At 40.1% G+C, this 57,671-nt stretch carries 40 protein-coding genes (2 of these 40 cut by a window edge); 18 read left to right on the forward strand and 22 right to left on the reverse strand.

Translation table 11 applies throughout. The features are described from left to right. The 4 genes in view from Q8S11_RS13585 to Q8S11_RS13600 are tightly spaced (at most 15 nt apart) and all read right to left on the reverse strand, a layout consistent with a single transcriptional unit that may run on beyond the window. On the reverse strand, positions 1–1,346 hold the 5' portion of the coding sequence (locus tag Q8S11_RS13585) for a hypothetical protein (protein WP_305662659.1). It extends 541 nt beyond the left edge of the window; only the first 1,346 of its 1,887 coding nucleotides appear in the window; its start codon is at positions 1,344–1,346; its stop codon lies beyond the left edge, outside the window. 15 nt (positions 1,347–1,361) lie between these two features. Then, positions 1,362–1,946: an LUD domain-containing protein gene (locus Q8S11_RS13590; protein WP_305662660.1), complete on the reverse strand. Its 585-nt coding sequence runs from the start codon at positions 1,944–1,946 to the stop codon at positions 1,362–1,364. 14 nt (positions 1,947–1,960) lie between these two features. Beyond that, positions 1,961–3,337, reverse strand: coding sequence for a lactate utilization protein B (locus Q8S11_RS13595; RefSeq protein ID WP_305662661.1), 1,377 nt, complete (start codon positions 3,335–3,337; stop codon positions 1,961–1,963). Continuing rightward, complete coding sequence (locus tag Q8S11_RS13600; protein ID WP_305662662.1) at positions 3,334–4,080, reverse strand: (Fe-S)-binding protein; 747 nt, start codon at positions 4,078–4,080, stop codon at positions 3,334–3,336. Before Q8S11_RS13600 ends, Q8S11_RS13595 begins: the two co-directional genes overlap by 4 nt. A 217-nt stretch (positions 4,081–4,297) precedes the next feature. Here Q8S11_RS13600 and Q8S11_RS13605 point away from each other — a divergent pair, with 217 nt between their 5' ends. The 3 genes from Q8S11_RS13605 (at position 4,298) to Q8S11_RS13615 (ending at position 7,109) form a co-directional block, all read left to right on the forward strand. Continuing rightward, positions 4,298–5,215 carry a PHB depolymerase family esterase gene (locus Q8S11_RS13605; RefSeq protein ID WP_305662663.1) on the forward strand — a complete coding sequence of 306 codons (918 nt, stop codon included), beginning with the start codon at positions 4,298–4,300 and terminating at the stop codon, positions 5,213–5,215. Between the two features lie 212 nt (positions 5,216–5,427). Further along, complete coding sequence (moaCB, locus tag Q8S11_RS13610; RefSeq protein WP_305662664.1) at positions 5,428–6,384, forward strand: bifunctional molybdenum cofactor biosynthesis protein MoaC/MoaB; 957 nt, start codon at positions 5,428–5,430, stop codon at positions 6,382–6,384. A gap of 299 nt (positions 6,385–6,683) precedes the next feature. Beyond that, complete coding sequence (locus Q8S11_RS13615; RefSeq protein WP_305662665.1) at positions 6,684–7,109, forward strand: nuclear transport factor 2 family protein; 426 nt, start codon at positions 6,684–6,686, stop codon at positions 7,107–7,109. A gap of 59 nt (positions 7,110–7,168) precedes the next feature. Here the strand turns inward: Q8S11_RS13615 and Q8S11_RS13620 are convergent, their stop codons facing one another. From Q8S11_RS13620 to Q8S11_RS13640, 5 genes are all read right to left on the reverse strand, one after another. Next, positions 7,169–7,681 (reverse strand): DUF4251 domain-containing protein, encoded by a 513-nt coding sequence (locus tag Q8S11_RS13620; protein ID WP_305662666.1) that lies wholly within the window; start codon positions 7,679–7,681, stop codon positions 7,169–7,171. A gap of 91 nt (positions 7,682–7,772) precedes the next feature. After that, the gene (locus Q8S11_RS13625; protein WP_305662667.1) at positions 7,773–8,222 is read right to left on the reverse strand and encodes a KTSC domain-containing protein; all 450 of its coding nucleotides are present in this window, start codon (positions 8,220–8,222) and stop codon (positions 7,773–7,775) included. Positions 8,223–8,370: 148 nt separating this feature from the next. Then, positions 8,371–10,512, reverse strand: a complete 2,142-nt coding sequence (locus Q8S11_RS13630; protein WP_305662668.1) for a xanthine dehydrogenase family protein molybdopterin-binding subunit — start codon at positions 10,510–10,512, stop codon at positions 8,371–8,373. Between the two features lie 5 nt (positions 10,513–10,517). Next, complete coding sequence (locus Q8S11_RS13635) at positions 10,518–10,970, reverse strand: (2Fe-2S)-binding protein (protein WP_371135173.1); 453 nt, start codon at positions 10,968–10,970, stop codon at positions 10,518–10,520. Positions 10,971–11,447: 477 nt separating this feature from the next. Beyond that, positions 11,448–12,560, reverse strand: a complete 1,113-nt coding sequence (locus tag Q8S11_RS13640; protein WP_305662670.1) for an exo-alpha-sialidase — start codon at positions 12,558–12,560, stop codon at positions 11,448–11,450. A gap of 150 nt (positions 12,561–12,710) precedes the next feature. Between Q8S11_RS13640 and Q8S11_RS13645 the strand changes: the two genes are divergently transcribed. From Q8S11_RS13645 to Q8S11_RS13715, 15 genes are all read left to right on the forward strand, one after another. After that, complete coding sequence (locus tag Q8S11_RS13645) at positions 12,711–13,991, forward strand: amidohydrolase/deacetylase family metallohydrolase (RefSeq protein WP_305662671.1); 1,281 nt, start codon at positions 12,711–12,713, stop codon at positions 13,989–13,991. A 28-nt stretch (positions 13,992–14,019) separates the two neighbouring features. Then, a complete protein-coding gene (locus tag Q8S11_RS13650; protein ID WP_305662672.1) occupies positions 14,020–15,306 on the forward strand; it encodes an amidohydrolase/deacetylase family metallohydrolase in 1,287 nt (428 codons plus the stop codon). An 8-nt stretch (positions 15,307–15,314) separates the two neighbouring features. Beyond that, a complete protein-coding gene (locus tag Q8S11_RS13655) occupies positions 15,315–16,568 on the forward strand; it encodes an amidohydrolase/deacetylase family metallohydrolase (protein WP_305662673.1) in 1,254 nt (417 codons plus the stop codon). A 424-nt stretch (positions 16,569–16,992) separates the two neighbouring features. Further along, positions 16,993–17,679, forward strand: coding sequence for a class I SAM-dependent methyltransferase (locus Q8S11_RS13660; protein ID WP_305662674.1), 687 nt, complete (start codon positions 16,993–16,995; stop codon positions 17,677–17,679). Between the two features lie 95 nt (positions 17,680–17,774). Continuing rightward, positions 17,775–18,650, forward strand: a complete 876-nt coding sequence (locus Q8S11_RS13665; RefSeq protein ID WP_305662675.1) for a S9 family peptidase — start codon at positions 17,775–17,777, stop codon at positions 18,648–18,650. 114 nt (positions 18,651–18,764) lie between these two features. Beyond that, a complete protein-coding gene (locus Q8S11_RS13670; RefSeq protein WP_305662676.1) occupies positions 18,765–19,685 on the forward strand; it encodes an NAD-dependent epimerase/dehydratase family protein in 921 nt (306 codons plus the stop codon). A gap of 127 nt (positions 19,686–19,812) precedes the next feature. Next, positions 19,813–20,154 carry a zinc ribbon domain-containing protein YjdM gene (locus Q8S11_RS13675; RefSeq protein WP_305662677.1) on the forward strand — a complete coding sequence of 114 codons (342 nt, stop codon included), beginning with the start codon at positions 19,813–19,815 and terminating at the stop codon, positions 20,152–20,154. 146 nt (positions 20,155–20,300) lie between these two features. Next, positions 20,301–20,705 carry a DUF4345 domain-containing protein gene (locus Q8S11_RS13680; protein WP_305662678.1) on the forward strand — a complete coding sequence of 135 codons (405 nt, stop codon included), beginning with the start codon at positions 20,301–20,303 and terminating at the stop codon, positions 20,703–20,705. Positions 20,706–20,839: 134 nt separating this feature from the next. Then, on the forward strand, positions 20,840–21,253 hold the full coding sequence (locus tag Q8S11_RS13685; RefSeq protein WP_305662679.1) for a hypothetical protein: 414 nt from the start codon (positions 20,840–20,842) through the stop codon (positions 21,251–21,253). Positions 21,254–21,397: 144 nt separating this feature from the next. Next, positions 21,398–22,894, forward strand: coding sequence for an amidohydrolase family protein (locus tag Q8S11_RS13690; protein ID WP_305662680.1), 1,497 nt, complete (start codon positions 21,398–21,400; stop codon positions 22,892–22,894). A gap of 60 nt (positions 22,895–22,954) precedes the next feature. Then, entirely contained in the window at positions 22,955–24,094 is a 1,140-nt protein-coding gene (locus Q8S11_RS13695) for a DUF3179 domain-containing (seleno)protein (protein ID WP_305662681.1), read from the forward strand. 88 nt (positions 24,095–24,182) lie between these two features. Then, positions 24,183–25,517 (forward strand): Gfo/Idh/MocA family protein, encoded by a 1,335-nt coding sequence (locus tag Q8S11_RS13700; protein WP_305662682.1) that lies wholly within the window; start codon positions 24,183–24,185, stop codon positions 25,515–25,517. 371 nt (positions 25,518–25,888) lie between these two features. After that, positions 25,889–26,194: a GNAT family N-acetyltransferase gene (locus tag Q8S11_RS13705; protein ID WP_305662683.1), complete on the forward strand. Its 306-nt coding sequence runs from the start codon at positions 25,889–25,891 to the stop codon at positions 26,192–26,194. Between the two features lie 30 nt (positions 26,195–26,224). Then, positions 26,225–27,997, forward strand: a complete 1,773-nt coding sequence (locus Q8S11_RS13710) for a c-type cytochrome (RefSeq protein ID WP_305662684.1) — start codon at positions 26,225–26,227, stop codon at positions 27,995–27,997. Between the two features lie 140 nt (positions 27,998–28,137). Next, on the forward strand, positions 28,138–29,811 hold the full coding sequence (locus Q8S11_RS13715; protein WP_305662685.1) for a PLP-dependent transferase: 1,674 nt from the start codon (positions 28,138–28,140) through the stop codon (positions 29,809–29,811). A 56-nt stretch (positions 29,812–29,867) separates the two neighbouring features. Here Q8S11_RS13715 and Q8S11_RS13720 read toward each other — a convergent pair whose 3' ends face one another. The 13 genes from Q8S11_RS13720 to Q8S11_RS13780 all read right to left on the reverse strand — a co-directional run. After that, positions 29,868–31,640 (reverse strand): ATP-binding protein, encoded by a 1,773-nt coding sequence (locus tag Q8S11_RS13720; protein ID WP_305662686.1) that lies wholly within the window; start codon positions 31,638–31,640, stop codon positions 29,868–29,870. A 253-nt stretch (positions 31,641–31,893) separates the two neighbouring features. After that, the gene (locus tag Q8S11_RS13725; RefSeq protein ID WP_305662687.1) at positions 31,894–32,385 is read right to left on the reverse strand and encodes a RidA family protein; all 492 of its coding nucleotides are present in this window, start codon (positions 32,383–32,385) and stop codon (positions 31,894–31,896) included. Between the two features lie 102 nt (positions 32,386–32,487). Continuing rightward, positions 32,488–33,573 carry an exo-alpha-sialidase gene (locus Q8S11_RS13730; RefSeq protein ID WP_305662688.1) on the reverse strand — a complete coding sequence of 362 codons (1,086 nt, stop codon included), beginning with the start codon at positions 33,571–33,573 and terminating at the stop codon, positions 32,488–32,490. Positions 33,574–33,632: 59 nt separating this feature from the next. Next, a complete protein-coding gene (locus Q8S11_RS13735; protein ID WP_305662689.1) occupies positions 33,633–35,345 on the reverse strand; it encodes an FAD-dependent oxidoreductase in 1,713 nt (570 codons plus the stop codon). Next, the gene (locus tag Q8S11_RS13740) at positions 35,342–36,589 is read right to left on the reverse strand and encodes a sugar MFS transporter (protein WP_305662690.1); all 1,248 of its coding nucleotides are present in this window, start codon (positions 36,587–36,589) and stop codon (positions 35,342–35,344) included. The genes Q8S11_RS13735 and Q8S11_RS13740 overlap by 4 nt, the downstream gene beginning before the upstream one ends. Positions 36,590–36,653: 64 nt before the next feature. Further along, positions 36,654–37,832: an AGE family epimerase/isomerase gene (locus Q8S11_RS13745; protein ID WP_305662691.1), complete on the reverse strand. Its 1,179-nt coding sequence runs from the start codon at positions 37,830–37,832 to the stop codon at positions 36,654–36,656. Positions 37,833–38,135: 303 nt separating this feature from the next. After that, the gene (locus tag Q8S11_RS13750) at positions 38,136–40,403 is read right to left on the reverse strand and encodes a BamA/TamA family outer membrane protein (RefSeq protein ID WP_305662692.1); all 2,268 of its coding nucleotides are present in this window, start codon (positions 40,401–40,403) and stop codon (positions 38,136–38,138) included. Further along, positions 40,396–45,444 (reverse strand): translocation/assembly module TamB domain-containing protein, encoded by a 5,049-nt coding sequence (locus Q8S11_RS13755; RefSeq protein WP_305662693.1) that lies wholly within the window; start codon positions 45,442–45,444, stop codon positions 40,396–40,398. The genes Q8S11_RS13750 and Q8S11_RS13755 overlap by 8 nt, the downstream gene beginning before the upstream one ends. A 100-nt stretch (positions 45,445–45,544) precedes the next feature. Further along, complete coding sequence (locus Q8S11_RS13760; RefSeq protein ID WP_305662694.1) at positions 45,545–46,819, reverse strand: NRAMP family divalent metal transporter; 1,275 nt, start codon at positions 46,817–46,819, stop codon at positions 45,545–45,547. A 112-nt stretch (positions 46,820–46,931) separates the two neighbouring features. Then, positions 46,932–48,887, reverse strand: coding sequence for a hypothetical protein (locus tag Q8S11_RS13765; protein WP_305662695.1), 1,956 nt, complete (start codon positions 48,885–48,887; stop codon positions 46,932–46,934). Positions 48,888–48,912: 25 nt separating this feature from the next. Beyond that, on the reverse strand, positions 48,913–50,436 hold the full coding sequence (locus Q8S11_RS13770) for a PQQ-dependent sugar dehydrogenase (RefSeq protein WP_305662696.1): 1,524 nt from the start codon (positions 50,434–50,436) through the stop codon (positions 48,913–48,915). Positions 50,437–50,584: 148 nt separating this feature from the next. Continuing rightward, positions 50,585–51,484, reverse strand: coding sequence for a PorP/SprF family type IX secretion system membrane protein (locus Q8S11_RS13775; protein ID WP_305662697.1), 900 nt, complete (start codon positions 51,482–51,484; stop codon positions 50,585–50,587). Between the two features lie 63 nt (positions 51,485–51,547). After that, positions 51,548–57,671, reverse strand: partial view of a cadherin domain-containing protein gene (locus tag Q8S11_RS13780; protein WP_305662698.1) — the 3' portion only. 5,162 nt of this gene lie beyond the right edge of the window; only the last 6,124 of its 11,286 coding nucleotides appear in the window; its start codon lies off the right edge, out of view; its stop codon occupies positions 51,548–51,550.

The following is a 57,671-nucleotide window of genomic DNA, read 5'->3' on the forward strand; positions in this document are numbered from 1 at the left end:
GGTTCAAGTAAAATTAATCCGTCGGCATCCTGTTGAGTATAGGTCAGAGCCGGGAATTTACGCCCAACTTGATTTGCTTCTCCAATCTTTTCCCATACAGGCCTCACGATATTCACCATTTTCCAGTGTGCTACCCACTTTCCGCTTGCCCCTTCGTGCTGCTCCCTTTCTGCACCAGCCAAAGCTTTTTTCATACTGGCTGCAACACCTTCTGCTGATCCTACCGGGATATTGGGTTCCATTCCTCCCTGCCAGATCGCACAGTTTCCATTGATATCCGGTGTATTTACTGCGCGGCGAACACGGTCTTCATAATTCCGCATATAACCATAGGTCATGGTCACGGCCTCAATATTAGGATTAATAAAGCTCATGTCCCATGCCATAGCATCAGAAACGCTGTTAATATAATCCCAGCGACCCGTATTATAACCGACGAAATGCTTGCCAAGAACCGCTCTGATTTCCATCAGCTGATAGGTAGCTTCAAGCTGTTCTACCAGCAGATATACTTTAATTGTTCCGTTTTCAAGACCCAGATGATCTTCCAATGCGCTTAGCATGCTATTCCATAAAGCAGCCTCTCCGGCCGTCTGTATTTTAGGAAGATACAACACAATTGAAGAACCTGATTTCCGCAATTGTCTGTAATTATTTACAACATAGAGACATAGGTCGGCGATTGAAGCAGCCAAGGCTACACCATCTGCATCACGAATATGCCTGTCGTCCAGATGAAGTCCGCGACAGCGGAATATCTTTGTTGTAAAATCAAGCTGAGTTTTCCAGTCTTTTACAATTTCCTGGCCGAGAAATCCCAGCGACCAGCGGTTCATCTCATCCGCAACCTGCTCAGCGACTTTTAAGAAAACCGGATCTTTGGCAATGGCAAGCTTAAGGTTCCGCTGATTATCCAATGACATGCTGGCAATTTGTCCTAAAGCATCTTCCCCATCAAACATCCAACCATCTGCACCAGATAAGAGTGCGTAAGCTGCATTCCTGATGCTGCTTTCTAAACTTGCATTTGGTTTAGCTGCAGGCCCAGTTCCCTGAATCCACTGCCGCTGAAGATCATGCGGGATCACAGAGCCTACAAACCTGCCTTCCCTGGCATCTGAAACTTTTATTTTAGAACCCGGAATCAGGCTTTCAGGATCGTAAAATTCGATTCTTTTATTATTTGTATGACGATCCTTGCGGAGTTTGATCCGCTCATTCATCAAATGTTTAACTGATTTATTAAAATGGGCCAGTGTGTTTAAAGCCAGCAAGACCTCATCAGTGTATATGTCTCTGTACTGTTCTTTTAAATTATCACGAATGATTATTGAATCGTTCTTCATTTGTATCCAGGTAAATTATTTAATCAAATAAACGGTCATACTTAAAGGACCATGAGCACCAAGCACCAAAGCCTGCTCAATATCGGCTGTTTTAGAAGGCCCCCCGATGAAGCCACCAAAGCCATAATCTTCTGAGGCTATTTTTGCATAAGCATCATGCATGGTTGAAACTATGCTATCTTCCCGTACAATTACTGCCAGGTGCTGGGCAATATAAGGTAATACGCGATGCCCCATAACATCCTCTGTTAACCAGACCGCACCATTTTCTGCTACGGCCAGGCGTGCTTCAATAATGGCTAATTCAACGTCCTCAAGTGTATGAGGATCTGCATCAGGGTTAGACAGCTCGGCTACATCACTCAAAGCCTGAAGATTACTCAGCATTCGTTTGCTTTGATCAAAATCCTTTCTGATCAGGTCTTTTACATTCTCAAGACTTCCTGCCGAAACAAGTAAGCCCCCAATACCCGCAAACATCTCACTGTACTTTTTAACTACATCTTCTTCATGCACCTTAAAAACCGAAATATCCGGAAGTGCAGAAAGCGGTGGCTGATTCTTTTTTACAGCCGCCAGTATTTTTTCTCTGGTACTCATTCAAATTCTGTTAATCATTTCTTAGATCCATTCTTTGCATACCATTCTCCAAAGGATTGCTGTGAACTATCCGGCATATCGCGTTGCTTATACCATGGATTAAATTTATTGTTGATAGCAAATGGCGCATTATTCAATAACCAGCGTCCTGTTTTTCCTGCCGTTTTATAAATTTCAGGGGAAGAAAGTGTCAATGCCATCGCCTTCATACTAAAGGTTTTACGGCTGGCAGAATATCCTTGTTTCACAATCTCCTGACGCCATTTATAAAGCTGATCATGAATAGGAATTTTAACAGGACATACATTGGAACAAGATCCGCATAGTGTTGAAGCAAAGGGAAGATCTGCATGTTGCTTCATATCCAGATTTGGCGCCAGAATTGCCCCGATAGGTCCTGAGATCGTATTATGATAACTTAATCCACCACTTTTACGATAAACCGGACAAGTATTCATACAGCCTCCGCATTTAATGCATTTCAGAGAGTCCCTGAAATCAGGACGGGCCAATAAATTGCTTCTTCCCTTATCAACCAGAATCAGGTGCATCTCCTGCCCCGGACGAGGTTTCTTATAATGACTGGAGTAAATGGTGATGGGCTGTCCAATAGCACTACGGGCCAGCAATCTCAGAAATACGCCGAGATGCTTGCGCTCAGGAATGATCTTCTCAAGTCCCATAGATGCAATCTGCACTTCAGAAAGATGTGCACCCATATCCGCATTCCCCTCATTGGTACAAACCACATATTCCCCGGTTTCAGCAACTGCAAAGTTTACACCGGTGAGTGCTGCACGACGGGTAAGGAATACATTACGAAGGTGTTTACGCGCCACACGGGTCAATAATGTAGGGTCTGATAGCCCTTTCTCAGTCCCCAGATGCTCATGAAACAGCTCTCCAATCTCTTCCTTGCGCTTGTGAATACAAGGCAATACAATATGACTAGGCGGCTCATTATCAATTTGTTGTATATATTCTCCTAAATCAGAATTGATAACCTCAATACCCCGATCTTCTAAAAATTCATTCAAATGGCATTCTTCAGTAAGCATAGACTTACTCTTAACCATTTGTTTGATTTCTTTTGCTTTCAGGATAGAATAAACAATCTGATTATGCTCCTCTGCATCCGATGCCCAGTATACCTGAACACCATTTTTCTTCAGATTCTCCTCAAACTGAATGAGGTAATCGTGAAGATTAGATATAACATTGGATTTAATGGCAGATGCTGCCTCCCTTAATTCTTCCCATTGCGGGGTTTGATGAGCAGAACGGTCACGCTTCTGCCTGATCCACCATAGTGCACCATCATGCCAGTCGACACGTTCTTCATCTTTATTAAATTCTTCAGCTAATGTTGCGTGATCTAAAGTACTCTTCATGCCTTTATGGATGAACTGTTTAATATTTCTGCTATATGTATGATCTTAACCTTGCTTTTATTTCGCTGCAGGATCCCTTCCAGGTGCATCAGACAGGAGAGATCAGGTGAAGTAATGTACTCAGCTCCATGTTTGGTATGATCTGTAATACGGTCTTTACCCATTTTTACGGATACGGCCTCCTCTGCAATACAGAAAAGACCTCCGAAACCACAACACTCATCAACACGGTCGAGTTCTGTTAACTCCAGGCCTGATACCATGTTCAGCAAATGACGAGGTTTGGAAAAATCAGGTGCAATCAATTCAGACATTTGCGCCAGATGTAGCCCCCTTAATCCATGGCAGCTTTGATGAATCCCAACTTTATGTGGGAAATGGGCTTCCAGTTTCTCAATCTTTAACACATCGGTCAGAAATTCTACCAGTTCATATATCTTGCCCCTGATCTCTGTTGCAGCAGCCTCATCAGCGTGAGAATGTAAATGATCTTTGACATGCAGCACACAACTCGCAGATGGTGCTACAATATAGTCGAATCCGGAAAAATTTTCTACGAATAGATCATTACATGATTGTGTAAGGTGTTCGTAACCCGAATTTGCCATTGGCTGCCCACAACAGGTTTGTTTGGAAGGATAGGTAACATCAGCACCAAACTTTTGAAGCAATTCCAGTGTTGCTATGGCAGCGTTCGGATATAACTGGTTGACATAACAGGGTATAAAAAGACCGATTTTCATCTGTTTATTATGTTTTTGATTTTATTTGTCGGATGGGGCCTTTTAGATTAAAATTCAATTCCAGGAATTAATCAGACACACAATCATTCGCAGAACAAAATACACATTTTTTGGAAAGTTAAAACAGATAAAAGTCGATTTCTATCTGTTAAACGAAGAAATTTTGATAAATTTTCCTGATACTTGGTTATCGAAGCCCCTAATGATTTTTAGTACCATGAAAATTAAATTTATTTGCCTTATAATCTGTCTGTTCTGCAGTCAATTTCTTTTTGGGCAATCATCTCCGGAACAAGGTTTGCATACCGATTCGATAAGCTATGACGGACTCCAGCGAAAATACATGTATTACATTCCATCCGGCATTGAAAACCTCGGAAAAATTCCTGTTGTGTTTTTTCTCCACGGAATGGGTGCCAGTGCACAGATTGGTGTAAATGTTTTGGGACCACAATACCATGCAAGGGCAGAGCGGGATAAGGCAATAGTTGTATATCCTGATGCGAGCTCCAAACACTGGAATGATAAATTAGGGGGAAGCTATCCATTAACCGACAACATTGATGATGTGGGTTATTTAAGCTCATTAATAGACCTCTTCATCCGGGATTTTAAAGGAGACCCAAAGCGCGTTTATTTCTCAGGTAGTTCGAACGGAGGAATGATGACCTACCGATTAAGTTGTGATATTCCTGAGAAGATCAGAGCTATTGCTCCTTTTGTCTCAACAATAAGTCCGGGCGTAGCCAGGGAGTTTGAAAATGCAAAACCAATCCCCATTATTATAACCAGCGGTACTGCAGATTCTGTAATTAAATGGAATGGTGGTTCAATCAAGGTAACGGGTACTCCTGTAATACTATCAGGTGATGAAAATGTGACCTATTGGGTAGCTAGAAATGGAACAAAGAAAAAAGCGAAAATCACATATCTGCCGGATGTTGAGCCCGGTGATAATTCTACTGTTGAAATTCAGCATTATAAAGGCAAGAATGATGTGATACTTTATAAGATCATTGGTGGCGCTCATACCCATCCAACCCTCCGGGCTCCGGGAAAGGCATTGGTTAAGGGACTGAATATGGATTATAATTCCTTTGAGAGGGTATGGGATTTTATGATGTCCTATAAGTAGATGCAAGTATCAAGAATCAAGTATCAAGAGCCAAGAACCAAGACTGAATCCGGGTTCATATTAAATTTGTGCTCAGGGATTTTAACTAATAGTAATACATTTGATAACAACGATAAATTTACTAACTATCCAAAGACTACCAACAACTGATTATAGAGCCAAGTATCAAGAACCAAGACTTAAAACTTACAACTTAAAACTCAAAACTCAAAATGCGCGATATCAGTCATAAACAGATCACACTCCGAACTGCCAGGGCAGTGGGAATTATATTTTGTTCAGAAAAGAGTATTGATCTGATTAATTCAAATGAACTGCCTAAAGGGAATTTGTTTGATGTAGCTCGCGCAGCAGGCTTTTTAGGCGCAAAGCTCACTCCACAACTACTACCCCATTGTCACCCGGTTACAATCGATGGAATGGATTTCACCTTTGAATTCCTTGGCAGAAAGTTGCATTCCGACCTGTTTAATGATGAGATTCTGAATCGTACAGGAATAGTGATTCAGGGTGAAGCAAAATCCATTGGTCGTACAGGAATAGAAATGGAAACACTAACGGCCGTTTCAGTTGCTGCACTGGAGATCTACGACATGCTGAAACCTGTAGATACTACTCTTGAAATCGGGCATATCAGGCTTCTGGAAAAGAAAGGTGGAAAAAGTGACCGCAGTAGGTACACAGAAAGCTCCGCGATATGCGCCGTATTGGTGTGTTCTGATTCAACTGCAAGTGGTGAGCGTGAAGATAAAAGCGGCAAACTTATTTGCAACATGCTCAAAACTTCAAATGCCAAAGTATGGCATTACCAAGTACTCCCAGACGATAAGGATGCAATACAAAAGCAGATTCTGGACTGGGTGAAAGAAGATATACAGTTCATATTTACAACAGGAGGAACCGGACTTGGCCCAAGGGACAATACGGTTAGTGCCGTGAAAGAGATTCTGGAAAGAGATGCAGACGGCATCACAGAAGCCATGCGAAATTTCGGACAAATGCGTACCCCGCTTGCCATGATGAGCCGCTCGGTAGCCGGATCAATCGGTAAAACCTTAATCGTTACCCTCCCCGGAAGCACTAGTGGTGCAAGAGAATCTCTTGAAGCCATTCTTCCAGGAGTTTTCCATGCCCGGAATATGCTTGAAGGGGAAGGGCATGGTTGTTAGTTATCTGTTGCCTATTAAGGGCCAGCTACAGGCATAATATTACCTTGAAACCCTCTCTTCCAGCCTACCGTTCCCGCTTTTAGCTTTGGGCTTTTAGCTTTTAGCTTTCCACCTCCTCGGTAAAAATTCTAAGCCAACCTTTCACCTACCATTTCCCGCCGTTTACCGAGAACTTACCAGCATCCGCCTAATTACTATAGACCGGCTTTGAAATCCATTATACATTTGATCAAGAAAACAAACAAAAAAAATATTCACACACACTTAAACAAAAAAATTAAAACTAAAAAACAAGTATTATGAAAACTTTAAAAACTATCGCCGCCGCATTATTAGTAGTATTATCAACCAGTGCATTCGCATCTGATGATACCAAAAGTGAAAAATTAAACATTAATTATGCGCTAAAGGTCTATATTGATGCAGTTGCCCATGGCAAAATAGATGGACTGAATGAAGTGATGGATAAAGACGTAAAATTCACTTCAACCCGTGGACAGCAAATCATTAAGCATGACAAAACCCAGATGCTTACTTCTTTAAAAAACCTAAAGAATGTTGAGCAAAACTGCATCACTGAGTTCAGTATTGTAGAATCAACTCCTACTCAGAGTGTTGTTAAAGTAACTATGAAATATGAAGGATTTTCTAAAATTAGTTACCTGAACATGTCGAATACCGGAAAAGGATGGAAAATTATTGGAGTTGCCACTTCTTATATTTAATCTGTTTTCCTTACAAAAAAAGGTCTGTTTTGCAGGCCTTTTTTTTGTTTACTCAATTATCATCTATTACTTTTTCGGGGAGGCCGGGGAGCATCGATATCTCCATAAAATGATATGGGTTGCCGCATATTACTGGTTACCCGTAAAGTTGCATATCCAGATATAGAAACAGAAAAATTGAGCAGATCGGGATCACTTGGATCATTCAACCGGATTGTGATATCATAACTTCCATTCTTCATAGTTTTGATTTCGTAGTCAAAATCGTAAGAAGTAAATTCTAATGGCTTATCTGCTATTCCAAAGACAGGCAGCTTGTTTGCCCCATAATAAGGCAAATTACTCTCAAGTGTATCCTTACTAACCTTAAGAAAGAACTCTGAAGTTAATTGGATCATACCACCTGAGCTTGGTGTAGCAGACTGCGGACTAAAAACAAAAACCCTGCTTTCCAGCAGATGTTTGATTTGTTCCTGTTTTTCCAGCTTGTTTTTTTGCCCAAGGGCGCTAAGGCTGATCAAAACCATTAGGCCTGAAAAGGTAATTACCTTTCCTAATCTGTTGACTTTCATAGTATTAATTTACGAATATTATTTATAAACAATACTATATACGGTCAAAATTAATCATTCAATAAAAGCTGAACATAAAATAACAGGGCTATCAGGCCATTGCTACCCGCTTGCTGGTACTTCTGTAGATATAATTGTTGTAAATATGTCTGCGTGCAAACCTGCCGGGTGAATCGGCGTTAATTAGTTTGATATAAACAGCACGGGGAACATCGAAATACTCGTATTCATTCCCATCACCAAACTTTACGGTTAAAATCTGTCCCTGATATTCAAAATCAGCAATACCAATACTGGAAGTTGTCAGATTATAATCATCCAGGGTTTGCAAACGTGTTTCAGGTGCAATACTTACTAGGAAATGGTAGGCTTCAATAATGTTTTTGCTCCTTTCTTCGGCTTCAAGCTTACTTTCTGCAGATTCGGTAAATTTATCCGGGTGCCAGTTCTTCATTAAAGTACGGTAAACCGTCTTCAACTCCTGCAATTCGGCATTTTTGTCAACTCCTAAAATCTTTCTGTAATCAACGATCTTTCTCATAATTTAAGTTTAAATAATTGCGAAAGATAACAGGTGAATTGACTGGCCTTCCGGAAAATAATTTTGCAAAGGTATGCTTTTAATAGCAGGATTAAGCATAAAAAAAGCCGGCTGATTACTCTGCCGGCTTGTCAAAAATTATAAAATTCTAAGAAACCGTTTTAAAGACATCCTCCTCAATAAAAGGTTGATTTCTCAAACGTTTGCCTGTAGCCTTGAATATTGCATTTGCAACTGCACCTCCTGTTGGTGGAAGAGCAGGCTCACCCAAACCTGTAGGATCTATACCGTTATCCACAAAATGAGTCTCGATTTCAGGAACTTCCTTCATTTTAATCAAACGATAGGTATTATAATTGTTCTGATCAGCAACACCATCCCTGAAACTTAATTTACTGTACATGGCATGACCCAGGCCATCAACTACACCACCCATTACCTGATGCACCGCACCATTATGAGCAACTACCTGTCCGCAATCTGATACTGCATAAATCTTTTTAACCACTGGCAATCCGTTACGCATAATCACATCAGCAACCTGCGCAACATAAGATAAATGGGAGAAATAAACACTAAATCCTTGCGACACATCTTTCTTCTTTCCCCATCCTGATTTTTCGGCTGCCATTTTGATCACAGACTCCATCCGGTTAATATCATAACGAATTTCTCCAACCGGTGAGCGCTTTGCTTTAGCCAAAAGATCCAATCTGAACTGAACAGGATCTTTTCCTGCTGCATGTGCAACTTCATCAAGAAATGCCTGCTCAGCAAAAGCAAGGAAATTGGTGATTGGTGCACGCCATGCTCCTGTAGTGATTGGAGACTTGTGTTCAACAGAGTCAATTAGTAAATTATCTATTGCCCCTGAAGGAAAATTATGTTCCCGGGTTGAATTACCTGAATTAATACCGACACCTCTTAATTTATAACCAGTTAAATTACCTGTTGAATCCAGTGCAGCCTCAAAGCGATAACGCACAGCAGGACGATAAGTTCCGCCAGTCATATCGTCTTCTTTCGACCAGATTAATTTCACCGGTTTCTTGATTATACTTGATAATTCGGCAGCTTCAGTAACAAAATCATTCTTTAACCTTCTGCCAAAACCACCACCTAAACGGGTAAGTTGAAGGGTGATTTTATCTTCAGGTATTTTCAGTAATTGTGAAACTTCTGCCCTCGCTCTTGCCGGAGTCTGGGTAGGCCCTACCAATTCAACTCCATCTGCACGAACATCAGCGAAAAAGTTCATTGGCTCCATCGGACTGTGTGAAATGAAGGGACACTGGTACTCCCCTTTAATTACTTTTGCCGCATTTTTAAAGGCTGCATCCACATCCCCATCTTTACGTCTTACTGTAGCTTCGCCATTATCCATCAATGACAAGAACAATTTGTCATGATCTTCAGTACTTTCCAGATCAGCATCCTTCTCATAATCAATTTTCAGCAACTTTCTGGCTTTGAGTATTTCCCATGTTGATTTACCAATAACAGCCACATTGTTATTAAATGAAACTACATCAATTATGCCAGGCATTGCCTTGGTAATTGCAGCATCAAAAGACTTTAGTTTCATTCCAAATGAGGGACGCTGGATCATCGCATATACCATTCCTTCACGGTAAAAATCCATGCCGAATAGTGGTTTTCCGGTTACGATTTTATGATTTTCTACGTTTCTTACAGATTTTCCGATCAGCTTAAAATCCTTGCGGTCTTTAAGCTGTACTGTTGCCGGAACCGGGATCTTAGATGCTGCCTCGGCGAGATCCCCAAAACTTAATTTCTTTCCAGTACGGGAATGCAAAACAAAACCATTAGCTGCTGTACATTCTGCTGAAGGCACTGACCATTGTTTTGCAGCAGCAGCAATCAGCATGAATTTAGCTGTTGCACCTGCATTCCGAAGTAATTTCCAGGAGTGTGGAACTGCTCCGCTACCCCCTGTAAGCTGACGGTCAAATTTATTATCCAGATTGGCTTGGAGCACTTTGACCTTTTTCCAATCGGCTTCAAGCTCTTCAGCAACTACCATTGGAAAAGAAGTAATAATATTCTGGCCAAGTTCCGGATTCGGAGACATAATGGTCACAGTACCATCAGTAGCGATAGAAAGGTAACTATTAAAACCTATATTTCCGGCAGCCATGGCTGAATTGGATATAACTTCGGGCACACTGGCTTCAGCACTGAACCAATTAAATCCAAGCACGAGGCCACCTCCCGTTAATGCGGTCATTTTTAAAAAATCACGCCTGCTGTTTGTTGTTTTACTTGTCATATTAATCAAATTTTAGAGCTGGCCAATTTTACTGCATCACGGATACGGTGATATGCACCGCAGCGGCAGATATTACCATTCATTGTCACTTCAATTTCATCCATACTGGGCTTAGGATTTTGCTTCAATAGTGCCGCAGCGGTCATAATCTGACCGGCCTGGCAATAACCGCATTGAGAAACATCGATCTCATCCCATGCCTGCTGTAGAGGATGATCCCCTTTTTCGGACAAGCCTTCAATTGTAATTACCTGTGAATTTCCAACTGCTGAAACAGGGTAAACACAAGAACGTGTTGCAGATCCATTCACATGGACTGTACATGATCCGCATTGTGCTATACCACAAGCATATTTGGTTCCTACAAGGCCTAAATGATCACGCAGCACCCATAACAGTGGGGTATCTGCCTCGACATCAGCCTGCAAGGTTTTTCCGTTAACCTGAAGTTTGTAAATTGCCATAAGTATTAGTTTGATTGAAGTTAAAGTTAATCAAAAAAGAAAGAAAAATACAAGAGATAGGAATGTGATATTTTTGTTGCCTATTGCCTTTTGAGCAATAATTTTAAACTTTATTAAAATAAATATGACAAATTAATTTATAATTAGTCTGGTTCAAATATAGTTTCAGAATATAAACTAATAAACTGAGTCAGATATTAGGTAGATTAATTAACACCATTATTATTAGTTAGATTGGGCAATGCAGCCAATATAATTTGATTTTAGAAAGCAGTTCCTGTTTGATATAGGCCAGTTCAGCCCTTTCCTCCGGAGTAGTTCCGGCAAGAAAGGGCATCCAATTTTCAAATTACGTAAGCCGGAAGCTACCTCCTGCGGCAAGGTTTATTTTACCCGGAGCTGTATTTCATAGGGCCTGGCAGCCCGGCAAGATTTTATATTGAACCCGACGTATGAAGAACAGCCTTGCCTTTAATTGCTTATCCACTGAAATGGAAAAGTCAGAAATACATTTTCAGTGTATCCGTTCTTCTCGAATAGCATTCCAATTTCTCCATTCTTCATCACAACAAGATCTGAATATGCCGCTGCACCTGCATAAATAGTCTTTCCATTTGTCCATGTATTACCTTCATCATAACTAATTTTAATACTCAGGTTTTTACGGGCATCCTTACTTTCTGCATTTACAAATAAGAGACAGTTATTATTTTTATGAACATATCGAATAATAGCAGCATTACAAGCTGGATCCACTAAAGCTGGATCTGCCCTGCTTGCCCAGCTTTTTCCCTGATCTTTTGAAATATGTACATAACGCATGCCTGGAGAATTCACTCTGGAATTGACCATCCATGATCCATCTGTTAACTCAATGATTTTAGATTCATCGGCAGGGTTCAAAGGAGTATCACGCAAAAACCAGGTCTTCCCATGATCATTGGATCCAAAAACAAACACTCCGTGTTTCAGGTTTACCAGAGTGTGCAATAAGACACCCGAAGCGGTTTGAGTGCCTTTTCCGGAAGTGATAAATTTAAAATCTCCATACCATTCAGGCTTACTGATCTGATTGGTAATATCTTCCGGTTTAGACCAGGACTCTCCACTGTCTGTACTCTTCATGACATGCAGATAGTAAATATCTTTCGCTTTGTTCAGGTCCATATAATTATAAAAAAGGAAGATTGTACCTGATTTCCGGTCAGCTATAAATGAAGGGTCGGATGCTGATTGTCCCAATGGATAATCTACCAGAGTCCGGATATCCGTCCAGGTTTTACCATTGTCTTTGCTATTTCTTATCACAATATTAATATTATCATTTGCCTTTAAATCTGCGCATGAAGGACCCCTTTCATCTATTGCAGCAATCAGGTCGCCATTGCTTGCTACTACCAATGCCGGAATACGAAAACATGCGACATCGCTTTTCATTTTTACATTGAAAAGATCAAGCTGATGCAAACCATTTACTAAGCCCGGGATGGGTGGCTGAGCTTTCAGAACTGTTGCAGAAAGCAGAAGAAAAGAAAGAAAATATTTCATAGAATATGGATTCGGCCAGTTTATTTTGACTTTCATTTAAATGTAATAAACATGTTATATAATTAAAAACTTCAACAAACAACAATTGGGGAACCTTTTCAGATTAATTGAAAGAAATCTTCGGGGGAAATGCCTGTCATTAAAAATCTTGATTTATATTGGAGAATAATTAACATTAATTAAACAATGAAAAACAGCAAATCAAATTTTACACTATTAAGTATTCTGAGTTTCCTTTTAGTATTCAGCAGCATGACACTGAGTGCGCAGGAGATCGACCTTTTACTGAAAGGCGGTCAGGTAATTGACCCCAAAAACAAAATAAATGCCAAAATGGATGTGGCAATTTCAGGTGGAAAGATAGTCAAGGTAGCAGCAAATATTCCGGCTAGTTCAGCTAAAAAAACCGTTGATGTAAGTGGTTTATACGTAACCCCGGGCATTATCGATATGCATGTACATGTATTTCAGGGGAATGACCCGGGATCATACATTGCTGATGGGCAAACAGCCGTTCCTGCAGATGCTTTTACTTTTAGGGCAGGTGTGACCACTGTAGTTGATGCAGGATCATCAGGATGGAGGAACTTTCGGCGCTTCAAAGAGCAAAATATAGATCGTTCACAAACCCGCATCCTTGCTTTGCTAAATATCACCGGTACCGGTATGTATGGCCGTTTTGAGGAACAGGACAAATCTGATTTCAACCCTGAAATGACAGCCTACATGATTAATAAGCTTTTTCCAAATATCATCGTTGGTATCAAAGCAGCACATTACTGGGGTGATTTTACACAGGTTGACCGCGCTGTAGAAGCCGGAAAACTAGCTAAAGTTCCTGTGATGGTTGATTTCGGTGAACATCAGCCTACCAATTCGATAAAATCATTGTTCCTTGAACATCTTCGTCCCGGCGATATCTTTACCCATACTTTTGCTTACGGACCAAAAGATCGCGAGACAGTAGTAGACGATGATGGCGTAGTAAAGCCATTTATTTTTGATGCTCAGAAAAAAGGAATATTATTTGATGTAGGTCATGGTGGCGGTGCTTTTTTCTGGCGCCAGGCAGTTCCTGCGATAAAACAGGGATTCAAGCCAGATGTGATCAGTACCGACCTTCACTCAGACAGTATGAATGGTGGAATGAAAGATATGGCAAATGTGATGTCAAAATTCCTGAATATCGGACTAACTTTAGAAGAAGTAATCGAAAAATCAACTGCTAGTCCGGCAAGGGTAATCAACAGGCCTGATCTGGGTAACCTGAGCGTTGGTGCTGAAGCAGATGTTGCAGTGTTCAGCGTAAAGAAAGGAGATTTCGGTTTTACTGACGTTAGAAGAAACACCCTGAAAGGCACACAAAAAATGGATGCTGAATTAACCATCCGTGCGGGCAGAATCGTTTGGGACCTGAATGGCGTCAGCGGACCTATATGGGATTCACCTCAGGCATTAACCAGATAATATTAATAGACCAAATTATACTAAACGAATGCAGACTAATTTTAAAACTGTAAAAAAACTGTCGATTTTCTTACTAATTGCCTTTTTTGCGACAACTGTCAAGGCACAGGAAATTGATCTTCTGCTAAAAGGCGGACACGTAATTGATGCTAAAAACAAAATTAACGGCAAAATGGATCTGGCCGTTAAAGACGGTAAAGTTTATCGCGTAGCCGCGGATATTCCGGCGAGCTCGGCGAAAAAAACAGTCAATGTCAGCGGACTTTATGTGACTCCGGGACTACTTGATATTCACGGTCACGTATTTCACGGTACTGAAACTAATTACTTAAGCAATAGTCTGGATGCTCTTCCACCAGATGGTTTCACTTTCCGTGCGGGAGTAACTACCGTTGTAGATGCCGGCGGTGCGGGATGGAAAAACATTGATTTATTCAGAAAGAACGTGGTTGATCAATCTAAAACCCGGGTACTTGCATTCATGAATATTGTAGGAGGGGGAATGCGTGGTACCGAGGCTTATGAGCAGGATGAAACCGATATGGATGCTAAACTTACTGGTGCTATCGCACTTAAGAATAAGGATATTGTCGTTGGAATTAAACTGGCACATTATATCGGTCACAATTGGAAACCCACAGACAAAGCAGTAGAAGCAGGAAGAATTGCCAGCATTCCGGTAATGGTGGATTTTGGAAAATCACTTCCTCCCCTTCCTCTTGAAGACCTTTTATTAAAACATTTACGCCCTGGGGATATTTTAACTCATGCCTATCGTTACGATCAGGAATTTGACAGAAATGGAAAAATGATTGAACATAAACAAGCGATTGTTGATGTAAAAACCAAAAAAGTGAAACCTTTTGTTTGGGAAGCACGCAAAAAAGGCTTGATTTTCGATGTTGGTCATGGTGGCGGAAGCTTCAATTGGAGTCAGGCGGTTCCTGCTATGGAGCAGGGGTTCCACCCGGATGTGTTAAGTTCTGACCTGCATACCGGAAGTATGAACGCCGGTTTCAAAGATATGGCTAACCTGGCCTCTAAGTTCCTGGTATTAGGGATGCCTTTGGCTGATGTGATTGCAGCTTCAACCTGGAATCCTGCTAAAGTAATTCAACGTACTGAATTGGGCAACCTGAGTGAAGGAAGTGAAGCTGATATTGCAGTATTCAGACTCCGTGAAGGAGACTTTGGATATATCGATGCCAGCGGAATGGCCTTGAGAGGAAAACAAAAACTGGAAGCAGAATTAACTTTACGCAGTGGTCGTGTAGTTTGGGACCTTAATGCATTGAGTGCTCCATTAGCAAAATAAGAATGAATATGAAACATTTCATACAAGCAGGCAGATCCGTATTATTCGCGATCTGCCTGTCTGTTTCTGCCCAAATAGTAATTGCGCAGGAAATCGACATTTTACTGAAAGGCGGGCATGTAATTGACGCCAAAAACAAGATCAGCGCAAAAATGGATGTTGCTGTTAGCAATGGCAAAATCCTGAAAGTGGCGCCAAACATAGCGGCTGAAGGTGCCAAAAAAGTGGTGGATGTAAGTGGGATGTATGTGAGTCCGGGATTAATTGATATCCATACCCATGTTTTCACCGGGCCAAACCCTGGTTTTGGGCACGGCTCATCCAGTGTAAAACCTGATGATTTTACTTTTCGTGCCGGTATTACTACGGTTGTAGACGCCGGGACATCGGGTTATAAAACCTTCCCCCTGTTTAAGGAGCAGATCATCGACCGTTCTCGTACACGTGTGCTTGCCTATCTGAATGCATTCGCACCGGGCATGGTGGGTACTGCAGCTGAACAGGAAGATATGAAGGCTTTGGAAATTGAAAAAGCCGATGAGACCATCAAAAAGTATTCGGATAATATAGTGGGTGTAAAGATTGGGCATTATTCGGGAAAGGACTGGAAGCCATTTGATGCTGCAGCTTCACTGGCACATGCTAATAACCGTCCTCTTTTCGTGGAATGCCATATCACAGAATTTTCACTCGAGGATCAGCTAAACCACATGAAGGCCGGTGATATCCTGACCCATGCTTATGAGAATGTTTCAGAACGTATGCCGGTAGTTGATGAGAACGGAAAAGTTCGTCAATTTGTGCTGGATGCCCGTAAAAAAGGGATTTTATTTGATGTGGGTCATGGAGGTGTTGGTTTCTGGTTTAACCAGGCTGTGCCCTCTGTAAAACAAGGCCTTGCTCCCGATACCTTTGGAACCGATATGCACCATAACAGCGTGAATTCGGGCATGAAGGACATGTTGAACCTGATGTCGAAATATCTGAACATGGGCATGCAGACGGAGGATATTATTCAGCGCGCAAGCTGGGGAGCTGCTACTGCAATAAAACGACCAGATCTGGGTAACCTGAGTGTAGAAGCTGTTGCTGATATTGCTGTAATCAAAGTACTGGATGGCAAATTCGGTTTCCTTGATGCAGGAGGCTTTAAGCTGGAAGGCAATCAAAAATTCCAGGCTGAAATGACCATCCGGGCAGGAAGAATTGTATGGGATTTGAACGGGATGGCCGGGGTGCCCTGGTCTAAAGACTTGAAGTAATATTTAAAATTAAAATGTTTAAAAGGCTCCGGGTTCTGGGTCTTTTTGGATTAAACACCCTCGCTTATTACAAATTCTGCTGCAGGTATGGGATTCTGCTGTTCGACATGTTCCGCAGTGCATGTTCAATACATAGATATATTTGATTTCTAATCCAAAAATCCGTAAAAATAAGCCCGGTAATCTTCTCAAAATCCTAATCAATCTTCAAGCGATTGTTTCTATTATTCCTAAACACTTTTAGGCACAAATAGATGACATGGATTAATGTTTAATTTAAAGCGGGTTTGGAACCCTTATTATCTTAATATTCGGAATGCCCTGCGGAACATCCCGAACAGCGGAAGTATACAGCTGAAATGCTATTATACCTAACTAAAACAAATCCTTTTAATACCTTCGTCCAAATATTTGAGTAAAAAATATGAATTCAAAGTCAGCCGCAGGTTCAGGCTCCTTATCCTTTAAAGAATTTTTTGAGTTGTGCTACTGGAAAACAGTTAAGCTGTTTTCTAAAAACCTTACTAAGAATTCTCACTACAAATATTTTTATACTGATAATTTTTCTATCCCTGAAGAATTTTATAAAGACAAGACTATTCTGGATATCGGTTGTGGTCCGAGAGGTTCTTTAGAATGGGCTGATATGGCAAAAGAAAGAATAGGATTAGATCCTCTGGCTGATCAATACCTCAAAATGGGAGCAAAGGACCATAAAATGAGCTATATTAAAGCCTATGTTGAGCATATCCCCTTCCCCGACACTTATTTCGATGTTATTTGTTCATTTAATTCACTGGATCATGTTGAGGATATGGAGCTTGCCTGCAAGGAAATCAAGAGAATCTTAAAAGAAAACGGAATATTTTTATTGCTGGTAGATATTCATACTATGCCAACTTTAACAGAGCCCCAGACCATGAACTGGAACTTCATCAGGGAATATTTTCCTGAATTTGAAATTTTAGAAGAGAAACATCTGGAACGTAGAGAAACCTATAAAATTTATAGCAATGTCAGGAAAAGCAAAACTGCAAAGGATGATGCTGTGAGAGGCGTTTTGACAGCAAAATTGAGAAAACGAGCAACAGAAGAAAATAAGGCTTTATAATTCATTTGCATACAGCCTGTCAGGCTGTATGCAAAATAAAACAGCATAATACTTTCATTTTTTTTAATGATTGTAGCTAAATAATCAATAAAGACATGAGAAAATCTAATCAGCATTTTTTAAAGCTATTATTTGTTATTGCCCTACATTTTTACATCCTGACACCCTTAGTATTTTCTGCTCCAAAACCACTATTCAAACAGTACAGAAATTCTTCTCTCCTATCAACTATCTATCCTGTCCAACTTAATTGGAAAGGCTTTGAAATCATTGAATTTAAATTTAATGGGGTTGACGCCAAAATTGTATTTCCAAATAAGGCAACTAAGGCAAAAAATTGGATATGGAGGACTCAATTCTGGGGACATGAACCACAGACAGATATCGCCTTATTAAATAATGGGTTTCATTTGGTCTATGTTGACCTTGTTGATTTATATGGAAATAAAGTAGCGGAAAACAGGATGAATGAATTTTATACCTTTCTGGTCAAAAACTTTGATTTAAATAAAAAAACTGTTCTTGAAGGCATGAGCAGAGGTGGACTGGATGCATTTAACTGGGCTTCAGAAAATACAGATAAGGTATTTTGTATTTATGTTGATGCACCGGTTTGTGATATTAAAAGCTGGCCCGGCGGATTGGGAAAAGGCCAGGGATCAAAGAATGATTGGGAGAAATGTCTTAAGGCTTACGATCTGACAGAATTATCTATACAGGATTTTAAAGGAATTCCCCTGAATAATTGCATTAAACTTGCAAAGGCTAAAATTCCGATCATAAGTGTTTGCGGGGACGCCGATACCGTTGTGCCTTTTGAAGAAAACAGTCTCAAACTGGCCGAAATTTATCGTGCTGCAGGTGGAAAGATCGAGCTGATCGTTAAGAAAGGTATTGGGCACCATCCGCACAGTCTCCAGGACCCAAAACCCATTGTTGATTTCATTTTAAAGCATACAAAGAATCGATAAAAACTATCGGATTTTATTCTGGTTGATTTTGTAATAAAACAGAAATCAATTTATCTAAATTCTAAGTTAGTTTTTATTTGAATAGCAGCTCAAAATTTCATAAACCATACAACAATGAAACAAACCATACTCGGAGCAAATGGCACGATAGGCAAATTACTCGCTAAAGAACTTCTTAATTACACTCAGGATATCCGTCTGGTGAGTAGAAATCCTAAAAAGATCAATGAATCTGATGAATTATTTCCGGCTGATCTGACTGATGCCAATATGGTTGATAAGGCAATTGAAGGATCGGATATCGTATATCTTGTTGTTGGATTCGATTACAATTTAAAAACCTGGCAGAACAATTGGCCGAAGCTGATGAAAGCAACAATTGAATCCTGCATCAGGCATCAAGCTAAGCTGGTATTCTTTGACAATGTGTATATGTATGATAAATCTGCTATACCCAATATGACAGAAGATTCTCCGATAAATCCATCGAGCAAAAAGGGACTGGTTAGAAAAGAGATTGCAGAAATGCTTTTGAAAGCTGTAGCAGAAAAAAAGATAAATGCTTTGATTGCCAGATCACCTGATTTTTACGGGCCGGGGAATCAAAATAGTTATCTCATTCAAGTGGTATACAATAATCTGATTAAAGGAAAGAATGCCAATTGGTTTATTAACGCAAATAAAAAGCATTCCTTCATCTATACTCCCGATGCTGCAAAAGCATGCGCCCTTTTGGGGAATACTCCCGATTCATACGATCAGGTATGGCATTTACCAACAGATGATCAAACACTCAGTGGTCAGGAATGGCTTGATCTTTTTAACAGAGAAATGAAAACCACAAAAAAAATAAGTGTTTTACCCATGTTTTTGATCAAAATTCTGGGAATTTTTATGCCATTTATGAGGGAAATGCCTGAAATGATTTATCAATATGATCAGGATTATTTCTTTGACAGTGCTAAATTTAAAAAGCGGTTTAATTTTATGCCTACCTCCTACCAAATGGGTGTAAAACAAATTGTTAATTCATAAACAGATTCCGCCATTCACTGAATTTTATTTTTTCTCTATTAAATCATGGGATTACCAACCCATTCTGCAATCAACACGATGGAATCTTATCCGTTTTTTTTAACTTTGGTGTATAAACACGAGAATCATGAGCGAGAGCATTCCATGCCCAAAATGCAAGTCTGAATTTACCTATCAGGATCAAGACCTTATGATTTGTTCTCAATGTTTTCATGAATGGGATCCGACAGAAGATGTCTTTGAAGGAGAAACTGAACCTAAAGTTCTTGATTCTAATGGGAATGAACTAATTGACGGCGATTCTGTTATCATCATAAAAGATCTTCCCGTTAAAGGAGCACCAAAACCTATCAAAGCCGGCACCAAAGTAAAAAACATACACCTCAGCGATGGAGATCATAATATTTCATGTAAAATTGATGGTTTTGGCTCTATGGCTTTAAAATCAGAATTTGTGAAGAAGGCTTAATAAGGCTAATCCTTGATGAAATAATTTTAGCCTGAAAAACAAATTACATCCTTCAATTTTAGCACCAATTCCAAAAATCATGGTATTTACCAAGATCTAACATTTTCTGATTCCTGATTTTTGTCCTGCACTAAAAATCAACAGAAATGAAGAAAGAATTTACTATACGTATGTCCAATGTCCTCTTTGTAGGAATTTCAATTTTCGGCCTGGCTTCTGTAAGCATTTTATCCCTATTTGAACCTCAGGCTACAATGGATCTGGTCAGGGTTAAACTTGATAATACAGATGCGATAAGTTCCATCAGAGGAATATATGGAGGTGTGGGAATATCGATCATTTCAGGGCTTAGCTATCTTTTGATTACAAAGATAATTCTGGCGATAAGATTCCTGACTTTATTTTGGTTCTCTTATGCAGTTTCACGGTTGATCACTATCATTGTAGATGGTCCGCTGGGAGATTTTGGCAATCAATGGCTGAGTATTGAAACAAGCTTCTTTGTATTCGGAGCAATATTATTGTTTGTCAATCAGATGAATAAGGACTAAATTGAATAGCAGTCATTGAGCCATTAGCCTGATAAAATATCTGCTTTTTTTAACTCATCTTACATATCTGATTTTCAAATACTTTTAATTAAATTTAGTTTATGATTAATTAAACGGTAACATTTCATTCAGATATGAATACCATTCTCAAAAATATAATTGCCCTTATCGCAGGCTTCCTATTCGGAAGCCTTGTGAATATGGGCATTATCATGATAAGCGCCTCAGTGATACCACCACCTGATGGAGCAGATGTGACCACCATGGAAGGTTTGAAAGCAAGTATGCATTTATTCGAACCCAAACATTTCCTTATGCCCTTTCTGGCTCATGCACTTGGCACATTTGCAGGTGCATTTTTGGCTGTAAAAATCGCCGCCTCTCATCAGATGAAATTTGCTTTTGGTATTGGTATACTCTTTTTGGCAGGAGGTATTACTAATGTTATTTTGCTCCCTTCACCACTCTGGTTTAGTGTTCTGGATATTGCAGGAGCCTATATTCCGATGGCCTATCTAGCTTATAAATTTGTTGAAAGAAAATCCTGAGACTTGACAATTAAGCCATGGTTAGTTCAAGCCCTTGGTAAGGTTCCCTCGACTGACCTGCAACAGACATGATCTTTGTTGGAAGATCATTTATTCTATATTTGAAATACATTGAGATATATCTATTTATCGTCCGATTAAAGCATGCAAATTCAATTTATAAAATCAGGTCTTTTCATTCTTTCATTTAACTTATTAATCCTGAATTCTGTATTCTCACAGTCAGAAACAGTCTATGATATTGTCATTTCAGGAGGCAGGGTAATTGACCCAGAAACAAAACTGGATACAATCAAAAATGTAGGAATCATTAATAATCGCATTGCACAGATATCTTCTGTTCCATTGAAAGGGAAAGAGAATATTAATGTTCAGGGATTAGTGGTCTCACCTGGTTTTATCGACCTGCATGTGCATGGTCGAAACAATCAGGTGCAGGAATACCAGATGCACGATGGAGTTACAACCGCACTTGAGCTGGAGTTTGGAATAGAGAATTTAGCCGAATGGTATGCAAGCAGAAAGTCAAAAGCGCTGATCAACTATGGTGCAAGTGTCAACTGGCCTTTTGAGCGATTCAAATCCATGGACAAGTACAGAGAAAATTTAAAAGAATCGATTCAAACTACACTCAGTGGTGAATCAAGTCTGGAAACACTTTTCAAAATCATTGGCCCTTCATATACCGATAATCTAAGTAAGGAGGAAATGCAGAAAACCATTAACAACATTAAACAATCCCTTGATGCCGGTGGAATTGGTATTGGCATTCCAGTTGGGTACCTTCCTAAAACAAAATCTGAAGAATTATTCCGGATATTTAAATTGGCGGCTGAATTAAAACTAGTTGTTTTTTCTCATGTTCGGGAACCCAACATCCTATCTATCCAGGAGGCAATATCAAATGCAGCAATGACTGGTGCTGCTCTGCACCTTGTTCATATCAACAGCATGGCACTCGGGCAAATTCAATTGGCTTTGGACATGATCAAATCTGCAAATGAAAGAGGCCTGGATATCAGCACTGAGCTGTATAGCTATACCGCCGCCGCAACCCTGCTAAATAGTGCTTTTTTTGATGAAGGATGGCAGGAAAGGCTTGGGATTTCATACAGCGATCTCCAATGGGTTGCAAACGGTGAGCGGCTGACTAAAGAAACATTTGACAGTTACCGAAAATCAGGAGGAACAGTAATCATTCATATGATGAAACCAGAATGGATTAAAACCGGCATTGCTTATCCCGGGGTAATGATCGCTTCGGATGGAATGCCCTACTCGGCACTGGCTCATCCACGTACAGCCGGCACCTTTTCAAGAGTTCTTGGCAAATATGTGCGGGAAGAAAAAGTGCTCAGTTTAAATGAGGCTATCGAAAAAATGACAATACTCCCGGCCAAAAGACTGGAAAATATTTCACCAATGATGCGCTTTAAAGGAAGGATACAGGTTGGTGCAGATGCAGATATCACCATATTTAATCCTGCGACTGTAACAGATCAGGCAAGTTTTGAGAAAGGCTTGAAATTCTCTGCAGGTATTGAATATGTTCTGGTAAACGGAGTATTTGTTTTAAAAAATGGGGAAACGCTGAATAATGTTTTTGCAGGACAGCCGGTTTACGGTAAATTCAAAAAATAAACTATTGCGAAATCTGGAATTGATCATTCTAAGACTTTCGTTATGAATAATAAATATGCCATGAAAAAACTATTTTATTTCGGAACCCTTTTTCTGGTCTTATTCGAAATGGCCAATGTGTATTTCATCATGCCCATGCCAGGCAGTCAGAAAATGGAAAGTCTGGATTTGGCCTATTTTCTCTATTCCTGGCGCTGGCTGTTCCGTATACTTTTTATGTTAATGATTCTTGCGGGCATTAGATTTGCATTTTCAACGTCGAAATGGCTGGTTTTAGGATCAATTCTATTGCTTTTGGGTATCGCATATGCCTGCAACTTTATTATGGCTGCTGATAGCATGTTCAAACAACCTGTTGCGTTAATATTCAAAAATTCGGCAGAGAATAAGGTTGAAACAGGCCGTCTTATTTTAGGAATCAGCCTGAACGGTGAATCAAAGGCCTACCCTATCCAATTTATTGGTTATCATCATCAGGTAAGGGATAGCATTGGAGGAAAACCAATCATGGTAACCTACTGTACAGTTTGTCGCACCGGAAGGGTTTTTGAACCGCTCATTGAAGGTAAAGCCGAAGAATTCAGGCTAGTTGGTATGGATCATTTCAATGCTATGTTTGAAGATAAAAGCAGCGGTTCTTGGTGGCGACAGGTTAGCGGGAAGGCAGTTGCAGGTCCAATGAAAGGAAAATCTTTGCCTGAAATTCCATCTAATCAGACTACTCTGGAAAAATGGATTGAACTGTACCCAAATACGCTCATCATGCAAGCCGATGAAAAGTTTAAGGAAAAATATGAAGGGGTGAGCAAGTATGAATACGGGGAATCAAAAAGTAAATTAACCCTACGGGATCAGGCATCCTGGAAAGATAAATCCTGGGTTATTGGTGTGGAGAATGGATCTGAAAGTAAGGCCTACGACTGGAACCGCCTGCAAAAGGAACGCATCATTCACGATGTGCTTGGCGGACAGCCGGTGGTCATCATATTAGGGGGAGACAATAATAGTTTCGTTGCTCTTGAACGTCAGAATAAGGAACAGCTGTTTAATTTGAGAAATGACAGCCTGATATCTGCCGATAACCGATATAATTTCATTGGCATATCTTCAGATTCGACAAAATCAAACCTTAAAAGACTGAATGCCTACCAGGAATACTGGCATAGCTGGCAAATATTTCATCCTTTAACAAAAAAATGATTTAATTTGATTCCCGGTTGTTTTTGAACAACTTAGTGTTTGTCAAATTCAGCAATTCTTTATGGTTCCATTCTACCTGATTTAAATTATGAAAAGAAGAAATTTTATCCTTCAGACAAGTACTGTACTTGCAGGTTCGGCCATTTTACCTGCTAAAGCTGAGACTTTATTAAAGCCGGTCAAAAAGAAGCGAATTGCTATGGTTGGTCTTGGGGTTAGGGCAACAGGTATGTGGGGCAAATCTGTTCTTGAAAAATATGGGAATGAAGTTGAATTCGTAGGTCTTTGTGATATCAATGAAGGTAGATTGAGACTAATGAAATCAGGAATGGGGGTTAGCTGTCCAACCTTTACAAATTTTGACAAAATGATGCGCGAAACAAAGCCTGAGATTCTGATGGTAATGACAGTGGATAATACGCATCATGAATTCATCATAAAAGGAATGGAAATGGGTGCAGATATTATCACTGAAAAACCGCTCACAACAGATGAAACGAAATGTCAGGCCATCCTGGAAGCTGAAAAAAGAACCGGGAAAAGTGTGAGGGTGACCTTTAACTACCGATATTCCCCGCATCGTGTAAAGATGTATGAATTGCTTCGGTCAAACGCAATCGGCAAGATCACTTCTGTTGATTTTCATTGGTATCTTGATATTAACCATGGGGCAGAATATTTCAGAAGATGGCACCGCCTTAGGGAAAAAGGAGGCTCTTTACTCGTTCATAAAGCATCCCATCATTTCGATCTGTTAAACTGGTGGATTGATTCTGATCCTGAAGAGGTCTTCGCTTACGGTGCGCTGGAGTTTTATGGCAAGAATAATTCATTCAGGCATACCCATTGCCGTACCTGTCCGCATACCAAACAATGCGATTTCTTTTGGGATATCACTAAAAGTCCAAGCATGATGAAACTTTATGTAGAAAATGAAAAATATGATGGCTACCTGCGTGATGGCTGCGTATGGAAGGAAGATATTGACATTTTCGATAAAATGGCAGTTCAGATTAAATATGCAAACAAGGTTCAGGTAAGTTATTCATTAACCGCTTATTCTCCATATGAGGGCTACCGTATATCTTTCAATGGCACCAAGGGTAAACTGGATGCATGGATTAAGGAAAGACAACCCTGGGAAGAGGAAGGTTTTGATGAAATACAATTAACAAAAAACTTTGGAAAACGGGAGATTTTCAAAATATCCAATACTGAAGGTGGACACGGAGGTGGTGATGAGCGTATGAAGCAACATATATTTTTACCAAACCAGACCGACCCTCACAGGCAGGCTGCCGGTCTGCGTGATGGGGCCCTGGCAATTCTAACAGGTATTGCAGCCAGAAACAGTATCGATAGTGGTAAGCCCATTAAAATTGCTGATCTGACAAGCATTAAGCCACAGATCAAGAAAGTTTGAGTCATGGTATCACGTGGTCGGTGATAGATAATACCAATCACAGGATAATTCCCTATGGTCGGTGTTTTCACCGTACCATTCTCTCCATATTGGTGATAACACCGACCAGAGGAGCCAGAATCGATCTGATATTTGTTACAAAATTCAAAAACTGTTTTATGTATGTTTGATTCATACAAATTAGAATTGTGTATTATTCTGCAGTTCATGAATTCGAAAATTAAATGATCCGTTTATTCAGAACAGACTCCGGCAACAATGATTTTATCCGGCTGGTTAAAGAACTCAATGCAGACCTTGCAGAGAGAGATGGAGAAGAACATTCATTTTATTCGTAGTTTAACAAAGTTGACCAAATCAGGCATGTGGTTGTGGCTTATAATCAAAACGTAGCGATATCTTGCGGAGCAATAAAGGAGTATGATCCTAAAACAATGGAGGTCAAGCGGATGTTCACCAGTCCCGAAAACAGGGGTAAAGGATTTGCTGGCATAATATTGCATGAACTGGAGAACTGGGAAAGGGAAATGAACTTTGAAAAATGCATTTTAGAGACCGGGAAAAGGCAGGCAGAGGCCATTAGACTTTACAAAAAGAGTGGCTATGATATTATTCCGAATTATGGACAATATGCCGGAATTGAGAATAGTTTGTGTTTTAAGAAAGATCTGAAATAAAATACATTTAAATATAAAATACCTTTTAATATGAAACTGAAATTTACTGGCGAATCCTTTAAAAAATCCGCTTTTTATATCATTTCCTCCTTTATTATAATTAGTATCCTGAGTCTGACATTGTTTAGAAATACCGGAGGATTGCCTCCTTCAGACCCGGACAATGGTGGACTTACATTCCCAGATGGGTTTGAGGCGGTAGTAGTTGTCGATAGTCTTGGGCCTGCACGTCATCTCGCCGTAAATAGCAATGGTGATATTTATGTAAAACTCAGGTTTTCAGAAAAAGGCGGAAATGTAGCGATGCGTGATACGGATAATGATGGCAAGGCTGATATTATTCAACACTTTGGCAGCTATAAAGATGTAGGAAGTTTAGCTAATGGAATGCGGATTCATAAGGGTTACCTGTATTACAGCTCTTCTCTGGCCATTTATAGAAATAAACTGACTCCGGGAAAACTGATACCAGATAGTCCGATGGAAACTGTACTGACCGATGACCACGGTCATGGTGCACACTGGCATATTACCAAACCCGTATCATTTGACGATAAAGGTTATATGTATGTTCCCTTTGGTACCCCTTCCAATAACTGTATGGACATGGCAAATACTCCGGGAGGAAAGCCTGGTCAACCTGGAATTAATCCATGCCCTGAACTGGTACAACACGGTGGTATCTGGCGTTTTGATGCAAATAAAATCGGACTGACACAAAAAGACGGAACATTATTTGCTACCGGATTACGCAGTATTGTGGCTATGGACTGGAATAAAGCAGATAAGAGTCTTTATGTAGTACAACATGGTCGCGATAACCTTCACCGGCTCTTCCCCGAGCTATATACACCATGGGAAAGTGCGGTATTACCATCAGAAGAATTCCTGAAAATTAAGGAAGGTGATGATGCCGGATGGCCATATTATTACTACGATCAGATTCAAAAGAAGAAATTAATGACACCTGAATATGGAGGGGATGGTAAAAAGGAAGGAAAGGGCAAAGAATTGGCACAACCACTGATTGGTTTCCCGGGTCACTGGGCACCAAACGATTTGTATTTTTATCAGGGGAATCAATTTCCTGAGCGTTATAAAAATGGGGCTTTTATTGCCTTCCATGGCTCTACAAATCGTGCTCCATATCCGCAGGCAGGATATTTTGTAGCCTTTGTACCCTTTAAAAATGGAGTTCCTGATGGCGAATGGGAAGTGTTTGCGGATGGTTTTGCCGGAGTAGATCCAATCGTTAATGTAAGGGATGCTAAACTGCGTCCAATGGGCATAGCTGAGGGCCCAGACGGTTCATTGTATATCAGCGAAACTGAAAAAGGGCGTATTTGGCGGGTGATGTTTAAAGGTAATAAAAAGACATTTGGAAAGGCTCAGCTCCTTAATATGGAGAAACACAAACTACTTTCACATATTCGTACTCCTGATAAAATCAAAGACGATCTGGAAAAAGGGAAAATTAAGCCGGAAGCTGCGCTTTATAATACCTATTGCTCAGCATGCCACCAGAACGATGGAAAGGGCGATGGAAACCGCTTCCCACCTCTTGGAGGAACAGACTGGGTAATCGGCGATAAAACAAGACTTCTTAATGCTGTATTAAACGGTTTAAACGGAGAAATCATTGTTAATGACAAACCTTACAATGGTTTGATGCCGGCACACAATTTCCTTAAGAATGAAGAAGTTGCAAATATCCTTACCTATATCCGATCAAATTTCGGCAATAATGCAAGTCCGGTAAGTGTACAGGAAGTTATTGAATTCCGAAAGGCAAATAATAAGTAAATTAGAAACAATCAGAATCCGGGGATGATGTAACATGAATAGTACCTATATTAGATTGTATTTTTTATTGAAGTCCTTAACTTAGATAGTTAATAAAAAGTATCTTAAAAAAAAAAAATAAACCTTAATTAAATAGTTAAATGAAACGTAGAGACGTTATTAAAGGTCTGACGATGCTGCCATTAGCCGGCGGAATTGTTGGAAGTGCTCAGGCCGCCATCAATGCTGAAGGAGCAGGTATGATCGGAATGTTGGGTGGAGAAAATAGTGCTGCAGGGCCAATGAAATTCGGGCCTGAAGTTTACAGATCCCTGGGAGTTGAACCGGTTATCAATTGCCGCGGAACATTTACAATCATTGGTGCATCTACATTAGTTCCTGAAGCTAAAGAAGCGATGTACAACGCACAATCTAACTATGTTCAGCTTGATGAACTTGCAATGGGCGTTGGAAAAAGGCTTGCCGAACTATCAGGAGCTGAATGGGGAGTAGTTTCATGTGGCTGTGCCGGGGGAATGAAAATTGTTACCATGGCTGCTGTAACTGGTGGGAATCCTGAAAAACTGGTTCGTATCCCTGATCTAACCGGATTTGAAAAAGACGAGGTTATTATACCCCGCAGATCACGCAACACCTATGACCATGCTGTCAGAAATGTTGGCGTAAAAATCATCACAGTGGATACTCAGGAAGAACTTGAAGCCGCTATGAACCCAAGGACGGCAATGATATATATGATGCCATCCACAAAACCAGGAGATACAGGACCATTGTCTGTACATGCAATATCAAAAGCTGCAAAGCTAAAGGGAATTCCGGTATTGGTTGATGCAGCAGCCGAGGCACTTACCCTAAATCCAAACGTTCACCTTGCTGATGGCGCAACCATAGTGGCATACAGCGGTGGAAAAGCTATTCGTGGCCCGCAGAGTGCCGGCTTACTTTTGGGTGATAAAAAACTACTTATGGCTGCCTGGCAGGCAAGTGCTCCGCATCATGGTGCCGGACGTGATAATAAAGTTGGTAAAGAAGAGCAAATTGGTATGCTTGCGGCTGTTGAAGCATGGACCAAACGTAACCACGCACAGGAAGAACTAACCTGGACTGGCTATCTGGAAACCATTTCAAAACGTGTTTCAGCTATCAATGGAGTAACCACAAGCATTCGTCAGCCAACGGGTCTTGATAACCGTACACCTACACTTACCATTTCCTGGGACCCTGCTAAATTTAATGCAAGCGGACAGGAAATGGCTACTTACCTTTCAACTACAAAACCGCGAATTGCTCTAAGTGCCGGTGGAGGTCGCCGGGGAACTCCTGCTTCAGAGAATTTAACTTCAATTTCTGTTGCAGCTTTCATGATGCAGCCGGGTGATGATAAAATTGTTGCCGATCGTATCTTTAACGCTCTGAATATGAAACGTCCTGTAACTCCAGAAATGAAAGCCCCTTCGGCTGATCTTAAAGGACGCTGGGATGTGACTATAGAATATTTCAATGAAATAAGCAAACATGCTTTCAGTATCGAGCAGCAGGATTCAAACTGGCTTAAAGGTTCTCATAAAAGTGCCTTTACAACCAATGAACTTGAAGGAACAATCGATGGTAATGAAGTGATATTCAGGAGTGCTTCCAGAATGATTGCTGATAACGTTCCCTTTACATTTTCAGGAACGGTAAGTGGTGATACCATGTCAGGAAATATTCACCATGGGGAGTATCTGACTTCAAAGTTTACAGCGAAAAAAATTGTTCAGCCTAGCAGCCGCCAGAGAATTCACGTTCCTGTTGGCCCGCCATTATCAAGCTAATCAATTCAACCCTTATTAAAAGGCTCCGTGTCGATGAAACACGGAGCCTTTTTTTATTATTTTTTTCTTAGTGCAATCTCCCTAAGCTTTGAATAAAGCTCTTTTGGATTGTAAGGTTTCGACAAATAATCATTCATTCCAGCTTCACGAATTTTATCATTTAGATTACTCGACACTGATGCAGTTAAGGCAATGATAGGGACTAAAGACTTTTCCTTATCCGACAGTTCACGGATTTTCAATGTAGCTTCATAACCATCCAGTAGAGGCATGTGAATATCCATTAAGACCAGATCATACTCGTTGGCAATAACCTTATCCAATGCTTCATAACCATCCCTGGCAAAATCCGGAATATTACTCCATTTCTGGAAGATCTTTTTTAGGAGCAAACTGTTTACCGGATTATCTTCAACTACAAGTACCCTCAAACCCTTGAGGTCATAGATTTGCTCATTGCTGTTAGTATCATTATCCAGTGCTTGATTATAACGTTTAAAGCTAATATCAAACCAGAATTTCGACCCCTTACCCTCTTCGCTTTCAAGATGTACAGAACTTTCAAATAAAGTAAGTAAGCGTTTAACTATTGCAAGCCCAAGTCCGGTTCCACCATAATTCCGTGTTGTACTTGTTGAAGCCTGTGTAAACGGCTCAAAAATAGATTCCATTTTTTCTGCATTAATACCAATTCCTGTATCTGAGATCGAAAAACGAACACTGATTTTATCAGCATCTTTATCAAGAACCTCAACTTGAATCTTTACACTACCACTTGAAGTGAACTTGATGGCGTTACCTGTCAGATTAAATAAAATCTGACTGATTCGTGTAGGATCAGTAGAGATTGGAATTTGTTTTAATTCTTCATCCAGTTCAAGAACTAGTTCAAGTCCCTTTTCCCTCGCCTGTATTCTCAAACCTGAACAAATATTATGAATCAGGGAGTGAAGATTAACTGCTATTGATTCAAGATAAAGTTTTTCAGAACCCAGTTTATTAAAATCCAGAATATCATTTATTAAGGTATGAAGGCTGGCAGCTGAAAAATTAAGAATTTTGAGATTTTCTTCCTGTTCAGGACTCGTGAGCTCATCACTCAGAAGTTCAGCCATCCCAATAACAGAGTTTAAGGGTGTTCTTAACTCATGCGACATTGTTGAGAGAAAGTCGGATTTCGACTGAGCAGCAATATTTGCTTCCTCCACTGCGATTAGTAGTTTCTCATTTAGCAATTCCTTCTCTTTCACGTTTCGGCTAAATGCCTGATGAAATAGATAATGTCCCAATACCATCGTAATGAAATTCAGGAAAACCATAATTTCATAAGCTGGTGAACTCAATCCTTCCGGACTATTATTAAGATTCTGAAGATCCCCATTTTTAAACAGGAAAAGGATAACAGGAATAATCGAAAGGATAGAATAAAAAATACCAAAACCCCTGTTCAATAAATAAAACCCACTTAATATCACCATGAACATAAATTGCATGGCCATGATATTTATGGTTTTTGCATAGCCGAAAAGAACGATAATGACGATCATCAAGCCCGCGATGATCATGATATGAGAAATCAAAACCGCATATCTTTTATGACTCAGCAATAATTTTGTCAGTAAAACATAGCCAATCAGCAATATAAATGCTAGTTTCAACTGAGGAACTTGATTGTTTTGATAGGCAATAGGAATAACAATCAATACCTTTAATATAGATAAAATCAGAAATGTATATAGAATCTTGACTCTGGATTGCTCAAGAGAATCTGGAATAGTAGATAAAAGGTTCTTTAATGACCAATTGAAGTTATTAGGTTGTTCGGGCATAGTTTTTCAGGTCATTAAAAATACTAATATCTGACAACAATTCTTTTGAATCAGGCAATTTCTTTCAGCACTTAAGCCAATCTGGTACACTTACAGATAAATAAATCTGATACTCCATTATTTAAATAGCTAATCTTAATTATATTAGCTAAAATATTTTCGAGATCAGGCAATAGATATCCAATTTCAATTAATTATTGCATTGAAATGTGCGAAAAGCCTTAAGCTCCAGCCAATAAAAATAATTATGAGCTTAATCTATATAAGCGATACAATCTATCTGAACCAGTATACCCTCCCTACCCATATTCTCAAGACTACAACCAGTATAAGAACGCACGGGTTTCGGATCCGGAAAATATTCACCATAAACCTCATTAAGAGCTTTAATATTCTTATTTGGTTCAGCTAATGACATATGTACCTTGAGTACATTTCCCATATTAGTACCGGCCTTTTCGAGAAGGTTTCTCATATGTTCGAGGGCACTTCTAATTTGCACCTGAATATCTCCTGGCTCCTTTCTTCTGTCGGCATACCATCCTCCAACACCACTGATAAACACCAGATGACCTGAACGGATGCAGGCGGATAAGGGACTGGTACTTGGATACGGACTTGGAATTGCAACTTTTTTGGGAGTCCAATCTGATTTTTGAACCGCTTCGGCTTCTGCGGTTTTAGTTGTTAGAGCACCTGCTAATGGCAGAATAGTCAGACTCTTTAATATTTCTCTTCTTTTCATATATGAGATGTGAGATGTGAGACCCGATAGCTATCGAGTTGAGATATTAGATATGAGAGGTCATTAGTCCTATTAAATTTCGAATCAAATGTTTATTCAAAATCAATTATTTTCAATAACAAGATACTTAATGTTTTTTCGATCAAAAGTATATGAAATGTGTATTCTTCCATCTCTGGTTTGAATGATCGCAGGATAACTATATTCTTCTTTAGTACCATCCTCCAGAATCATCACATCCTTCCATTTCGCACCATCTGAAGATTGAGCAATAGTTAATTTGAACCTTCCGTTAAACCATTCCTTACCTGGAATCAAGGGATTGTAAACAATTAGCTGAGAGCCATAATTCAAAGTTACAGCATCAGTACCTGAATTTGGATTAAGCAATACTGTACGTTTCATTTTACTCCAGGTCAGTCCATTGTCATCTGACCAGGACTCTATCACATTACCCTCCTTGCTCCTGCATAGAATCTGTAATCTACCATCAGGATAAGTCAGAATACTGGGTTGAATTACCCCAAACTCAGTATCAGGGTCAACAGGAATCCTTTGCCAAGTTTTCCCCTGATCTATTGATCTTTCAATATGAACCTTCCAGTTTTCCATAGTTTCAGTGCTGGATGGTGAAAGAATGGTACCATCCATGAGCTGAACCGGTTTGTTTTTTATCGGACCAAGAATCCCATCCGGTAAACGAATAGCTTCCGACCACGTTTTACCCCGATCTTGGGAAGTTTTATACATGCCCCACCATTCCCGTGGATTTGGTCCGGCCTTATAGAACAAGAAAATTTTACCGGCTGAATTTCTAAATAATACAGGATTCCAGAGAGGGAAAGTACCTGCTGCACCAAAATTACCTTCTGCAACAACCTTAGGAACAGTCCATTTGCCATCGAAATTTGCTGAAGTCCATATCTTTACATCCTTATTGCCTTCATGAGTACCCCCAAACCAGGCAGCTAGAATTTCACCATTCGATGTTTCCAATAAAGTAGATGCATGACATTGTGCAAAAGGGACATCCTGAAATATAAGCTCCTCCCTGACTTTTATAAATGCACTTTGGGCTGATAATAAAACCGGCAACAGTAGAAATCCAATTAATATAACAAACCTCAACTTGTTCATGTCAATCCTTTTCTGCCTTAATTTAAACTCATTAATCAATATTCCACTCAAAATGCATTTTTCAAAATTTACAACCTAAAACTTTGAGCTTTCTGATTTGAGCTTTCTTCTTACCTCCATTTCCTCTCCACCCCCTGCTTCCCAATAAACTCCTGAAACTCTTCCAGCAATTGCTTTCCTTCCCTGACCTTCTGTGGAATTACCTGCTTTTTCAGAGAATAGCTGACTAATAAGCCAACTGCTTCACCTATACTCCATTCAACAGGGTGTAAACGATAACAGCCATTAGTAATATGAGTGGTTCCGATATTCTTATTAGCAGGTAAAAGATTTTCCATCTTTACAGGCAATAATGAACCTAATGGTATCTGAAATGGAAGTGAGGCAAAATCAATATAATTGTTACCGCGGCTGCTTGGGTGAAGATCTATATGGTAATATCCGATACCTACACTATCATAGAAATCAGCTGCTTTTTTCCCTGCCTCTGCTCCTGCTACCTGAATACGATTTTCCTGACCAACGTGCTCTTCCAAAACAGTAAACATAGCTTTAATACGCCTTGATTCCCTGATATACGGATATTTGGCCATACCATCTTCAGTTCCCATGATATCCTTTCTCAAACGAAGTCCGGGCCATCCCTGTTTTCCATCCGGACGGGGAGCTTCAGTTTGCAGCCAGTGAAACAAGGATAAACTAAGCTGCTTAGCTCGCCCCAGGTGATGATCAAATTCCTTTTGGGATACACCTACAAGGTTGCCAAGTGTATAATCATTCTGAGGCCAATTCACAGTACTAATGTCACCTTTGAATGCTCCGGGCATGAAATTATCCTTCGCCAGTATGCGCCGGTAATTCCATAGATTCAGGTAGGGGTCAGTCGGACTCCCATCCGGGTTAAAGCCAAGTGTTTTCTTCTCAAGTGTTTTAGGATTCGAATAATTCAGATCCAGCAATTTTCCCGACCATGCAGGACTCATTTTGGGAACCAGGTTTCGCCAGAAATCATATTCAGCCGGTTTATCCGCAACATTATTTGATCCGGGAACATAATCCATCGCAAAACATACCGTAAAAGCCTGCTGATTATCCGGATCAGCCTTTAATGGGGCATGAAGCTCACGGGTTTCGTTGCGCGATTCTGTTCCCATCACAAATTCAGTGCCTGTCATCGGAAGCAATTCGCCGGTTTCAGTAGCATCTACAAAATATGTTCCTTCTAGTACATAGGAACGACCCGTCCTTAGACTTTGAGCATTTAAAGCCTTCACCTTATTACCTGAATATTCAGCAGAACGAATTTTATGTTCAGTGAGTAAGGTGAGTTTACCCGAACTGATATACGGAGCCAGCATTTCATGCAGAACCGCAAGTGATACTCTTGGCTCATGGCAAAGAGCCGAAACTACTGCATTCCCCGGATTCAGATATTGCCGTGATTTTGCTGCTGCTGTAATTGGATAGTTCTTTTTATAATAGTCCCTGACTGCATTTCTGTAATCACGATACGATTTAGGTGCACCATGGGTTTCGATCCAGGTATGCTCATCAGGTGGCACACCCTGCGAAGTAAGCTGACCTCCAATCCAGTCGGTTTCTTCGGTCATAATTACATCCAGTCCATTTCGCAAAGCCGATAAAGCGCTTGCACAGCCCCCTATTCCTCCCCCTGCAATTACCAGAGTCGCATTTAGTTCAGAGGCATCCAGATCTTTCCTAAAAGCTGTAACAAATACATCCGGCGTAAATGCCGATAGGGTACCTGAAACCAATCCTGTAGCTCCCAACCCTGTCAGGCCTATAAAATTTCTTCTTTTCATAAACTCTCAGTTTTTGATTTATAGCCATTCACACCAAAAAATACGATATATAAATAACAAAGTACAGGAATCATAAATGCCACGGCCCAGCTTGAATGATCTTTAACATAACCTTGTGAAAAAGAGACAATGGCACCCCCGACAATCGCTGTAGATAAAACGCCGGAAGCTTTGGTGGTATAAATGCCCAATCCTTGTACAGAAAGTGAGAAAATAATCGCAAACATAACCGAGTTAAATAGCCCCACTCCTATCATTGACCAGATAGCGAATGTTCCTGAAGTACTTACAGAAAGAACTACCAAAAGAATCGCAGCAGCTGCACAAACAGTCAGAACAAATGAAGGTCTGATCGTTTTGAGCAAATAGGATCCTATCAAACGGCCGGCAAGCATACCTCCCCAGTAATAGGAAACATATGAATTAGCATTCTCAACCCCCACATTTATTGTATCAGCAATATAATTGGTCAGGAAAGTACCAATCGACACTTCCGCACCAACATAAGCAAATATTGCCCATGCCCCAAAATTCAGGTTACGGAATGAGAAAATGCTGATTCTTTCTTCGTAACTAGCTTGGAAACCTCCGGCACCTGTACTGATCTTAGGAAGTTTTAAATTATAAACTACCAATGCAATGCATATCAATAATGCGGCTATACCCAGATAAGGATATTTCACCGCATCGCTTGATGAACCAGATTCCTGTAATCTGGATAAGATATAATGGGCACCGAAAATTGGTGCTACCGTTGTCCCGATAGAGCCAACAGCCTGAATCAGAGTTAATCTTGAAGAGGCTGTTTTCGCCGGACCTAATGCCGTAATATAAGGGTTGGAGGCTACCTGTAAAACAACGATTCCAATAGCTAAAACAAAAAGAGCTGCTAAGAACAAGTAATAAAGATGCATATCAGCGGCAGGATAGAATAATAAAGCGCCAATAGCAGCAATGGCAAATCCAAGTACCATACCGTTCTTATATCCAATCCGCTCAACGATCATTCCTGCCGGAAAAGACATCAATCCATAAGTAAGAAAGAAGTAAAACTGAACGAGCGAAGAATCGGCATAGCTAAGTGTAAACCCCTCCTTAAAAAATGGCACCAGAGTGTCATTCAGGCAGGTAATAAAGCCATTCATAAAATACAATACTGCCAGGGATATGAGGGCAGGCGTGTAATTCTGTCCCGAATTCTCCTGATCCGAAACTACCGTGCTCTGCAATGGTATATTTGCCATATATGTTTTCTTTTTTTTATTGCTTTCGGCTTTATGCTTTTGGCTTTAAGCCCAATTACCAGGGCTATTTTGAATATTTTCTTTCTATTTTCTCCAGTGTCTTCCAGCATTGGTATAAGCCTCTGGGAACATGGAAACATCCTTTCCATTTTCCGCCCTTTAAAGAAAGTAAAACTTCCCCTCTTCGGTTCAGATAACCATACCATTCTCCCATATTGGCATCCGGAAAATGCTTCCAGGTATATTGATGCACCTTTTCAAACCAATCCCAGCAACGCTGATCTCCGGTATGGTAATATCCCTTCAGGAGCGTAATCAGGGTTTCCATATGTACCCACCAGAGTTTCTGATCCCATTCCAATTGCTGTGGTGGGTGCCCTTTAACATCCCTAAAGTACAAAATACCTTCAAATTCCTTATCCCAGCCATATTCAAGAATATTAAGGCTAATATCTACCGCTTTTCTAATAAGTGCCTGATCATTTCTTCGCTCTGCAATATCCATAATGAACCACATGGATTCCAATCCATGACCCGGATTAACCAAGCGGCCTTCAAATGTATCGGAAAAGGAACCATCGGGCTTCACATTTTCGAGTATAATTCCAAGATCTTCCTGATAAAATACCTCCATTACAGAATGGATGCCATCATTTATAGTCTTTTCAATCAAATCGGGTTCAAGAAGATGTTCCAATTCAAGAACCAGGTTACAAAGGATCATCGGCAATGAAAAGCCCTGAAGCGGACGGGTTCCCGGGAAGGCCTTATTGAATTTTCCTTTCGGATCATCCTTTCTTTTGAGAATATTATTAAAGGTATTTAATGCGAGCTGTGCATATTCCTCTATACCGGTTGCCCTGTAAAGCTGGGCAAAGGCCATAGCAGCAAAACAATCAGAAAATATATTGTATGGCTGTATCAATGGCCGGCCTTCACGGGTGAGAGAAAAATAGAAGTTCCCCTCATTGTCCTTTCCGTGTTTCTTCATGAATTCAGCACCCTGAATTGCAAAATCCAGCCATTCTTTTTTCTGTTCCACCTGATTGTATAGCATACTAAAACACCATACCTGCCTGAACTGAAGCCAGGCAAATTTATCGGTATCGAATACTTTACCTTCTCTATCGAGACAAGTGAAAAAACCACCATACTCCTCATCCTTCGAATTCTTAAGCCAAAAGGGAACTATATCGTTCAAAAGGTTGTCTTTGTATTTTTCTACGTATTGTTTATAATTCATATGATTTCTTGGAAATTTCCTGAAAACTGTTTTAGCCTTTCAGGATCATCGTCATTTTATTTATCTAATTAATAGAAAATTTATTGGATTGAAAAAAGTTCAGGCAAATATTGACATAATTGGGTGCAGGAATTTTATGAAAAGGGCAGCATGGTGTAAAACCGGACGCTAAGACATTATGAAAGGGCTCTGATAAACAAGTTTCTATGGCAAGGTATTGGTGGTGTCTTCAGGCAGGGTATGAAATATCGGCGTTTGAACGACATATCCGAAAAGTTAAGATTCAGACAGGGTTTCCGGCAATTAAAAAGGATAGCCAATTGCCAGGTTAAACACTAAATTGTCCTGCCTCCAATTTCTGTCTCCGAAATTAATCCTATTCAGTACCCACCGATCTCCATCAGGCAGCCATGGCTTACGAAGAGGAAATGCCAGATCAGTGCGCAGAATTAAAAATGAAAGATCCATCCGGAGTCCTATTCCTGCATCGACAGCCAGCTCTTTTAGAAAATCTTTACTGAATTTTACTCCTGGTCTTGCCATTGGTCCACTTTCCTGGTGCTTCAGCCAGATATTACCGGCATCCATAAAAATTGCCCCGTTTAAGATTCCGGCAATTTTGGGACGGTATTCAGTATTAAATTCAAGCTTAATATCACCCGACTGATCTGCGGCGATCTGATCTAAGTTAATATTCGGATCCCGATAGACACCTGGCCCCAAAGTACGTGCACGAAACCCGCGGAGACTGTTGGTTCCGCCTATAAAAAATTGCTTTACATAAGGGAGTGAAACCGATTGACCGTAGGAATGACCATAACCAGCGATCAGACGGGAAGCAATTTGAGATTTCAACCCAAGCTTTAAATAATGTCTGAAATCATTCTCGAACCTAAAAAATTGTGAAAATGGAGTACTGATGAGTGAATTCAATCCGGGTAAATTGCCTGAAATATCTACATTGCCATTGTAATAAAATGTATTTTTCCTGTTGGTTTCGGCGGTATTCGTAAAAGTGAAATTATACATCGGCCCTATCGTAAATTGCTCTTCAATGGTATGCCTCAGTGTAGGATTTATTAAAGCCAGTGAATCATAGGAAGCCGAAACTTTAGACGGTTGCACCATATTAAGTGCCAAAATGCTTAGTTGATGTTCTTTATTTGTACTCTCTTTCCATGAATATCCAAAAGAGCTTCGCAGTGAAGTTAGCGTATAATTCTTCGGACGATTTAAAAAATCATATCCCAGTGAGATACGGGTTCTTGGAATATAAGCGCTGTTCGTCTTAAACTTAAACGGACTGATAAACCGGGGTATTAACAAATTTGTTTCCAGGCCATACCTGTAAATATTATTAAAACTTTTACTGGCGGCAGAGACCTGATAGTCAGATGAAAGATAGGCAGAAACTGTCAGCAATTCGGCAGCCCTGAAGGTATTCCTATTTTTCCAGCCCAAAGTAATTTCAGATCCATTGAAATTGGCAGAGTTTGACCTTGCTGTTAATTCAACACGGATAGATTTTTTTTGATACGGAGTGAGCTGGTAGGAAACATCGAGCTCTGGCCTCCCAATACTATCTGTCTCCTCAAACCTGTTCTTAACATATCTGAAAGTTCCCAGGTTTACCAGACGGTTTAAAGAAAGATTATGATCCCGGCGGTTATAAACATCCCCCTTATTGAAAAACATAGTTCGTTCAAATACTTCCGGCTTAAAAGTATTTTCCGGGTCAATTACATTAAAATCCCCATATATCTCAGCATTTTCTTTACTAAAACTTGTACTATCGTTTAGTTTATAATTGGGATAGATATAAATATTTCTAATTTTATAAATATCTCTTGCTTTTTGTGAAACAGTCTTTTTAATATTGACATACATATCTACCATATTCTGGTTATTTGTACTATCCACCTGAACAATCAGGTCATCCGAACCGAAAAAATAAAAACCTTTTTCTTTCAGTTGTCCGTTAATCCTCTCCCTTTCAGCTTTGACAGCATCCAGACTATAAGGATCACCGGCTTTAAGAAATGTTCCCGCTGAACTCGCTGTTACCGCCTTGCCAAGGCTTGAACTATCTGTTGTAAATCTTACACTGTTGATCATATACTGAGGTCCTGCCATTGCATGATAGATCATGCGGACTTTTGTATCACCTTTAAAGACTGTTTCAGTGGTATCACTTCCCCTGAAATATCCGAGGTTCTCAAGCCGGTTTGCGATCAGTCCCCGGTTGAAATCAACTTTCACTGTACTGAATAGTACCGGGGCTTCACCGAATTTTCTGCTCAACCAGCTTCCCGGACCTTTTCCGGATTTACTTTTAAGATTATAAATCATCAACTTAAATGGAATTCCCAGAACCTTACTGTTAGGTTTGGGCCTTAGAACGCCTTCCAAGTCGTTTACCAGAACCTTTTTCTTTTTTTTACTGATATCCTTATCATCAATTTTCACACTTGCGCCCGTGTATAATTTATCATTTTCCGGTACAAACTTCGTGACACCGCATGATGATAAAAATATTATCCCAAATAAAAAACCAAATATTATCCTATTCATTATCTTTTGATTCTTTCCCTTCAGCACGTTCTGCCCTGCGCCGTCTTTTTAAATCTTTAATTCCTGTCTGGAATATCTCCTTGAACTTATTATAATCCATGGTGAGAATAAAGCCGACGCCTGTTTCTATGACCTGACCCTGGATAGAAACCTGATACTCGTTTTTCTGATAGGCTCTCAAAAGATATCTTCCGTCTTTTGAGAGCTGATATTCTACTGATACATCTCCGGCAAGATTACTGGTCCTGGCTCCAGGCTGTTGCGGCCCTTCCAGTTCAAAATTACTTCCCACATTAACCCGGAGCCTGTCATTCAGCAGCCTCCTGGATAAACCAACATTCAGTTCTGTACGGTTTGCACGCTGACCGGTAGTATAGTCATCGGTAGCTTCAAGGTCGAAGTTCAGATCGAAACCGGCGATTAGATTACCAGCCAAATTATTCAGTTGTTCAGATAAAATCTTACTTACACTCTGCCTTGCCAGCGATTCAGCTCCACCGCCGCCTGCTGAAGATGAGAATGGATTGTCACCAACAAATCGGTTCAGAAGCAGTAATGCGAATACCTGTTTATTTAATTCAGACGGCTCTTGTCTGAGTTGTTCCAGCCTTGTATTCACAGTTCCGGTAACATCGGTAGAAACATTGTAATTACGTTCAGGCAATATAATATCAAAAGTGATCTCAGGCCTGAGAAGCTCACCTTTCATACTCAGGTTAACTTCAAAAGGAAGCTTTTGTTTATAGGTATTCCTCTGTGATTGCGGTGCATCACCCAATACATTATCCACCAGATCGAGAGGAGCTGTGTTGGCAATATAAACGGCAGTCAGTTTGATATCAGCAGTAGTAGGTTCCCCGGTCCAGGTGATGGTACTTCCTTTTTCGATCTCAAACTTGCGTTTAAGCAAATTGAATGAAAGTTCATAAGCCCCTTCATCCAGATTATAGGTACCGGTCAATGTCACTTTACCGCTCGGATCTATCCCGGCATTTAATTGGGCTTCACCTTTTAAACTGAGCAAATCGCCGTTTGCCTTGTCAATGATAATGTTGAACTCAGCTTCCTTGTTTATTTCAAGATTGACAGATACATTCATACCGGTGATGGATGACTGGTTTAAAGAATCTAATTCAGCACTTAAAATGGAGGCCAGTTCAGGGTGATCCATATCAATAAATTCAACAATTCCCTGTCGCTCCTCTATTGCGGGGTTGGTTTGAGGTAATACTACGGTGAAAATACTCTGATCATTCACCTTCAAAGTGCCATCAACCGAGGGACTGTTCTGGGAACCTCCTAGAGACAACTTTGTATCAAGAAATAATTTGCCATAGTACAGTTCATTGTCTTTTTCAGTAGAATTCATTACCCTGAAATTATCGGCCTCAATATCCAGATCAAAACGGTAATCAATATAGTTTTTTGTAAAAATGATGCCATTGACAAATGCTGTATTCTGTGCAGAATCAACCACAGTGAACTTGTCAAAAACAATTCCATCCGAATTAAACCTGAGCTCGTTATCCCTGACCTTAAAATAAGAATTCAGCATACTTAAATTGAAAGCAGCCTGATTGAAATTTATTCCTCCAAGGATCTGAGGTTCATCAACCGTACCTTTGATTCCAAGGCGGCCATTTATGCTTCCGCTAGCCTTGTTTATTGCACCGAATGTAAATCCTTCAATACTCTTTAAATTGAGATTCTTAATATCCAGATCTAAGTCGAAACTGCTATTGCCCAAATTGTAATTTCCATCAAGCAGAAGATCATTACCCTTGCCCTTAATACTGACATTAGCAGCTAAAATATTCGCTTGCCGGTTATTTAAGTTCAGGGTCACAAGTCCGAGGGTATCACCCCTAAAATTAAAATCATCAATACTCAAATCTGTTGTAAAAACCGGACTTAAAGCCAATTCACTAGCCAATACATTCCCATTGATCGTTCCGCCAATGAAAAGAGAATCCTTTTTAACCATTGAACTGATGGTTTCGATCTTAAAATTGTTGAATGCTATCTGCAATGGATTATTTAATCCGGGAGGTACAGTGTTAACACCCAGTTTCTGAGAATTATTGCTGATCACAAAATTGCTTGCTTGTATCCCCTTAGTACCAAACCTGATTTCATTTGCTTCAGCAACTGCCCAGGGCTCATAGTTAAGCATCAAACCATCTGATATTAAACTGAATACAAATTCAGGATTCAGGGCACGTAACTGGCCAGCTAAATGGTAATGCGGCTTTTTTTCGCGGTCATAAACCTGCAGATCTGTGGTCAGAATGTTATTCTGTGCCTTTCCTTTCAGCGTAGTATTCTGCAATTGTAATTGCGGAGTAGTAATATTTCCAATACCAGCCGAATAATTCAGGGCACTATCGCCGGTATTTATGTTCAACAGCAGGTTGCTAAGGTCATTGTTTCCATAAACTACCCGGGGAGCTGATACGTTTAGAAAAAGCTCAGCCTGTTCACTGTTTAAACGGCCATTTAACGTTACTGAGGCAAGTTCTTTTAACTGTGGGACCAGTGAATTGAGAAGCGGACCATTCATCAGACTGGCATTAAAAACTAGGATCTGAGGTGATTTTGGCTTGGAGCCAGAAATTGTTCCAGTGGAAAAATAACGGTTTACAAGCTCCTGCACAGCAAAACCAATGCCTGTAAGCTTGTACTTACCCCATACATCTGCATTAAGCACATCAGATCTTAACTTCAGAGTATTTCTTTCAGCATTTGCGGTGGAAACAATACAGACCGAATCAAGCTGATAGCGTTCTTTCCCCCTGGCGATGATCGCATTGGTCAGGACGATCCTTCCATTCAGATAATCAGGATCTGCTGTACTAAGATCAGCAATAATTTTACCGTGAAACCTGAGATCCTCCTTGACAAAGTTTAGCTTTTGAAAGTTAGCACTGTCAAGGTCAAGGTTAAGTTTTAATGTTGGATATTTACCTGAAAGACCGGCCTGTATATTAGCGTCAAATACAAGATTTGGATCGAGCATTTTGGCTTTAGCAAACAAATTACCATTTCTCGAATTGCCATTTAAAGTCAAATCACGGTAATTATAGCCATTATATTCTGCATGCTGAACCTTAGCAGCAAATACTGTATTCATCGTTTTAGGATCTATACCCGTACCTGAAACTTTTGCTGACAGGCTTACCTTTCCGATCTGGCCTTCCTGTTTAATTAGTTTCCCAACATGAAAATTAAACAGACTGATATCGGCCTGATATTTTTCCTTTCCTGATTTCCTTGAATCATAGCCAGCATTCGTTTTGGCATGGCCAAAACTTGAATTAAGATCCAGGCTGGTATTGAAATTAGATATTCCTCCTTTGAAGTTTCCATTTAAACGTATAACTTCAGGAAGCCGGATATCTGCCGGGATAGTTCCAGGGGGTAAAATAACAGCCATATCATTACTCCTGGTATTTAGCTCAGCAATATTGAGATCAAAAAACGCCTTATTCATATCAGGCAGCCCTTTAATCCTGCCCGATGCTTTTAGACTGGTATTTCTGAACCCGGAAATATCTATTTCAGGGATATAAAGATCTTTAACCTTCCCCTTCACTCTTCCATTGATTTTGAGAACTGCATCCGGAGTCCTTTTTATGACATCAATGGAAGCCATTTCGGGAACGAATGTGAGGATATCCCTGAAACTTACCCGGCTGTTTTTCAGGTCGGCATCAAGTCCAAGATCACCGGGTTTCTCAGTCAGACTCAGAATTGAAGCATAATTCAGACGGATACGATCTCTGATCTCAGAACCCGGGGTCTTCAAATAAAGGTCATTCAGATAAATCCGGGTAGGGCTGTAAACAAAATTGGTTCGGATGCCCTGTAAAGAGAAAGCACTTCCTTTTTCAATTAGGCTTCCCGAATTAATCTTACCTGATATAGAATCGGGAGAGTAATTTAAATCAGTCAGTCCGAAATTCAGTGCTTTGATATCAAGATGCCCGAAATCCATCCCCCTGTATTGTTTTGGAAGATTATGGTCATCGAATTTTATATCATTTTTTTCGAGATCTATCTTGCCAGCCTTCAGTGTCCAGTTATCAGAAACCGCATCCAATTCCTGCCCAACTTCTTTTGAAACGACACTTGCGAGTGCTTTTTTGGCAAGACTGAAATCAATTTTTGAGTTTTTTAATACCAAACTCTCCAGGTCAATATTTTGCTTTCTCAGGTCAAGCAAGTTCAACTCTGCCAGAAGGCTGCCTATATTAATATCACTCTTTATCCCGGAAATATCATTTATATAATTAAACCTGATCTTATCCAGGCTTATCTTACCTAAGGTCAGATCCAGATCAAATGGCTTAGCGGATTCTAATGAATCTGTTTCCGGAGTTTCTGATCGCGCAACCTGTTTTGACTGAATAATTGAAGCATTCAGTCCGCTCAGCTTTATTTCAGGAATACTGAATTTCATTTTTTCCAGATCGAATTCACGGATACGGGTATCAAAATGACCTATAAAGACATTGGCATCGGCAGCCATAAGCGCATCCTGGAAACGAAGCTGAATTCGGTCAAGGTTGATCTTAACCATTGAAAATTTCATGGTTGAGGCAGAATCTACGGGGGCAGTTTTCTTTTTTTGCTCAGACATGAATGCTTTCAGTATATAATCGAAATTATAGACGCTGTCTGTGGTGCGTTTCACATTCAGGATGATCCCGCGCAAATCAACTTCATTGATTTCCAGTTGGTTACGAAGTAATTTTAGCAGACTGATATCAACTTTAAGCGTATCCCCGGATAAGAGGGTATCTTGTTTCTGATCTTCGAAATAGATATCTTCAAGTACCAGTGATTTTGGCAGATCAAGACTTATTTTATTGATCTCCACCTTTGTTTTTAGCTTAGCCTCAAGGTAGGAAACGGCCTTATTACGAACCATATTCTGCACTCCCGGAACACGTATCAGAACGTATGCGAGTACAAGAATTAATAACAAGATCCCAATGAACCATAAAATGATTTTGATTGAAATTAGTCCGAATTTTCTCAAGCCCAGGAAATAAAATTTTTATTGCAAAAATCAGGCCCTAATTTTTATGCAGATTACAACGAATAAAATCAATTGAAAATTTAAAACAGGTATTCGGGCATTATAACAACTTGTCGGCTATATACAGATACAACAGGGTCAGTGCCGCAATGCTCATCAGGATAAAAGCTGTATAACCCAGAAAATTAGATCGCTTGTTATTCGTAAATTCACCCATTACCTCTTTATTATTACCAATATTCAGGATAATCAGGATGAGCACAGGTGCAGTAATTCCGTAAAGTATTGCCGACCACAACAAAGCCTGAATAGGAGAAATCCCAACATAATTCATCATTAAACCAAGCAACAGGGAGATGATAGTGATCGAATAAAATGCTTTTGCCTGATGAAATTTTTTGTTGATTCCTTTTTCCCATCCAAAAGTTTCAGTAACAATATAAGATAAACATCCGCAAAGCACCGGGATAGCTAATAAACCGGTACCAATTACACCTATAGCGAACAAAAGGTAAGCTGAATCTCCTGCTAAGGGTCTAAGAGCCAAAGCTGCCTGCTCCACAGTTTCAATATTGTGAATTCCGGCATTGAACAATACTGTGCCGGAGGTAAGAATGATAAAGAACATAATCACATTTGAAAATAGCATCCCGAAATCAACATCCTGCTTCAAATCCTCCAGCACCCGCTTATCGACAATAATCCTTTTCCTTTTCAAGTTCTGATCTTCTACAACCATCGTTGCCTGCCAGAAAAACAAATAGGGAGAAATGGTTGTACCGAGAATTGCGACAAGGATCCCAATGAATTCTTTCGTAAATTTTATGTCCGGAATAAAGGCTCCCTTTAAAATTGCAAGAAAATCCTGTTCATACAAAAAAGGTACAATTAAATAGACAAGAAGAACAATACAAAGGTATTTAAGAAGTGAAGCAAACTTACGATAGGGCAGATATATAAAAATACCCATCAGTAGAATAGTAAATCCAATGCTGAAAATACTCGCATTTATAGATGGAAGCAGCAAATTTCCAACGGCCCCCATTGCTGCAATATTTGCACCGATATTCATCACAATGGCAGGAAAGCTGAATAAAAGCATCAGATACAATACCGGTTTTGAATAATGCTCCTTTAAAGTACCTGTTAGTCCTTTGGATGTTACCATACCAATCCTGGCACACATCTCCTGTACTGCAGCCATGAGCGGAAAGGTGATAAGTGCAGTCCACAATGTTGAGAGACCAAACTGTGCTCCTGCCTGTGAATAAGTAGCAATACCTGATGGGTCATCATCACTTGCTCCGGTTATTAGCCCGGGTCCAAGCTTCTTCCAAAATCGAATTACTTTGTTCCAATTACTCCGTTTAGTCATACCTGTTTACCTTGCTATTCGATTATTCAGTAAATACAATTTTTAACCTTGCAATAAATTTCATTAATTATCAGTTAAATTAATAATCCAGAAGTAAAATCTCGGTGATTAATCATTCCTTTACTGGGTCATAGCGCCATAATTCTGCAGAGCGGTGAAAGTAAATTCTACCCATGTCATCCATAGCTAGCAAGCTTGCAGATTTTTCAATAAACTCATGGTCAAGAGTAATTGGATCGATCCTGAATAACTGATTGCTGCCTGTTCCATATATTTTGCCGGAAGGATGAAGCACAAGAAATGCATCTCTCCAAACATGGCTTCTCAATACTCCTGCCTGGTAGATCTGTTTACTTCTAACCACTCTTTTGGCTATGGGATCAAATACAAAAAGAGTTCCGCTTGCCATTCCCCAAATATTTCCATCAGGACCAATAATCATACTGGTAATTGCCTTAGCACCGGGAACAGGGATAAACTCATCCACTAATTCTGCCTTCTCCACATCCCAGGAAAAGAGTTTTGCTTCCTGAGTAGTAGGCATTATTCCGAGTCCCCCCGAAACTGTGGATCCACCCCATACTAAATGGTTTGCATAGGTCAGGCTGACTATGCTCTGATCTTTCACAAGTATACCATGGGATTGTAGTTTCGGATTATGAGTATCATAACTAACCAATGACCCTCCCAACATTCCATATTCTGGAACCATACCGAAAAATATTTTCCCGCTTGCTTTATCATTCAAAACGGCAAAAGGGCGGCTCTGATCAGGAATCTGACCAAGGAATCTGGGGTTGGATGCTTTGATATCCCATGGTTTACGGATGTCATATTCATACATAAGTCCTTTGGGATAGATCCCAAAATAGATAAACTGATCTTTAACAGTCATACCCTCAGTCTGGTGCAGGCCCGGATAACTTATCGTGGTATTTGTTATGGGATCATAGGCAGCATGGCCTCCGGCTAAATAGCCACCAGACCAAATACGGCCATCGGGGCCTTTCATAATCGATTGAATAGCAATAGGCTGACCCGGAACATTTAATTTATTTCTGCTCAATTTGCCATTATCAAGATCCAGAGTCAGGTACTCTGCATCGGAGTTTAAAATAAATAATTGTCTATTAATAATTCGGATCGCATTTGCTGAACCTACATCTTCAGCATGTTTAATCGGTGCTTGTTGTGGCAAGCTAATATCACGGCTGTAAAGCCCTGAACGGTATGTATAATAAAATCGATTGTTCTGATCCGGCTGACTGACAGCCTTCATATCCATTTCATCAATTTGATATTCAAATTTTCTGGTTTGTAGATTATACACCAGTGTAAAACTTCCATTGGTGACTAAAGTTAGCATCCGGTCGCCACCCGGAACTCCTTTTAAAATCTCAAGGCTGTAAACGAACTCCTTATTTTTATATTCATCAGGCAGCATGTTCATTTTTGAACCGGTTTTTGGATCCAGTTCAACCAACCCGGCATGTGAACCGACACCGGCATAAAGTTTACCGGTCTTTTCATAATAAACCAGACTCCTCACATAGTTCTCCCCATCAATCAGCGGACCTTTGGCCACATCGCTAAAGCCATCCTTAGGGTGGTACCTGAATACCCTGCAACCAGGATAAGTAGCTCCGAATATTTCCCCATTCCTGCCGGAGGCAAGATTCCAAACTGTAGTTTCTCCGGGCAAAACTATACCCAGGTTCTCAACTGTTGCAGTCCCGGGATAATGCCTGTAAAGTGTCCCTTTCGCTCCAGGAATATAAAGCCAGCCATCAGAAGAAATCTCCATGTCCCAGGCTCCATCAGTTCCAGGCAAAGGCTGATCTAATATTAATTCCTGATTCTCTGCCCTGAAGGCTACCAGATGAGCAGGATTTCCTCTAACAACTGAATAGATCAATGATTTACCTTCTTTATCCTGAATGAAAATACTACCCTGAATCATCGCAGCCCTTATCTGTGGGCCAAGATTTGTTAAACGCGCATCAGGATTTTGTGCATATAATGAAAATGAACAAAGCGTAATAATGAAATATATGCGTAATGATCTCAATTGATATAATATTTATTTTAGGGGGTTATTTATTTAATGTTGTCCTAAGCTCCTTAATTAATTCAGGCTTAATTGGTGCCGCATGATTGGAACCTAATGAACGCACATAAGTCGTGATATCGATCAGTTCATCATCTTTAAGGAACGCAAATGAGGGCATTGGAGTATCGTAAGTAACTCCATTAATTGTGGCCGGGCCATTGGAACCGCTCAAGATCTTCTTTACAAATTCTTTGGGATTATTGACTACAATCAGTGATGTCTGCAAAGAAGGAAATATCCCTTTTACACCCATACCATCGTCTTTGTGACATGAAGCACAATATTGCTGGTATAAAAGCGCAGATTTTGATCCGGGAGGTATAGAAGAAACAATATTGTGAGGATTAGCCGGATCAAGTTTCGAAATTTTGATAATCCTGTCATCAGATGCTTGTGGAAACCCTGAAACCGGATTCCAGTCGCGGTTACTGGTTGCCAGATAAACATCTCCGGCCGGAGACACACATAAGTCCCTGATTCTGCCGAATTTATTTTCAAAATAAACCTGCTCTCCAAGGATCTTTTTCCCTTCATTATCCAGTTTTAATACTCTTAAGCTCTTTCCTTTTAGTGTAACCAATAGAAGAGAATTCTTCAATGCTGGTATTTTATCATAGGAATAATAATCAAGTCCTGCCGGAGCGATTGTAGGCGTCCATGCTTTAATTGGATCAACCGTGTTATGAAGCCCTTTGAATGTAGTTTCTTCTACACTTTCGGCAAAACCCTGTACTGTAGGCCATCCATAATTTCTAGCTTTACTGATCAGGTTAATTTCATCATCAGTTGCATCACCATGCTCAGAAGTATAGAGCTGTCCACTTTCAGAAAACACCATGCCTTGAATATTGCGAAAACCCCATGCCCAAACCAGACTCCCTTTCATTGGATTGTCTGAAGGGGCTGTACCATCAATATTCATTCTCAATATCTTACCATTTGGAGTTTTAGGGTTTTGTGAATCAGTCAAACTTAGGGCATCACCTGTTGCCCAATATAAAATACCCTTCCGAACTACCAGTCTGGAACCATTATGTCCATTTGCTGCTGGAATCTCCATTAGTATTTTTGGCTCATTCAGTGTATCCTTATCTGATTTGTAGCGCACCAGTCGCATCAAATATTTTTTATCCTTTTGTATTGTGTAACATATAAAGACATATGGAAATTTCTTCATATCTGAGTGAAGAGCCATGCCAAGTAAGCCTGCAGTTCTGGAAACCCAGATATCTGTTAATTCCAAAAGCACCTGTTTGTTTCCGGTTTCGGGATTCATTCTACTGATCAACCCTCCATGTTCAGCAATCCAGATCTGGTTATCCTGCCCCCAGGCAATTTCGAGAGGCACATTCAAATTGGATGCAATGATCTTAATTCCATCCTCTTCCTGATTCAGATAAGTGAGGGATTCCTTAGGTCTGCTTAATTCATTCCGATCAATAAAATAAACCAAATAGAACCAGCCAAAAGCGATGAAAAGAATGGAATTCAAACAGATAAATTTCATAATAAATATGGTTAATCAGTATTTTGATTTGTTCAGCATTGATAAGCAGAATACATCATCGGAAAGTATCACTGGTCTGTTGCAATTAATCGGAAAAGATATAAATTCTGCGGAAATAAATGTGAATTTTTTAAAATGATAGAGATTCTTAAAATGAAAGCTTCAGATTTATCTCAAAATCTCCTGTGGTGCTGAATCCTCTCAGAACTGATGTACCAGTGGTATATAATGTGGAGAAGCCAATATTGGAATTATAATTAAAGCCTATTCCAAAAGTGCTGTTTCCAGTACTATGGTATATACCCGTCAAATTTAAACGATCACTGTTAAATGAAAACTTTGTACCTGCATCCAATATGTTTTTATAACCTTTTACACCTCTGAAAGCAATAATTGGTTCCATTACCATGGAATTCTTGGTATTAGAATTGCCAATTTTATATGTAAGGGCCGAGTAGAAAATCGAAAAATTAGAAGTACGAATGTAATCAGTCTTGAAAAAATTTTTAAGGTTAGGTATAGCCAATTGTACTTTAAGTTTATCATTGGTGTAGGCCATACCATAATCGCCATCCAAAAAGAATTCCCTATTGTTATAATTACTTACTGAGGGGTCCCCTTCGTTCCCCACAATATCTTCGGTGCGTATCCTTTGTGTTAACATGCCTACTGAAAGACCAAAGTGTAATTGCTGGTCTTCTTTAAGGGGTAAATGATAAGCGAGCGTTGCTACAGTTCGCAAGGAATTCATTAGCCCTTCCTTTTCTTTTGTTAAATTTAGTCCCAGTCCAACCTTTCCTGTCTTTATAACTCCGGTAAATACCTGACTGACCGGGGCTCCGGGCACATCATTCCACTGCACCCTATTACTCAAATCAAATCTATATCCTGAATCTATACCCGCAGAAGAAGGATTTCCCAGATATTGATTATGAAAATACTGTGCGCCAAGTGGATAAAGCTGTGACCATGCCTGATTGGCACCGGAACAGCTGATCAGTACAATAAGGAATATCGATTTTAAAATTTGCTCTATGCCTCTGATCACTTTTATATAAAATATACTAAAAAGCACAATGCAAAAAGAGTGCTAAAAATCAGAGAATAGTGTTTAATCCCTGACAATGGTGATATAACCTTTTAATTTCTTCAATCCTAAGCCGAAATCGACATAATAATAATACGTGCCCTCTGCCAGATAGCTACCATTTAGGGTAGCATCCCAGGTATTTGTGTATCCTTTTTTATAAAATATTAATCTTCCTGCTTTATCATATACCCTAACTTCATTGTCAGGATACATATCAATATTTTCAATTATCCAGGTATCATTTATACCATCACCATTTGGTGACATGATATTGGCAGGCTGAAGTGTAATAAAATCCTCAATTACATTTAATGCAATGCTTAGAACTGCGGTACATCCAAAGGAATTTGTTACGGTTACCTGGTAGCTTTTATTTTCTGCAGGTCTGACAATTAACTTATCCGTATTCTGCCCGCTGATGATGCCGGCAGCATTCGCCCAAGCGTAGCTATTTCCTCCACTTGCAATAAGTTCAACCGTTTGGCCCTTACTGATTGACACCCCTACTGCCGAACTAATGTTTGCAGTAACAGCCGGATTGACGGTTATTGTAAACGTACTGATTAAAGAATTCTTACCCCCATTAGCGGTCCCACCATTATCTGTTAATATCAGAGTTATATTCGCAATTCCACTCAGTCCGTCTTTCAGTGTATAGTCCAATGCGGCATTGGAACCATTAACAGCACTGACATTTAAAGTATTGAAAAGGTTAATATTATCGGTACTTACTGTAATCGACACATTCTGACCCGGCTCCGGACCCGGACTAATTCCGTTAAGGTTAAGTACCTGGGGCGACGGAGTACTGCAAATAACCATATTAGCTGTCGCAGCAATTGTAGGAGGCTGGTTAACATGAATTACATTAACGGACAACACTCTATCTTCTGATAAGCCATTTTGGTCTGTAGCACGTACCCTGATACTGAAGGTTTTGTCATGAGTGATATTAAAAAGCCGGGCAATACGAATCTCATTACCGGATATTTCAAAAAGAGAATTATCTGTACTTCCAGCACCGGGAACAAGGCTGAATGAATAAACAGCTCCCTGATTAATGGAACTCGCACTTAAAGTACCAACCAGAGTACCTATTGTACTATTTCCATAAACCTGCAATGGAACCCAATTCAAACTAATTACAGAATTCTCTGTGCTCACAAGAATGTCAACAAGTGCATTATTGCTGCATGAATTACTGTATTTAACCGAATAGCTTATCGTTACTTTTCCATTTGATTTCCCTGAAACCAAACCAGAGACAGGATCTACTGATGCAATTGTGGCATTACTACTACTCCAGACACCTCCCTGTGCAGATGCAGAAAGCTGAATTGTTTTATTTACATAGACTTCCTGGAGGCCACTGATGATTGGAATTTCAGGCAAATCATTAATTTTGATTTGGATAGGATAAGCCGGTGCAGAGCAAGTGCTGTTCTTAATGAATAATGAACCTGTATAAATAGCTGCAGGGGCATTTACGGGAATATTAACAGCAAAAGAACCCAGAGGAAAGCTTGTACCAGGATCTACATTAACAAAACCAGCTGACAAAGCCGGCTGGTCCCAAATTATACTGTAACTATTTGGAGCAGCACTTGCTGATGTAAATGAAATGTCTGCATTAAGAGTCCCTTTGCAAACCGTCGGCATCTGGCCAAGGACGAGTGAAGGCAAGGCATTTATTTTGATATCAAAAGCATACGAAATACTGCTTTTATAAGCATTTTTAACAATTATTGTCCCCGAATAAGTTGAGGAAGCTGCCTGCGCCGGAATTGTAATATTTATTGATGATGCAGTCAAGGCTGCATTTGTTATTGAATTAAATCCCGCAAGCAATGCAGCAGCATTCCAGCTAATACTGTAAAATTCAGGTGAACCGCTTGTTGAGGAATATGGCAGATTAATGGCCGTAATTCCCTTACATCCCGAAGGTGAAGGACCCAATGCAATTGTTGGTCTTGACATTTCCTTCAGATTTATCTTAACAACCTGATTGTCGCTGATATTCAGACCATCAGTCACTGATAAATTCAAATTAAAAGCCTGAATCAACTCGTATTGCAATGATGCCTGAGTTAGGACACTTAGAATACCTGTTGTCGGATTAATTGTAAAAGCATTTCCCGAATTGCCTGAAATTATGGTCCAATTTTGTAAAACCGTACCTGCATCATTGTCACTTGCTTGAACGGAACCAACAATTGTATTATTAGGACTGCTTTCTTGTATCTCAAATACCTGATTCTGGCTGATTAAGGGCTTATTATCATTAAGATCTGTAATGCTTATACTGATTGTTTGATCGGCAAAATTGGCACCATCACTGGCCCGTACCTTTACAACATAAACATTATTGGCATCTGCATCGGCAGGAGCTTCAAAATCAGGAGCAGAAATAAAACTTAATACCCCGCTACTGCTGTTGATACTGAATTTCGTCGCATCTGGACCTCCATTAATACTATAAACCGGGCTTGTATTATCAGCATCTGTAGCCACAACTGTGGTAACCAGGGTGCTGTTTTCAGGAAGTGAAATTGAAGCTGTTGCTCCACCACCATTGGAACTGATCAGCGGACTGTTATCATTGGCATTGAGAATTATTACAGTAATTGTTTGTTCAATGTTATTTGTACCATCACTTGCCCTGACTGTGACGATGTAGGTATTGTTAGCGTCTGCATCGGCAGGAGCTTCAAAATCAGGAGCAGAAATAAAACTTAATACCCCGGTACTGCTGTTTATGGTAAATTTCGCCGCATCTGCCCCACCATTTAAACTATATACTGGCGTAGTGGTATCAGCATCAGTTGCAACAACGGTGGTAACTATGCTGCTATTCTCAGGTAATGATATTTCAGCAGTTGCCCCGCCACCATTTGAAGTAATAAGCGGACTAAACTCATTGACATTGAGAATGGTTACATTGATTGTTTGATCGGCAAAATTGGTGCCATCACTGGCCCTGACAGTGACAACATAAACATTATTGGCATCCGCATCTGCAGGCGCCTCAAAATCAGGAGCTGCAATAAAACTTAATACTCCAGTACTATTGTTGATGCTGAATTTCGCGGCATCTGCCCCACCGCTGAGGCTATAGCTAAGCGTAGTAACTACGTCGGCATCAGTGGCAGTAATGGTAGATACCGACGTTCCATTTTCAGATATTGAAAGGCTTGCAGAAACTCCGCCCCCATTGGAAGTAATAACCGGACTGAAATCATTCGCGATTTCACCAATAACAAAATCACTAAGAGAGCTGATTCCGTTTGCCTGAATCGATGAAGTTGTTGCACCTGATACAGCAGGCCTTATCCATACAGCACCGGAGTACTTCGCAAGCCGCAGATTACCAGGAATAATGCCCGCATCATTATCTGCGGTATTCCAGTTGAAGTTTAGATCTGCAGTAGTAAAGCTTACTCCACTATTTGTTAAAGTCCAGTAACGATTAATGCTTTTATCTGCTTTTATCCCTGAACCAGATATATTGGGATGATCCGTTGCAATACTGCTTCCAAGAATATTTCCTGCAACAGTTAAACCTGAGAATGTAAGTGTAAGCGGTGAATAATAATTCAGATCCCCTATTTCAAAAATTCCAGGATCAGTATTTGAAAAATTTCTTTGCAAATTTCCATTTACCCAGCCAGTGCCCTGTCCGGCACCTGTTATTGTTGCTCCTGAATTTAATATTAGTTTATTGCTGCCTGTAATTAATTTACCCGCACTAAAGAGGAGATTCGTTGTCAGACCCACATCTGCATTAAGTGAAACCCCATTGCTATTATTTATTGTCAGATTATTGAGGTCCGATACACTCGAAGGAATAGTTATGCCTAAAGTGCTCCCTCCAAATACTAGAGATGAAGTTGTATTCCCGGATAAACTGTTCGGTGTTCCTGCAATTGCAGGTCCATTTAAAGTCAGGATATTGGCACCAATACTCATAGTTCCTGTGTTTAAACTCAGGGTTTTAGTCACTGTAACATTCCCTGAAAGCGTCTGATTTCCGGAAGTATTACTCATTGTAAGGTTATTATAAACCAGAGGACTTACGGACTGACCGCCACCTGCAGCAGTGTATTCCACGGTTGAGGCTGTTCCTAATACAATGGCAGGTGAATTTGCTGAGTTAATTGCGGCACTTACAGATCCGGAAAATCCGGAAGTATTCGAAGTTTTGAACAAACCATTCACAGTAATAGTGGCTAAGGTAGCCGGAGAAATCACTGTGTTACCTGCATTAATAACAGAACCCTCATAGATTGTTAAATCCTGCGAATTATTCAGGGCAATATTAAAATCACCTGTATCAAACAAGCTTCCTGTATTGGTATCCCCTACAAACAAATTTCCCATTAAATTTGTCGTAGTAATAGGTGCGCTAAGACTTGCACCAGCTGTACTGGTATTGTTAATTCTCAAATTATTGTAAGCTCCGGAACTGAAAAAATTAATGGTTTGTGGGTCAGTATCAAGATAATTAATAATACTTCCTGAACTTCCTGCAGTTAAGGTGGAGGAAAGCGCAGGAACCGTTAATGCTCCCTTTAATTTCAGCACGGCAGCACCACCCGACATATCAATTACCTTGGTTGCAGCGGCCGAAGCGATGAAAGTAATCCCGCCATTTGCATTTAAAGTACCAGTTGTAAGGGCAATTCGACCTATTCTGGATGCAATAACATTGGCACCGGCTAAGGTAATCAAACCCGAAACAGTAGCCGAACCGGCGTTAATGATCCAGGAATTATTTCTTACGCTAGTGGTCGGCTGCCCTATATTCACATCACCATTCACTAGGAGTGCCGCTGTTCCCCCGTGGGTAAATGAACTATTTACACTCAAAGAAACCAGATTTAAGCCAGTTGATGTATTTGAATTATTCAAGGTGATTGTAGCACCATTGGCGATACTGATTATTGGAAAATCCGTTGAGCTTGTTCCATCTATTGTTTTTGATATACCGGTAAAAGAAACTGTAGCTGCACCTCCAGAAAAAATACCACCGTTATTCGTCCAATCACCCCCAACAGATAGGGTTGTTGTACCTCCTGATAAACTTAAAGTCTGTCCGTTATTATTGAGTAAAATATTAAAAAAAGTTTGAGTCAGGGCAGTACCATTAATATTTTGAGGACCCGTGGTATTATTAAAATTGACAGTACTGTTGATTGAAGTGAAAGTTCCACCGTTGTTCGTCCAGTTTCCTGCAATATTATGAGTAAAGGCACCACCTGTAAAAACAGTTCCGGTTCCGAGAATCACATTAGCTCCAACGGTTATAGAAGCAAGAGCTGTTGCAGAAGCAGTACCAGAGAAGGTGAAATTACCCAATATGTTGAGGGCAATAGCAGGTAAAGTTTTTGCCCCACTTCCACTCAATGTCAAAGCACCGAAATCTCCCAGACCGCCATTCACCGTCTGAGCACCTGCACCGGAGAAATCTAAGGTCAAACTGTTTAGTGTATTAGTAGAAAATTTATACTGGTTCAGGTAATCGGCTGTTGCTGCAATTCGGGTAATCCGTATAGTACCATTTCCACTGATTGTACCAACAGCACCTGCATTATTTATTACGACTGCTGCACCCGGAATTAATAAGCTGCCAGTACCATTCATGTTTAATGTACCTGCAATATTGGTATTGGTATTAACCGAAACGGCTGCAACCGTATTTGAAACAGTCAGATTATTAAAGCTTGTGGTAGAACTACCGGCAATTGCCTGGGCAAGAATCCCATCGAGGTTTACAGTCCCGTTACTATGTACAAATGTTGAATTATTTGTCCAGTTCCCCCTGGCATTAAGCATGGTTCCGGAAGTGAAAGTTCCGGCTGTTAAGGTTAGAAAACCATTAATATCCAGGGTATTTGTAAAGGTAAAATCACCCTGAGTTTGTGTGAAATTATTCACGGTCAGCGTTGTATTACTGCCGCCTACACTCAAAAGAGTCAAAGCTGTTTTATTAACAATAACATTGTAGAAGGTTTGACTTAATACAGTACCATTAATCAATTGAGCACCCGTTCCTGTAAAGTTCAGGGTGTTAGTGCCCGGTGCAAAACTGCCTCCATTATTTGTCCAGTCGCCCCTGGATGTCAAATTAGTCCCTGAAGTTAGATTT

Source organism: Daejeonella sp. (assembly GCF_030695525.1).
GTDB lineage: Bacteria > Bacteroidota > Bacteroidia > Sphingobacteriales > Sphingobacteriaceae > Daejeonella.

Coding starts and splice junctions, on each gene's coding strand:
- Q8S11_RS13680 (WP_305662678.1), top strand. CDS start 20,301: ATGAAGAAAGAATTTACTATACGTATGTCCAATGTCCTCTTTGTAGGA.
- Q8S11_RS13595 (WP_305662661.1), bottom strand. CDS start 3,337: ATGAAGAGTACTTTAGATCACGCAACATTAGCTGAAGAATTTAATAAA.
- Q8S11_RS13600 (WP_305662662.1), bottom strand. CDS start 4,080: ATGAAAATCGGTCTTTTTATACCCTGTTATGTCAACCAGTTATATCCG.
- Q8S11_RS13630 (WP_305662668.1), bottom strand. CDS start 10,512: ATGACAAGTAAAACAACAAACAGCAGGCGTGATTTTTTAAAAATGACC.
- Q8S11_RS13720 (WP_305662686.1), bottom strand. CDS start 31,640: ATGCCCGAACAACCTAATAACTTCAATTGGTCATTAAAGAACCTTTTA.
- Q8S11_RS13605 (WP_305662663.1), top strand. CDS start 4,298: ATGAAAATTAAATTTATTTGCCTTATAATCTGTCTGTTCTGCAGTCAA.
- moaCB (WP_305662664.1), top strand. CDS start 5,428: ATGCGCGATATCAGTCATAAACAGATCACACTCCGAACTGCCAGGGCA.
- Q8S11_RS13740 (WP_305662690.1), bottom strand. CDS start 36,589: ATGGCAAATATACCATTGCAGAGCACGGTAGTTTCGGATCAGGAGAAT.
- Q8S11_RS13725 (WP_305662687.1), bottom strand. CDS start 32,385: ATGAAAAGAAGAGAAATATTAAAGAGTCTGACTATTCTGCCATTAGCA.
- Q8S11_RS13690 (WP_305662680.1), top strand. CDS start 21,398: ATGCAAATTCAATTTATAAAATCAGGTCTTTTCATTCTTTCATTTAAC.
- Q8S11_RS13750 (WP_305662692.1), bottom strand. CDS start 40,403: ATGAATAGGATAATATTTGGTTTTTTATTTGGGATAATATTTTTATCA.
- Q8S11_RS13700 (WP_305662682.1), top strand. CDS start 24,183: ATGAAAAGAAGAAATTTTATCCTTCAGACAAGTACTGTACTTGCAGGT.
- Q8S11_RS13620 (WP_305662666.1), bottom strand. CDS start 7,681: ATGAAAGTCAACAGATTAGGAAAGGTAATTACCTTTTCAGGCCTAATG.
- Q8S11_RS13640 (WP_305662670.1), bottom strand. CDS start 12,560: ATGAAAGTCAAAATAAACTGGCCGAATCCATATTCTATGAAATATTTT.
- Q8S11_RS13655 (WP_305662673.1), top strand. CDS start 15,315: ATGAAACATTTCATACAAGCAGGCAGATCCGTATTATTCGCGATCTGC.
- Q8S11_RS13745 (WP_305662691.1), bottom strand. CDS start 37,832: ATGAATTATAAACAATACGTAGAAAAATACAAAGACAACCTTTTGAAC.
- Q8S11_RS13670 (WP_305662676.1), top strand. CDS start 18,765: ATGAAACAAACCATACTCGGAGCAAATGGCACGATAGGCAAATTACTC.
- Q8S11_RS13715 (WP_305662685.1), top strand. CDS start 28,138: ATGAAACGTAGAGACGTTATTAAAGGTCTGACGATGCTGCCATTAGCC.
- Q8S11_RS13665 (WP_305662675.1), top strand. CDS start 17,775: ATGAGAAAATCTAATCAGCATTTTTTAAAGCTATTATTTGTTATTGCC.
- Q8S11_RS13660 (WP_305662674.1), top strand. CDS start 16,993: ATGAATTCAAAGTCAGCCGCAGGTTCAGGCTCCTTATCCTTTAAAGAA.
- Q8S11_RS13590 (WP_305662660.1), bottom strand. CDS start 1,946: ATGAGTACCAGAGAAAAAATACTGGCGGCTGTAAAAAAGAATCAGCCA.
- Q8S11_RS13735 (WP_305662689.1), bottom strand. CDS start 35,345: ATGAAAAGAAGAAATTTTATAGGCCTGACAGGGTTGGGAGCTACAGGA.
- Q8S11_RS13770 (WP_305662696.1), bottom strand. CDS start 50,436: ATGAAATTTATCTGTTTGAATTCCATTCTTTTCATCGCTTTTGGCTGG.
- Q8S11_RS13615 (WP_305662665.1), top strand. CDS start 6,684: ATGAAAACTTTAAAAACTATCGCCGCCGCATTATTAGTAGTATTATCA.
- Q8S11_RS13645 (WP_305662671.1), top strand. CDS start 12,711: ATGAAAAACAGCAAATCAAATTTTACACTATTAAGTATTCTGAGTTTC.
- Q8S11_RS13710 (WP_305662684.1), top strand. CDS start 26,225: ATGAAACTGAAATTTACTGGCGAATCCTTTAAAAAATCCGCTTTTTAT.
- Q8S11_RS13675 (WP_305662677.1), top strand. CDS start 19,813: ATGAGCGAGAGCATTCCATGCCCAAAATGCAAGTCTGAATTTACCTAT.
- Q8S11_RS13685 (WP_305662679.1), top strand. CDS start 20,840: ATGAATACCATTCTCAAAAATATAATTGCCCTTATCGCAGGCTTCCTA.
- Q8S11_RS13695 (WP_305662681.1), top strand. CDS start 22,955: ATGAAAAAACTATTTTATTTCGGAACCCTTTTTCTGGTCTTATTCGAA.
- Q8S11_RS13650 (WP_305662672.1), top strand. CDS start 14,020: ATGCAGACTAATTTTAAAACTGTAAAAAAACTGTCGATTTTCTTACTA.
- Q8S11_RS13625 (WP_305662667.1), bottom strand. CDS start 8,222: ATGAGAAAGATCGTTGATTACAGAAAGATTTTAGGAGTTGACAAAAAT.
- Q8S11_RS13760 (WP_305662694.1), bottom strand. CDS start 46,819: ATGACTAAACGGAGTAATTGGAACAAAGTAATTCGATTTTGGAAGAAG.